General features: G+C 62.8%; 48 protein-coding genes and 1 tRNA gene (2 of these 49 cut by a window edge). 36 read left to right on the top strand and 13 right to left on the bottom strand.

The annotated features are described in order from the left end of the window. From zapE to lpdA, 11 genes are all read left to right on the top strand, one after another. Window positions 1–543: the 3' end of a cell division protein ZapE gene (gene zapE / locus ACSQ8R_RS17770; protein WP_436254596.1), read on the top strand. Its footprint begins 621 nt before the window's first position; the window shows 543 of its 1,164 coding nt (coding positions 622–1,164); the start codon falls outside the window, past its left edge; its stop codon occupies window positions 541–543. Between the two features lie 176 nt (window positions 544–719). Next, window positions 720–1,682, top strand: a complete 963-nt coding sequence (gene mdh, locus ACSQ8R_RS17765; RefSeq protein ID WP_007757753.1) for a malate dehydrogenase — start codon at window positions 720–722, stop codon at window positions 1,680–1,682. Between the two features lie 33 nt (window positions 1,683–1,715). Further along, on the top strand, window positions 1,716–2,909 hold the full coding sequence (gene sucC / locus ACSQ8R_RS17760; RefSeq protein ID WP_436254595.1) for an ADP-forming succinate--CoA ligase subunit beta: 1,194 nt from the start codon (window positions 1,716–1,718) through the stop codon (window positions 2,907–2,909). Window positions 2,910–2,928: 19 nt separating this feature from the next. Beyond that, a complete protein-coding gene (sucD, locus tag ACSQ8R_RS17755; protein WP_037081603.1) occupies window positions 2,929–3,834 on the top strand; it encodes a succinate--CoA ligase subunit alpha in 906 nt (301 codons plus the stop codon). 238 nt (window positions 3,835–4,072) lie between these two features. Further along, a complete protein-coding gene (locus tag ACSQ8R_RS17750; protein ID WP_436254594.1) occupies window positions 4,073–7,069 on the top strand; it encodes a 2-oxoglutarate dehydrogenase E1 component in 2,997 nt (998 codons plus the stop codon). 12 nt (window positions 7,070–7,081) lie between these two features. Beyond that, window positions 7,082–7,408 carry a YciI family protein gene (locus ACSQ8R_RS17745; protein WP_436254593.1) on the top strand — a complete coding sequence of 109 codons (327 nt, stop codon included), beginning with the start codon at window positions 7,082–7,084 and terminating at the stop codon, window positions 7,406–7,408. Window positions 7,409–7,437: 29 nt separating this feature from the next. Continuing rightward, entirely contained in the window at window positions 7,438–8,685 is a 1,248-nt protein-coding gene (odhB, locus tag ACSQ8R_RS17740; RefSeq protein WP_436254592.1) for a 2-oxoglutarate dehydrogenase complex dihydrolipoyllysine-residue succinyltransferase, read from the top strand. A gap of 15 nt (window positions 8,686–8,700) precedes the next feature. Next, window positions 8,701–9,117 carry an MAPEG family protein gene (locus tag ACSQ8R_RS17735; RefSeq protein WP_436254591.1) on the top strand — a complete coding sequence of 139 codons (417 nt, stop codon included), beginning with the start codon at window positions 8,701–8,703 and terminating at the stop codon, window positions 9,115–9,117. A 4-nt stretch (window positions 9,118–9,121) separates the two neighbouring features. After that, a complete protein-coding gene (locus tag ACSQ8R_RS17730; RefSeq protein ID WP_436254590.1) occupies window positions 9,122–9,622 on the top strand; it encodes a hypothetical protein in 501 nt (166 codons plus the stop codon). After that, complete coding sequence (locus tag ACSQ8R_RS17725; protein ID WP_436254589.1) at window positions 9,619–10,371, top strand: SDR family oxidoreductase; 753 nt, start codon at window positions 9,619–9,621, stop codon at window positions 10,369–10,371. Before ACSQ8R_RS17730 ends, ACSQ8R_RS17725 begins: the two co-directional genes overlap by 4 nt. 81 nt (window positions 10,372–10,452) lie before the next feature. After that, window positions 10,453–11,859 (top strand): dihydrolipoyl dehydrogenase, encoded by a 1,407-nt coding sequence (gene lpdA, locus ACSQ8R_RS17720; protein WP_436254588.1) that lies wholly within the window; start codon window positions 10,453–10,455, stop codon window positions 11,857–11,859. Window positions 11,860–11,964: 105 nt separating this feature from the next. Here the strand turns inward: lpdA and ACSQ8R_RS17715 are convergent, their stop codons facing one another. Continuing rightward, window positions 11,965–12,357: a GFA family protein gene (locus tag ACSQ8R_RS17715; protein ID WP_436254587.1), complete on the bottom strand. Its 393-nt coding sequence runs from the start codon at window positions 12,355–12,357 to the stop codon at window positions 11,965–11,967. Between the two features lie 232 nt (window positions 12,358–12,589). On the opposite strand from ACSQ8R_RS17715, the gene ACSQ8R_RS17710 reads away from it, so the two are divergent. Then, window positions 12,590–13,078: a cytochrome b gene (locus ACSQ8R_RS17710; protein ID WP_436254586.1), complete on the top strand. Its 489-nt coding sequence runs from the start codon at window positions 12,590–12,592 to the stop codon at window positions 13,076–13,078. 16 nt (window positions 13,079–13,094) lie between these two features. Here ACSQ8R_RS17710 and ACSQ8R_RS17705 read toward each other — a convergent pair whose 3' ends face one another. Both ACSQ8R_RS17705 and ACSQ8R_RS17700 read right to left on the bottom strand, forming a co-directional pair. Further along, window positions 13,095–14,174 (bottom strand): TraB/GumN family protein, encoded by a 1,080-nt coding sequence (locus ACSQ8R_RS17705; RefSeq protein WP_436255509.1) that lies wholly within the window; start codon window positions 14,172–14,174, stop codon window positions 13,095–13,097. Between the two features lie 95 nt (window positions 14,175–14,269). Next, window positions 14,270–15,205, bottom strand: a complete 936-nt coding sequence (locus ACSQ8R_RS17700) for a tyrosine recombinase XerC (RefSeq protein WP_436254585.1) — start codon at window positions 15,203–15,205, stop codon at window positions 14,270–14,272. 152 nt (window positions 15,206–15,357) lie between these two features. Between ACSQ8R_RS17700 and ACSQ8R_RS17695 the strand changes: the two genes are divergently transcribed. From ACSQ8R_RS17695 to ACSQ8R_RS17610, 18 genes are all read left to right on the top strand, one after another. After that, window positions 15,358–16,287, top strand: a complete 930-nt coding sequence (locus ACSQ8R_RS17695) for a GNAT family N-acetyltransferase (RefSeq protein WP_436254584.1) — start codon at window positions 15,358–15,360, stop codon at window positions 16,285–16,287. 5 nt (window positions 16,288–16,292) lie between these two features. Continuing rightward, window positions 16,293–16,745: a GNAT family N-acetyltransferase gene (locus tag ACSQ8R_RS17690; protein WP_436254583.1), complete on the top strand. Its 453-nt coding sequence runs from the start codon at window positions 16,293–16,295 to the stop codon at window positions 16,743–16,745. Between the two features lie 41 nt (window positions 16,746–16,786). Then, window positions 16,787–17,929: an AAA family ATPase gene (locus tag ACSQ8R_RS17685; protein WP_436254582.1), complete on the top strand. Its 1,143-nt coding sequence runs from the start codon at window positions 16,787–16,789 to the stop codon at window positions 17,927–17,929. Window positions 17,930–17,978: 49 nt separating this feature from the next. Further along, window positions 17,979–20,201: a primosomal protein N' gene (locus ACSQ8R_RS17680; RefSeq protein ID WP_436254581.1), complete on the top strand. Its 2,223-nt coding sequence runs from the start codon at window positions 17,979–17,981 to the stop codon at window positions 20,199–20,201. A 67-nt stretch (window positions 20,202–20,268) separates the two neighbouring features. After that, complete coding sequence (locus ACSQ8R_RS17675) at window positions 20,269–20,652, top strand: AGROH133_08824 family phage infection protein (RefSeq protein WP_436254580.1); 384 nt, start codon at window positions 20,269–20,271, stop codon at window positions 20,650–20,652. 261 nt (window positions 20,653–20,913) lie between these two features. Beyond that, a complete protein-coding gene (locus ACSQ8R_RS17670) occupies window positions 20,914–21,480 on the top strand; it encodes a F0F1 ATP synthase subunit delta (protein WP_113285717.1) in 567 nt (188 codons plus the stop codon). Next, window positions 21,480–23,009: a F0F1 ATP synthase subunit alpha gene (gene atpA, locus ACSQ8R_RS17665; RefSeq protein ID WP_436254579.1), complete on the top strand. Its 1,530-nt coding sequence runs from the start codon at window positions 21,480–21,482 to the stop codon at window positions 23,007–23,009. Before ACSQ8R_RS17670 ends, atpA begins: the two co-directional genes overlap by 1 nt. A 30-nt stretch (window positions 23,010–23,039) precedes the next feature. Beyond that, the gene (locus ACSQ8R_RS17660) at window positions 23,040–23,918 is read left to right on the top strand and encodes a F0F1 ATP synthase subunit gamma (protein ID WP_436254578.1); all 879 of its coding nucleotides are present in this window, start codon (window positions 23,040–23,042) and stop codon (window positions 23,916–23,918) included. A gap of 23 nt (window positions 23,919–23,941) precedes the next feature. After that, a complete protein-coding gene (gene atpD, locus ACSQ8R_RS17655; RefSeq protein ID WP_436254577.1) occupies window positions 23,942–25,372 on the top strand; it encodes a F0F1 ATP synthase subunit beta in 1,431 nt (476 codons plus the stop codon). A 75-nt stretch (window positions 25,373–25,447) separates the two neighbouring features. Further along, the gene (locus tag ACSQ8R_RS17650; protein WP_436254576.1) at window positions 25,448–25,855 is read left to right on the top strand and encodes a F0F1 ATP synthase subunit epsilon; all 408 of its coding nucleotides are present in this window, start codon (window positions 25,448–25,450) and stop codon (window positions 25,853–25,855) included. Between the two features lie 152 nt (window positions 25,856–26,007). Continuing rightward, window positions 26,008–26,901 (top strand): LysR family transcriptional regulator, encoded by an 894-nt coding sequence (locus ACSQ8R_RS17645; protein ID WP_113128564.1) that lies wholly within the window; start codon window positions 26,008–26,010, stop codon window positions 26,899–26,901. A gap of 183 nt (window positions 26,902–27,084) precedes the next feature. Then, window positions 27,085–27,564: a formate dehydrogenase subunit gamma gene (locus ACSQ8R_RS17640; RefSeq protein WP_436254575.1), complete on the top strand. Its 480-nt coding sequence runs from the start codon at window positions 27,085–27,087 to the stop codon at window positions 27,562–27,564. Continuing rightward, window positions 27,561–29,117 (top strand): formate dehydrogenase beta subunit, encoded by a 1,557-nt coding sequence (locus tag ACSQ8R_RS17635; RefSeq protein WP_436254574.1) that lies wholly within the window; start codon window positions 27,561–27,563, stop codon window positions 29,115–29,117. The genes ACSQ8R_RS17640 and ACSQ8R_RS17635 overlap by 4 nt, the downstream gene beginning before the upstream one ends. Before the next feature lie 54 nt (window positions 29,118–29,171). Further along, window positions 29,172–32,051: a formate dehydrogenase subunit alpha gene (fdhF, locus tag ACSQ8R_RS17630; protein ID WP_436254573.1), complete on the top strand. Its 2,880-nt coding sequence runs from the start codon at window positions 29,172–29,174 to the stop codon at window positions 32,049–32,051. 271 nt (window positions 32,052–32,322) lie between these two features. Continuing rightward, window positions 32,323–33,150 (top strand): formate dehydrogenase accessory sulfurtransferase FdhD, encoded by an 828-nt coding sequence (fdhD, locus tag ACSQ8R_RS17625; RefSeq protein WP_436254572.1) that lies wholly within the window; start codon window positions 32,323–32,325, stop codon window positions 33,148–33,150. After that, the gene (locus tag ACSQ8R_RS17620) at window positions 33,140–33,499 is read left to right on the top strand and encodes a formate dehydrogenase subunit delta (RefSeq protein WP_436254571.1); all 360 of its coding nucleotides are present in this window, start codon (window positions 33,140–33,142) and stop codon (window positions 33,497–33,499) included. The genes fdhD and ACSQ8R_RS17620 overlap by 11 nt, the downstream gene beginning before the upstream one ends. A gap of 74 nt (window positions 33,500–33,573) precedes the next feature. Beyond that, complete coding sequence (locus ACSQ8R_RS17615; RefSeq protein WP_436254570.1) at window positions 33,574–35,232, top strand: OFA family MFS transporter; 1,659 nt, start codon at window positions 33,574–33,576, stop codon at window positions 35,230–35,232. Window positions 35,233–35,473: 241 nt separating this feature from the next. After that, window positions 35,474–36,523 carry an aldo/keto reductase gene (locus ACSQ8R_RS17610; protein WP_436254569.1) on the top strand — a complete coding sequence of 350 codons (1,050 nt, stop codon included), beginning with the start codon at window positions 35,474–35,476 and terminating at the stop codon, window positions 36,521–36,523. 134 nt (window positions 36,524–36,657) lie between these two features. On the opposite strand, the gene ACSQ8R_RS17605 is transcribed toward ACSQ8R_RS17610, so the two are convergent. The 6 genes from ACSQ8R_RS17605 to ACSQ8R_RS17580 all read right to left on the bottom strand — a co-directional run bounded on the left by ACSQ8R_RS17605 (window position 36,658) and on the right by ACSQ8R_RS17580 (window position 47,077). Further along, window positions 36,658–37,137 carry a chemotaxis protein CheW gene (locus ACSQ8R_RS17605; RefSeq protein WP_038546443.1) on the bottom strand — a complete coding sequence of 160 codons (480 nt, stop codon included), beginning with the start codon at window positions 37,135–37,137 and terminating at the stop codon, window positions 36,658–36,660. Further along, a complete protein-coding gene (locus ACSQ8R_RS17600) occupies window positions 37,137–38,924 on the bottom strand; it encodes a methyl-accepting chemotaxis protein (protein WP_436254568.1) in 1,788 nt (595 codons plus the stop codon). The genes ACSQ8R_RS17605 and ACSQ8R_RS17600 overlap by 1 nt, the downstream gene beginning before the upstream one ends. A gap of 295 nt (window positions 38,925–39,219) precedes the next feature. Next, window positions 39,220–40,149, bottom strand: coding sequence for an arginase (gene rocF / locus ACSQ8R_RS17595; RefSeq protein WP_436254567.1), 930 nt, complete (start codon window positions 40,147–40,149; stop codon window positions 39,220–39,222). 44 nt (window positions 40,150–40,193) lie between these two features. Continuing rightward, window positions 40,194–44,693: a translocation/assembly module TamB domain-containing protein gene (locus ACSQ8R_RS17590; RefSeq protein WP_436254566.1), complete on the bottom strand. Its 4,500-nt coding sequence runs from the start codon at window positions 44,691–44,693 to the stop codon at window positions 40,194–40,196. Between the two features lie 27 nt (window positions 44,694–44,720). Next, window positions 44,721–46,646, bottom strand: coding sequence for an autotransporter assembly complex protein TamA (locus ACSQ8R_RS17585; protein WP_436254565.1), 1,926 nt, complete (start codon window positions 46,644–46,646; stop codon window positions 44,721–44,723). A gap of 167 nt (window positions 46,647–46,813) precedes the next feature. After that, window positions 46,814–47,077, bottom strand: coding sequence for a YMGG-like glycine zipper-containing protein (locus ACSQ8R_RS17580; protein ID WP_046633911.1), 264 nt, complete (start codon window positions 47,075–47,077; stop codon window positions 46,814–46,816). Between the two features lie 317 nt (window positions 47,078–47,394). Between ACSQ8R_RS17580 and ACSQ8R_RS17575 the strand changes: the two genes are divergently transcribed. The 4 genes from ACSQ8R_RS17575 (at window position 47,395) to hemA (ending at window position 52,594) form a co-directional block, all read left to right on the top strand. Beyond that, window positions 47,395–47,883 (top strand): (2Fe-2S)-binding protein, encoded by a 489-nt coding sequence (locus ACSQ8R_RS17575; RefSeq protein ID WP_436254564.1) that lies wholly within the window; start codon window positions 47,395–47,397, stop codon window positions 47,881–47,883. Between the two features lie 116 nt (window positions 47,884–47,999). Continuing rightward, window positions 48,000–50,345 (top strand): xanthine dehydrogenase family protein molybdopterin-binding subunit, encoded by a 2,346-nt coding sequence (locus tag ACSQ8R_RS17570; RefSeq protein WP_436254563.1) that lies wholly within the window; start codon window positions 48,000–48,002, stop codon window positions 50,343–50,345. Between the two features lie 11 nt (window positions 50,346–50,356). Next, window positions 50,357–51,154, top strand: coding sequence for an FAD binding domain-containing protein (locus tag ACSQ8R_RS17565; RefSeq protein WP_436254562.1), 798 nt, complete (start codon window positions 50,357–50,359; stop codon window positions 51,152–51,154). A gap of 225 nt (window positions 51,155–51,379) precedes the next feature. Continuing rightward, window positions 51,380–52,594: a 5-aminolevulinate synthase gene (hemA, locus tag ACSQ8R_RS17560; RefSeq protein WP_436254561.1), complete on the top strand. Its 1,215-nt coding sequence runs from the start codon at window positions 51,380–51,382 to the stop codon at window positions 52,592–52,594. Window positions 52,595–52,630: 36 nt separating this feature from the next. On the opposite strand, the gene ACSQ8R_RS17555 is transcribed toward hemA, so the two are convergent. Both ACSQ8R_RS17555 and dxr read right to left on the bottom strand, forming a co-directional pair. Continuing rightward, a complete protein-coding gene (locus tag ACSQ8R_RS17555; protein ID WP_436254560.1) occupies window positions 52,631–53,392 on the bottom strand; it encodes a phosphatase PAP2 family protein in 762 nt (253 codons plus the stop codon). A gap of 161 nt (window positions 53,393–53,553) precedes the next feature. Then, entirely contained in the window at window positions 53,554–54,741 is a 1,188-nt protein-coding gene (gene dxr, locus ACSQ8R_RS17550) for a 1-deoxy-D-xylulose-5-phosphate reductoisomerase (RefSeq protein WP_436254558.1), read from the bottom strand. 133 nt (window positions 54,742–54,874) lie between these two features. On the opposite strand from dxr, the gene ACSQ8R_RS17545 reads away from it, so the two are divergent. Together ACSQ8R_RS17545 and ACSQ8R_RS17540 are read left to right on the top strand one after the other, a co-directional pair. After that, window positions 54,875–56,104, top strand: a complete 1,230-nt coding sequence (locus ACSQ8R_RS17545) for an FAD-dependent oxidoreductase (RefSeq protein WP_436254557.1) — start codon at window positions 54,875–54,877, stop codon at window positions 56,102–56,104. Between the two features lie 42 nt (window positions 56,105–56,146). Continuing rightward, on the top strand, window positions 56,147–56,686 hold the full coding sequence (locus tag ACSQ8R_RS17540) for a DUF2937 family protein (RefSeq protein ID WP_436254556.1): 540 nt from the start codon (window positions 56,147–56,149) through the stop codon (window positions 56,684–56,686). 7 nt (window positions 56,687–56,693) lie between these two features. On the opposite strand, the gene ACSQ8R_RS17535 is transcribed toward ACSQ8R_RS17540, so the two are convergent. Both ACSQ8R_RS17535 and ACSQ8R_RS17530 read right to left on the bottom strand, forming a co-directional pair. Further along, a tRNA-Arg gene (locus tag ACSQ8R_RS17535) sits at window positions 56,694–56,770 on the bottom strand. Between the two features lie 54 nt (window positions 56,771–56,824). Beyond that, on the bottom strand, window positions 56,825–57,671 hold the 3' portion of the coding sequence (locus tag ACSQ8R_RS17530) for a M20 aminoacylase family protein (RefSeq protein ID WP_436254555.1). It continues 317 nt past the right edge of the window; the window shows 847 of its 1,164 coding nt (coding positions 318–1,164); its start codon lies beyond the right edge, outside the window; the stop codon is at window positions 56,825–56,827.

Genomic DNA, 57,671 nt, shown 5'->3' with positions numbered 1-57,671 from the left:
TACGTGGACGTCGTCACGCTCGATTCCCCCAACGATTACCGCATGCAGAAGCTCGCAAGCCTGCCGGTCTATGTGACGCCGCTCGATGCGCGGGCCGACGCGGCGATGGAATCCGCCTGGCACCAGGTAACCGACGGCGAGAAGGCGGCGCCCGCCGAGGTGCCGATGAAGGGCCGCAGCATCCACGTGCCTTCGGCCGCCGGGCGGGCGGCGCGCTTCGATTTCAAGGATATCTGCGGCAAGCCGCTCGGAGCGTCGGACTACCTGGCGCTTGCCAACCGCTTCGACGCGATCTTCGTCGAACATGTTCCGCAGCTCGGGCCGGAGAAGCGCAACGAAACGAAGCGACTGATCAACCTGGTCGATGCGCTATACGACCATAAGGTCCGGCTCTACGTTTCCGCGGCGGCGGCGCCGGAAGATATCCTGGTGGAGCGAAAAGGCACGGAAGGCTTCGAGTTCGACCGTACCGTCTCGCGTCTTTTTGAGATGCGCAGCCCCGACTATCTCGCACTGCATCACGAAAAACGCCGCCGACTTTAACGGTTTGGTGACAGAAATTCTTACGTTTACGTAAGAATTTTGACATCTAACCGATTGAAAAAGTTGAGCCGAAAATAATCGATTGCCATTCCGGGCGGATGGCGGTATGCGGTCTGGCACGTTGGTAGGCGAGCCGTAACCTGCCATGGATTCGGATCTCGAAAGGAAGCTTTTCGATGGCGCGCAAGAAGATCGCACTTATTGGTTCTGGCATGATCGGTGGAACGCTGGCGCATCTCGCCAGCCTGAAGGAGCTGGGCGACATCGTCCTGTTCGACATTGCCGACGGCATTCCGCAGGGCAAGGGCCTCGATATCGCCCAGTCCGGCCCCGTCGAGGGCTTTAACGCCAAGCTCTCCGGCGCCAGCGACTATGCTGCCATCGAAGGCGCTGACGTCTGCATCGTCACCGCCGGCGTCGCCCGCAAGCCGGGCATGAGCCGCGACGACCTGCTCGGCATCAACCTCAAGGTCATGGAACAGGTCGGCGCCGGCATCAAGAAATATGCCCCGAACGCCTTCGTGATCTGCATCACCAACCCGCTCGACGCGATGGTCTGGGCTCTCCAGAAGTTCTCGGGCCTGCCGAAGAACATGGTCGTCGGCATGGCCGGCGTGCTCGACTCGGCCCGCTTCCGCCTCTTCCTTTCCGAAGAATTCAACGTTTCCGTCCAGGACGTCACCGCCTTCGTTCTCGGCGGCCACGGCGACACGATGGTGCCGCTCGCCCGCTACTCGACCGTCGGCGGCGTTCCGCTCACCGACCTCGTCAAGATGGGCTGGGTCACCAAGGAGCGCCTCGAAGAAATCATCCAGCGCACCCGTGACGGCGGCGCCGAAATCGTCGGCCTGCTCAAGACCGGTTCCGCCTACTACGCTCCGGCCGCTTCGGCGATTGAAATGGCCGAATCCTTCCTCAAGGACAAGAAGCGCGTCCTGCCGGCCGCCGCCTATCTGTCCGGCCAGTACGGCGTCAAGGACATGTATGTCGGCGTTCCGACGATCATCGGCGCCGGCGGCGTCGAGCGCATCATCGAAGTCGAGTTCAACAAGGACGAAGAGGCCGCCTTCCAGAAGTCCGTCGGCGCCGTTGCCGGCCTCTGCGAAGCCTGCATTAACATCGCACCGGCTCTCAAGTAACCGCGCCGAAGTCATCGAAACAGGGATAAACCCATGAACATTCATGAATATCAGGCCAAGGCTCTGCTCAAGGGCTATGGCGCACCGGTTGCGGAAGGCGTCGCGATCCTGAAGGCCGAAGAGGCCGAAGCAGCTGCAAAGTCGCTTCCGGGCCCGCTCTACGTCGTCAAGAGCCAGATCCATGCGGGCGGCCGCGGCAAGGGCAAGTTCAAGGAACTCGGCCCCGACGCCAAGGGCGGCGTCCGCCTGGCCTTCTCGATCGAGGAAGCCAAGGCGCATGCCAAGGAAATGCTCGGCAACACGCTGGTGACCGCGCAGACCGGTGAAGCAGGCAAGCAGGTCAACCGTCTCTATATCGAAGACGGCGCCGACATCGCCCGCGAACTCTATTGCTCGCTGCTGGTCGATCGCTCGGTCGGTCGCGTTGCCTTCGTCGTCTCGACGGAAGGCGGCATGGACATCGAAGCCGTCGCCCACGACACCCCTGAGAAGATCCACACGATCGCCATCGATCCGGAAGCCGGCGTGACGGCTGCGGACGTCGCTGCGATCTCCAAGGCCCTGGAACTCGACGGCGCTGCCGCGGAAGACGCCAAGTCGCTCTTCCCGCTGCTCTACAAGGCCTTCAACGAGAAGGACATGGCTCTTCTCGAGATCAACCCGCTGATCGTCATGAAGAACGGCCACCTGCGCGTTCTCGACGCCAAGATGTCGTTCGACGGCAATGCGCTGTTCCGCCACGACGACGTCAAGGCGCTGCGCGACGAGACCGAAGAGGACGCCAAGGAAATCGAGGCCTCCAAGTGGGACCTCGCCTACGTGGCACTCGACGGCAATATCGGCTGCATGGTCAACGGTGCCGGTCTCGCCATGGCGACGATGGACATCATCAAGCTCTACGGCAAGGAGCCGGCGAACTTCTGCGACGTCGGCGGCGGCGCCGGCAAGGAGAAGGTGGCTGCGGCCTTCAAGATCATCACGGCCGACCCGAAGGTCGAGGGCATCCTCGTCAACATCTTCGGCGGCATCATGCGCTGCGACGTCATCGCCGAAGGCGTTGTCGCGGCGGTGCAGGAAGTCGGCCTGAAGGTTCCGCTCGTGGTGCGCCTCGAAGGCACCAATGTCGAACTCGGCAAGAAAATCCTCAACGAGTCCGGTCTCGCGATCACCGCGGCTGACGATCTTGACGACGCGGCGAAGAAGATCGTCGCGGCGATCGAAGCCTAACCTGGAAGGACCGGAATCAATGTCTATTCTCGTTAACAAAGACACCAAGGTCATCGTCCAGGGCCTGACCGGGAAGACCGGCACCTTCCACACGGAACAGGCGCTTGCCTATTACGGCACCAAGATGGTGGGCGGCGTTCATCCCAAGAAGGGCGGCGAATCGTGGTCGTCCGGCGTCGACGGCACGTCGCTGCCGATCTTCACCTCGGTTGCCGAAGCCAGGGAACGGACCGGCGCCGACGCGACCGTGATCTACGTTCCGCCGGCAGGTGCAGCGGATGCGATCATCGAGGCGATCGAAGCCGAAGTCCCGTTCATCACCTGCATCACCGAGGGCATCCCGGTCATGGACATGGTGCGCGTCAAGGCTCGCCTCGACCGCTCCAAGTCGCGCCTGCTCGGCCCCAACTGCCCGGGCATCCTGACGCCGGAAGAATGCAAGATCGGCATCATGCCGGGCTCGATCTTCCGCAAGGGTTCGGTCGGTATCGTGTCCCGTTCGGGCACGCTGACCTACGAGGCCGTATTCCAGACCTCGAACGAAGGCCTCGGCCAGACGACGGCTGTCGGCATCGGCGGCGACCCGGTCAAGGGCACCGAGTTCATCGACGTGCTCGAGATGTTCCTCGCAGACGACGCCACGACCTCGATCATCATGATCGGTGAAATCGGCGGTTCGGCTGAAGAAGACGCGGCGCAGTTCCTGAAGGACGAAGCCAAGAAGGGCCGGAGCAAGCCGATGGCCGGCTTCATCGCGGGCCGCACCGCTCCGAAGGGCCGCACGATGGGTCACGCCGGCGCTGTGGTTTCCGGCGGCAAGGGTGACGCGGAATCGAAGATCGCCGCGATGGAATCGGCAGGCATCAAGGTGTCGCCTTCGCCGGCCCGTCTCGGCAAGACCTTGGTTGAAGTCCTCAAGGGCTGACGCCACATAAGGAACATTCGCCGCCCTGGATAGATAGGTGGCGATTGACCCGACAAGCTCCGGGCAGGCGAAGCCGCATATGCTTTGCCTGTCCATGTTCAGCGTCTCTCAGATTTTGGGGACGGGTGGCCGCCAAGGGCGGTTCGGTACCAAGACGAAGACCAAGAAAATGCGGAGGCCGGAGATCTATTCCGGCTCCGATTACGTCAGGAGGCGGGCGCGGCGCCCGCAGATAACCATGGCACGGCAAGAAGCCAACGAGCAGTTCCTCATCACCTCTTTCCTCGACGGACAGAACGCGGCCTATATCGAGCAGCTGCATGCCCGGTACGAGGACGACCCGACATCCGTCGCGCCGGAATGGCAGGCCTTCTTCAAGGCGCTCGCCGACAATCCGGACGACGTGAAGGCGGCGGCCAAGGGAGCCTCCTGGCAGCGCAGGAACTGGCCGATCACGGCAAACGGCGAGCTGGTCTCGGCGCTCGACGGCAACTGGCCGCTCGTCGAAAAGGCGATCGAAACCAAGGTCAAGGCGAAGGCGGAAGCTGCCGCCGTTGCGACCGGCAAGCCGGTCAACGAAACCGACGTGCTGCAGGCGACGCGCGATAGCGTCCGTGCCATCATGATGATCCGCGCCTATCGCATGCGCGGCCACCTGCACGCCAAGCTGGACCCGCTCGGCATCGCCAGCGCGGTCGAGGACTATAACGAGCTTTCGCCGACCGCCTACGGCTTCACGGAAGCCGACTACGACCGCAGGATCTTCATCGACAACGTGCTCGGCCTCGAATACGCGACCGTCCGCCAGATGATCGAGATCCTCGAGCGCACCTATTGCTCGACTTTGGGCGTCGAGTTCATGCACATTTCCAATCCGGAAGAAAAGTCCTGGATCCAGGAGCGTATCGAAGGGCCCGGCAAGGGCGTCGAATTCACGCCGGAAGGCAAGAAGGCGATCCTTTCCAAGCTGGTCGAAGCGGAAGGCTACGAGCAGTTCCTCGACGTTCGTTTCAAGGGTACGAAGCGCTTCGGCCTCGATGGCGGCGAATCGCTGATCCCGGCGCTGGAACAGATCATCAAGCGTGGTGGCCAGGAAGGCCTTGAAGAAGTCGTTCTCGGCATGCCGCATCGCGGTCGCCTGAACGTGCTGACCAACGTCATGCTCAAGCCGCACCGGGCAGTGTTCCACGAATTCAAGGGCGGCTCGTTCAAGCCGGACGAAGTCGAAGGTTCGGGCGACGTCAAGTACCATCTCGGCGCTTCGTCGGACCGCGAATTTGACGGCAACAAGGTCCACATGTCGCTGACGGCCAACCCGTCGCATCTGGAAATCGTCAACCCGGTCGTGATGGGCAAGGCCCGCGCCAAGCAGGACATGCTTGCCAAGGCCTGGGACGGCGACATCATTCCGCTGAAGGAACGCTCCAAGGTTCTGCCGCTCCTGCTGCACGGCGACGCCGCGTTTGCGGGCCAGGGCGTCGTGGCCGAGATCCTCGGCCTTTCGGGCCTGCGCGGCCACCGCGTCGCCGGCACGATGCATGTCATCGTTAACAACCAGATCGGCTTTACCACCAACCCGGCCTTCTCGCGTTCGTCGCCCTATCCGTCCGACGTCGCCAAGATGATCGAGGCGCCGATCTTCCACGTCAACGGCGACGATCCGGAAGCGGTCGTCTACGCCGCCAAGGTCGCGACCGAATACCGGATGAAGTTCCACAAGCCGGTCGTCATCGACATGTTCTGCTACCGCCGCTTCGGCCATAACGAAGGCGACGAGCCGGCGTTCACGCAGCCGAAGATGTACAAGGTGATCCGCGCCCACAAGACCGTCGCGCAGATCTATGCCGACCGCCTGATCGCCGAAGGTCTGGTTACCGACGGCGAATTCGAGAAGATGAAGGCCGACTGGCGCGCCCATCTGGAAACCGAATTCGAGGCCGGCCAGAGCTACAAGCCGAACAAGGCAGACTGGCTCGACGGCCAGTGGTCGGGCCTGCGCTCGGCCGACAATGCCGACGAACAGCGCCGCGGCAAGACCGCGATGCCGATGAAGGAACTGCGCGAGATCGGCCGCAAGCTCGCGACCATTCCGGACGGTTTCAACGCCCACCGCACTATCAAGCGGTTCATGGATAACCGCGCCCAGATGGTCGAGACCGGCGAAGGCATCGACTGGGCCATGGCGGAAGCCCTGGCATTCGGTTCGCTTGCCGTTGAAGGCACCAAGATCCGCCTTTCCGGCCAGGATTGCGAACGTGGCACGTTCTCGCAGCGCCACTCGGTCCTCTACGATCAGGACACCGAAGAGCGCTACATCCCGCTCGCCAACCTGTCGCCGACCCAGGCCCGTTACGAAGTCATCAACTCGATGCTTTCGGAAGAGGCGGTCCTCGGCTTCGAATATGGCTATTCGCTCGCCCGCCCGAATGCGCTGACGCTGTGGGAAGCCCAGTTCGGCGACTTCGCCAACGGCGCGCAGGTCGTGTTCGACCAGTTCATCTCGTCGGGCGAACGCAAGTGGCTGCGCATGTCCGGCCTCGTCTGCCTGCTGCCGCACGGTTATGAAGGCCAGGGTCCGGAACACTCTTCCGCACGCCTCGAGCGCTGGCTGCAGATGTGCGCCGAAGACAACATGCAGGTCGCCAACGTCACGACGCCGGCGAACTACTTCCATATCCTGCGCCGCCAGACCAAGCGCGACTTCCGCAAGCCGTTGCTGCTGATGACGCCGAAGTCCCTGCTGCGCCACAAGCGGGCCACCTCGACGCTTGCCGAAATGGCCGGCGAGTCTTCCTTCCATCGTCTCCTCTGGGACGATGCGGAGGTCATCAAGGACGGCCCGATCAAGCTGCAGAAGGATGCCAAGATCCGTCGCGTCGTGCTCTGCACCGGCAAGGTCTATTACGACCTGCTGGAGGAGCGCGAAAAGCGCGGCATCGACGACATCTACCTGCTGCGCATCGAACAGCTCTATCCGTTCCCGGCCAAGGCCCTGATCAACGAGCTTTCCCGCTTCCGCAATGCGGAAATGGTCTGGTGCCAGGAAGAGCCGAAGAACATGGGTGCATGGTCGTTCATCGATCCGTATCTGGAATGGGTTCTGGCCCATATCGATGCCAAGTATCAGCGCGTCCGTTACACGGGCCGGCCGGCAGCGGCCTCGCCTGCAACGGGCCAGATGTCGAAGCATCTCGCACAGCTCGAAGCCTTCCTCGAAGACGCGCTCGGCGGCTGAGGAGACGGGCGGATGGCCTATTTTCACCTGAAGCTCGTTTCGCCTCGGCCGGGCTTTCCGCATGACGCAACGCCGGACGAGATGACGGCGATGCAGGCCCACGCCGTCTACTGGCGGGGCCTTGCGGAGAGTGGCGTCGCGATCGCCGTCGGTCCCGTCTTCTCGGAAGGCGGGGCTTTTGGCATCGCGGTGGTGGAAGCGGCGGACGCCGCTGCCGCCCAGGCGCTGGGCGACAACGATCCGGTGATCAAGACGGCTCTCGGCTTCCGCTTCGAAACGTCTCCCATGCCATCCATCATTCTGCGGACGTCTGCGGCGGGTGCCGCGGCCGCCGTCTAAACGAAAACAACCATTCAGGAACTCACACAATGGCCACTGAAATCCGCGTCCCAACTCTCGGAGAATCCGTCAGCGAGGCAACCGTCGGCACCTGGTTCAAGAAGGTCGGCGATACGGTCAAGGCCGACGAGCCGCTTCTCGAGCTCGAAACGGACAAAGTGACCGTGGAAGTTCCCGCGCCGGCTGCTGGCGTTCTCACGGAAATCGTCGCCGCCAACGGCGAGACGGTCGGCCTCGGCGCGCTGCTGGGCCAGATCGCGGAGGGCGCTGCCGGTACCGCCGCTGCTGCTCCGGCTGCAAAGCCTGCGGAAGCTGCCCCGGCCAAGGCCGCCGAACCGGCTGCTCCGGCTCCGGTCGCCGCTGCTTCTGCCGCCGCAACCTCGATGCCGCCGGCTCCGGCTGCCGCCAAGATCGCCGCCGACAACAACATCTCGACCGCCGATATCGATGGTTCGGGCAAGCGCGGCCAGGTGCTGAAGGGCGACGTGATCGCCGCCGTCGCCAAGGGCATTTCCGCTCCGGCTGCAGCCCCCGCCGCCCCGGCTGCACCCCGCCCGGTTTCCTCTGCCGACGACGCGTCGCGCGAAGAGCGCGTGAAGATGACGCGCCTGCGCCAGACGATCGCCCGCCGCCTCAAGGACGCGCAGAACACCGCCGCCATGCTGACCACCTATAACGAGGTGGACATGAAAGCGGTCATGGACCTGCGCAACCGCTACAAGGACGTGTTCGAGAAGAAGCACGGCGTCAAGCTCGGCTTCATGGGCTTCTTCACCAAGGCCGTCACCCACGCGCTGAAGGAACTGCCGGCCGTCAACGCCGAGATCGACGGTACCGACATCATCTACAAGAACTACTGCCATGTCGGCGTCGCCGTCGGCACCGACAAGGGCCTCGTCGTTCCGGTCGTGCGCAACGCCGACCAGATGTCGATCGCCGAGATCGAGAAGGATATCGGCCGCCTCGGCAAGCTCGCCCGCGACGGCCAGCTCTCGATGGCCGACATGCAGGGCGGTACGTTCACCATCTCCAACGGCGGCGTCTACGGTTCGCTGATGTCCTCGCCGATCCTCAACGCGCCGCAGTCCGGCATTCTCGGCATGCACAAGATCCAGGACCGTCCGGTGGTGATCGGCGGCCAGATCGTCATCCGTCCGATGATGTATCTCGCGCTTTCCTACGACCACCGCATGGTGGACGGCAAGGAAGCCGTGACCTTCCTCGTGCGCGTCAAGGAAAGCCTCGAAGATCCGGAACGCCTGGTTCTCGATCTCTAAGGCGGGAACAAACCTATGGAAACGCTCGGGGTCACCGCAACGCCATACATGACGCTGCTGGCCTTGAGCGTTGTCCTGCTGGTGTTCCACGTGCTGTTGCAGGGCACGCTCTCGACCCGTGAACTCGGTCGCGACTGGAACGCCGGGCCGCGGGACGAGGGAGCGGAGCCCAAGGGCAGGTTTGCCGGCCGTGCCGCCCGCGCCTCGAAAAATTTCCAGGAGACCTATCCGGCGTTCGTCGGACTGCTGCTCGGGGTTGCCTTTGCCGGAGACGACGCGTCCGGCTGGGGGCTGATCGGCGGCTGGATCTGGCTGGTCTCTCGGGTCGTCTACATCCCGCTCTATATGTGGGGCGTCCCGTATATCCGGTCACTCGTCTGGACGGTGAGCCTGATCGGGCTTCTCGCCATGACCATCGCGCTCTTTCGGTGACGTCATGATCAACTCCTCAAAGACATGGCTTGCGATATTCTGCCTGGTACCGGGCATGGCTACGGCGGCCGAACGCTGCGCGATCGAGAAGGCGGTGTTCGTCGAGGCGACTGCCGGGACGGTGCTTTCGTTCAAGCCGGTCGGTTCGGATGCGGCTGTCGTCAGCCATCTGTTCACGATCACCGGGGGCAAGCTGAAGCTCGACGGCAACGTGATGTATGACGAGGAATCCGGGCGGCCGGGTGGCATGGTGACGAACAACTGCCCGCAGGGCGATGCGACGGGCGCGGAACTTCGGGCCTGCACTGTCTGGACCGGCGTGCCCTATGCCCTTGATGTGGAGACCGGCCATATCGACATATTGGGCGCGGCCGACGACCAGGCGCCGGACGCGATCCTGATGCCGGGTTTCGGCCCGGCGATCCGCCATTCGACGCTGTGGGGCAAGAGCGGTCTCAGGCAAGTGCCTTGGGACCTCTACGAATTCAAGGAATGCAAGGCATGAGCGAAACCCCTGTTCTCCTGGTGACCGGCGGAAGCCGCGGCATCGGCGCGGCGGTCTCGCTGATGGCCGCGAGCCGCGGATGGCGGGTGGCGGTGAATTACGCCTCCAATCAGGAGGCAGCCGACAAGGTGGTGGCCGAAATCAAGGCTGCCGGCGGCGAGGCGATTGCCATCCAGGCCGATGTCGGCAATGCCGGCGAGATCGTCTCGATGTTCGAGGCGGTCGACCGGCATTTCGGGCGGCTGGACGGGCTGGTCAACAATGCCGGGATCGTCGACATGCCGCAGCGCATCGACGAGATGAGCGCCGAACGCATCGAGCGGATGATGCGGATCAATGTCACCGGTTCGATCCTGTGTGCCGGAGAGGCTGTGCGCCGCATGTCGACGAAACATGGCGGCAAGGGCGGCGCGATCGTCAATATCTCGTCGATGGCGGCGAAGCTCGGCTCTCCGGGGCAATATGTCGATTACGCAGCTTCGAAGGCGGCGATCGACACGCTGACCATCGGGTTGGCGCGCGAAGTCGCGACCGAGGGCGTGCGCGTCAATGCGATCCGCCCGGGCATTATCGACACCGATATCCATGCATCCGGCGGTCTGCCGGACCGGGCGCGCGACATGGCGCCCAGCGTTCCCATGCAACGGCCGGGCAGGGCGGAGGAGGTGGCGGATGCCGTCCTCTATTTTCTGTCGCCAGCGGCTTCCTATGTAACCGGCGCCATACTCGACGTGAGTGGCGGGCGCTAAAGCAATTCCAGCAAAAGTGCGCAGCGGTTTTGCGTTCGGAATTGCGATGAAACGAAGAGATGAAGAAAAGGAAAAAGAACTATGGCATATGATCTCGTCGTCATCGGAAGCGGCCCCGGCGGTTACGTCTGCGCGGTGAAGGCTGCCCAGCTCGGCCTCAAGGTCGCGGTCGTGGAGAAGCGCGCCACCTATGGCGGGACCTGCCTCAACATCGGCTGCATCCCTTCCAAGGCGCTGCTGCACGCTTCCGAGATGTTCGCCCACGCGGCTCACGGCATGGATGCGCTCGGCATCGAGGTTTCCGCGCCGAAGCTCAATCTCGAAAAGATGATGGCTCACAAGGACGCGACCGTTAAGTCGAATGTCGATGGCGTTTCCTTCCTGTTCAAGAAGAACAAGATCGACGGCTTCATCGGCACCGGCAAGGTCGTTTCGGCCGGCAAGGTCTCGGTGACCGGCGACGACGGCAAGACCCAGGAACTCGAAACCAAGAACATCGTCATCGCCACCGGCTCCGACGTTGCCGGCATTCCGGGCGTCAATGTCGAGATCGACGAGAAGGTGATCATCTCGTCGACCGGCGGCATCGCGCTCGAAAAGGTGCCGGCGCACCTGATCGTGGTCGGCGGCGGCGTCATCGGTATGGAACTCGGCTCGGTCTGGTCGCGCCTCGGCGCCAAGGTGACCGTCGTCGAATATCTCGACAAGCTGCTCGGCGGCATGGATGGCGAGGTTTCCAAGCAGTTCCAGCGGATGATGGCCAAGCAGGGCATGGACATCCGCACGGATGCCAAGGTCACCGGCGTCGAAAAGACCGCTTCGGGCGCCAAGGTCACCTACGAGCCGGTCAAGGGCGGCGACGCCCAGACGCTCGAAGCCGACGTCGTGCTGATCGCCACCGGCCGCAAGCCGTATACCGCAGGCCTCGGTCTGGAAGAAGCCGGCGTCAAGCTCGACAACCGCGGCCGCGTCGAGATCGACGGCCACTTCAAGACCAATGTCGAAGGCATCTATGCGATCGGCGACGTGGTGCGTGGCCCGATGCTCGCGCACAAGGCGGAAGACGAAGGTGTTGCGATGGCCGAGATCATCGCCGGCCAGCACGGCCATGTGAATTACGACGTCATACCGGGCGTCGTCTACACGCAGCCGGAAGTGGCTTCCGTCGGCAAGACCGAGGAAGAACTGAAGGCCGCAGGCATCGCCTACAAGGTCGGCAAGTTCCCGTTCACCGCCAACGGCCGCGCCCGCGCCATGCTGGCGACGGACGGTTTCGTGAAGATCCTCGCCGACAAGGACACCGACCGGGTTCTCGGCGGCCATATCGTCGGCTTCGGCGCCGGCGAGATGATCCACGAGATCGCCGTGCTGATGGAATTCGGCGGATCCTCGGAAGACCTCGGCCGTACCTGCCATGCCCACCCGACCATGTCGGAAGCGGTCAAGGAAGCGGCATTGGCGACCTTCTTCAAGCCGATCCATATGTGAGTAAGCTTGGCGGTTTCATGCCAGGGCAAGCAGAAAGGGCGGGGCATTGTCCCGCCCTCTTCCGTTAGACGTCGTAGCGTTGGAGCCTATGCACGTCCGAGCGGGCTATTCCTCGAAGCGACCCGTGGCGTCGCGATCACGCTCGTATCGCCTGGTGACCGGAAACGGCGGTAACCAGGACTCTCGGCGGATGATCCAGCTTTCGTAAGTTGGCGTCAGTTGGTCGCTGGCATCCAGGGATCCGAGGTTGACTTCGATCTCGTCCGCGGTGCGTGCGAAAACCGACGAGCCGCAGCGGGGACAGAAAAACCGCCCGGCGTAATCGCGTGTCTCGCCATCGATCCTCACCGCGTCCTGGGGAAATATCGCGGAAGCGTGGAAAAGCGCTCCATGATGCTTGCGGCAGTCGAGACAGTGACAAACGCCGACGCGGTACGGCAGTCCCGACGCCACAATTCGAACATTGCCGCACAGGCAGCCGCCGATAAATCGATCCATGTCGCGTCTCCTCCAAGATCAGGCGGCGGGAGTTTTTACACCGGCCATCGTCTTCGGCGCAATTGTTCGCAGCGGATGATTGATCATCGCCTCCGGGCGAACACATGGGCTGGAATTACGATTGGTCAATTCCAGGATTAAATCTTGGACAGGCTTGCTGCTTTCGCTTGAGCCTGCGGCAAACGACCATAGACTGGATCCCATTGTTCCAACCTTCAGTAAAGGTCGAGAAATGGCTCCCTCCTTCACTGTGCCGCAGCGTATCCTGCATTGGCTGATGGCGGCGCTCATCCTTTTCAACCTGATCTTCAGCGATGCCATGGAGACTGCCGGCCGGCTGATGTTCCGCGGCGAAGCGCTGACGCCCGAGCAGGTGAGCGCGGCGAACATCCATGCCTATGTCGGCATCGCTGTGTTGGTCCTAGCCCTGATCCGGCTCTGTCTGCGGTTCATGCAAGGCGTGCCGCCGGAGCCGATACAGGAGCCGCCATTCCTTCGGGTTGTGGCGAGGATCGGCCACTGGGCGTTCTATGCGCTCTTTCTGGCGATGCCGCTCGCTGGTATCGGCGCCTGGTATTTCGGCAATACGACGGCTGCATTTGTCCATTCAGGACCGATGAAACTGCTGATGTGGGCACTGATCGTCGCCCATATCGGCGGCGCGCTGGTGCACCAGTTCTACTGGAAGACCGATGTGCTGAAACGGATGACGAGCGGTTGACGAGGAATAGGCGGCGTCAATTGACGGCCGTCACCTTGAAGCCCTTTTTCCGGAAGAGTTCGACGAGGCCTTCCTCGCCCGGCAGGTGCAGGGCGCCCACCGCCATGAAGGCGCCGCCCTGGTCGAGGATCGGAGCTGCCCGGTCGGCCATCACATGGTTACGCTTGCTGACGACCAGGTTTTCGAAGTCGCCGTAACCGGCTTCGTCCTCGGTTCCGTCGGGTGCCACGGCTTTCAGCATCGGCATTGCGAGACCGATCTCACCGGAAAGATAGACCTCCGTCAGCGTCTCGAAGACATCATCGACGCGCTTGCCGAGCTTGATGGTCTCGATCAGCGACTTGAGGTGCAGTTCGATCGGGATGGCGTTCAGCGCCGCCGCCTGCTCTTCGAGCGTTTCCAGTCCCTTGACCGGCTTGCCCTCGGCCGTTGCCTGCTCGGCGATCTTCTTGTCGAGGAAGGCGACGTTCTGCGCCTTGCGGGCAAGCTCGCAGGCCGGCACCGAAACGAGCGCCATCAGCATCCAGGGCCGCATGCGCGAGACGGCCGAAAGCGGCACCCCGCGCGCCTTCAGGCCGGCTTCGAGCAGCGCGACATCGTCCTTCGGCAACAGCGAATCGATCGTGCTGCCATCCGTCAGCATCATCAGTTCCGGTTTGGCGAGCATCTTCGCCATCGCCTTCTTTTCGTCGATGACCTCGTCGGATTCGATGATGATGGTTTTTGCCTTGGAATGGGCTTCGGCGGCGCCGAGCGGCATTTTCAGAACCCGAGGATCGGACACGTGCATGGTGCCGAGCAGATAGGATGGTTGAAGCCCCGCCTTCTCGATCTTCCAGAATATGCCCCTGCCGTTTGGCACCTTGGCGGCCTCGGTGACGATCTGGTCGTAGAGCGGCGATTTTTCGGCCTTCATCTGCTCGAGGAGGTTCCGGCCGTCGCAGCCGGGTGTTTCCGCCCGCGCCGGGGACAATGAGCCGAGGACCAGAAGAAGGGAGGCAAGTGCCAGGACATGTGCGGCTGCGATCAGCCACAGCACGAAACCTTGGGCGCGCTTCATGAAAGCGCCGGTGGGAGAGGCAAGGGCGGGAGTCATCATGTCATCCGTCGGCAAGGGTTGTCGGCATGTTAGCGACGCCGGCTGCACAAGCGCTTAACGCAACTGGTTAAAAACTTGGTTCATGCGTGGGTTCACGCGCGGGGATGGGCGCGGTCGTAGACCTCCAGCAGCCGCGATGAATCGACGCCGGTATAGACCTGGGTGGTCGAAAGGCTGGCATGGCCGAGCAGTTCCTGGATGGTGCGCAGGTCACCGCCGCCGGCGAGCAGATGGGTGGCGAAGGAATGCCGCAGCGCATGCGGGGTGGCCGTCTCCGGCAGGCCGAATGCGCTCCTGAGCTTCTGCATCTCCCGCTGGATGATCGCCGGCTGCAGCGGGCCGCCGCGGGCGCCGCGGAACAGCGGCTTGCCGGCTTCCAGATGGTAGGGGCAGAGTTTCTTATAAGTCTCCACGGCGTCGAACACGACCTGGAGCAGCGGTACGAGACGGGTCTTGCCGCCCTTGCCGGTGATCCGCAGCGTCGTGGCGCCCGACGTCAGGTCGTCGGGCTTGAGCCCGAGCGCTTCGGAGATGCGCAGGCCGCAGCCGTAGAGCAGGGTCAGCACGGCGGCGTCGCGGGCGGCGATCCACGGTTCTTCCTGCAACTGGGCGCCTGTCGTGACGAGGTTGAGCGCCTGGCGGTCGGTCAGCGGTTTCGGCAGGGATTTCGGCTGTTTTGGGGCGCGGATGGCTCCTGCGGCGGCGGCATTCACCAGGCCCTTGCGTTCGAGATAACGAAGAAATGAACGAAGCCCCGCGAGATGCCGGCCGAGCGACCGAGCCCCGGAACCCTCGCGGCGACGGGCCGCCAGAAAGGCACGCAGGTCGGCCGGGCGCAGGGTGTGGATATCGGAAATTCTTGCCGGACCTGCCAGATGCCCGGTCAGAAACGTCAAAAACTGCCGCGTATCGCGCTCATAGGCATCGAGCGTGTTGCCCGACAGGCGGCGCTCACCCGTCAGGCTCTCCAGCCATTCGCGACGTTTTTCCAAGAGATCGGGTGCGGCGATAATCAGCAGCTCATTCACTGTCGGCCCCGTTGAATTTGGATTGGTTGCGCCCCAGATTGCTCTGGACGGCGTTACAAAATCCCTAAGACTGCCTTAGTCCTGGGTAACGATGTCATCGTTCGATCATACGGGGCTGCCATACCAAGCAGATCCTGCCTGCGGGAGTTTCTATGGCGCGCCGTGTATCTACGACCACGTTTGGACAGTTCGCGGAAACAATCGCCCTCATTTCACAAGGCAGACCCGGCCACATCGTCGACACATTGATTGCCGAACGCGGCCAGCGGATCGTCCAGAATCCGCTCTGGCCGGTGATGCGGCCGTTCCTCTACACGCTGCTGCGTTATGGGCGGGCGATCAGGTTCGCCAACGACATCTCGACGCTCAACGGTTTCCAGTGCTTCGAATACATGAGCAACCTCCTGAAGCTGGATGTCACGGTCGCCAATGCTGAGCGCATTCCCGAAAAGGGCGGCTTCATCCTGGTCAGCAATCACCCGACCGGTATCGCCGACGGGGTTGCCGTCTTCGACCTCCTGAAGTCGCGGCGCCCGGACATGATGGTGTTCGCTAACCGCGATGCGGTGCGCGTCAATCCCCGCTTTGCCGAGATGATCATCCCGGTCGAATGGCGGGAGGAGCACAAGACCAAGCTCAAGGCCCGCGAGACGCTGGTGCTGACCAACAAGACGATCGAGGACGGGAAGGTGATGGTGCTGTTTCCGTCGGGGCGCATCGCCTACTGGGCGGACGGCAAGTTGAACGAGCGCCCGTGGAAGACGTCCGCTGTCAGCCTCGCCCGCAAATACAACCTGCCGATCCTGCCGATCCACATGCGGGCCCGCAATTCCGGCCTGTTCTACTGGTTCGCGAAGTGGTCGACGGAACTGCGCGACATGACGGTGTTTTACGAACTCCTGAACAAGAAGGGCGATCATTTCGATTTCACGGTCGGCCAGATGATCCCGCCGTCGGCGCTGGAAGGCGACATGACGGAGGTGACCAAGGCGCTGGAACAGCACACCGTGTTCGAGCTTGCCGCCGATGGCGATGCGGTGTTCAAGCCGGCCGAGAAACCGCAGACAGCATCGGCGGCGTGAAGGACATGAGCCCCGAAGATCTGAATATTGTGATTGTCCCGTTTGGCAACCGGCTTGCCAGCGGCATCGGACCGCTGGCCGAAGCAGCAAGGCAGGAAGGCTATAATCACATCCTGCGGATTGCCGAGGAATGGTCGGCGGGAACCAACCGGTTCGAACGACCTGGCGAAAGCCTGCTCGGTGCCCATGATCAGGGGCGGATGATCGCCGTCGGCGGGATGACGGTCGAACCGTCGCGGGCCGACTGGCTGAGGATGCGCCGCTTTTATGTGTCGCAGTCGTACCGGGGCAAGGGTGTCGGCCGGTGTCTTGCCGAGCGGCTGATCGAACATGCCCGCTCCTTCACCACGGTCGTGACCGTCCATGCCGGCAGCGATGATGCCTGCCGTTTCTGGGAGGCCATGGGATTTCAGCCGCTGACCGGCGAGAGCTACACACATACCCTGCGCCTCACCTGAACGGCGTTCTTTTCATCCCGCTCTTCAGATAGGGAAAAGGCATGCTGCTTCGCTCGATGTTCGCCGCCAACTACCGTTCGCTGCGCTCGATCCGCATGGATCTGGCCGGCGTCAATCTGTTCATCGGCGAAAACGGGGTGGGAAAATCCAATCTCTATCGCGCCCTGCAGCTTGTGCAGGCAGCTGTTCGCGGCAATCTTGCCTACGAGATCGCGGCCGAGGGCGGCATGGCCTCGGCGCTGTGGTCCGGTCAGCGCCGGCAGGAGAAGAATTTCCGCATCAAGCTCGAGGTCGAAGTTCTTGATGAAGAGCGGGCGGTGACGTTCCGCTACCGGGTCGAGGCGGGGCTTCGTCCGCCTATCGACGCAGCGGGCTTTGCCTTCGAGCCGCAGGTGAAGGAGGAGGAGCTTGTCGTCGAAACCGGTTCGCGGCCGGTGACGATGATGAAGCGGGTCGGGCCGGGCATCATGGTACGGGGGACAAGCGGCCGGATGGAGGAATATCCCGAGCAGGCGATGACCTCCGAGACGGCGGTCGCTCTTCTCGGCGACGCCGGGCACTATCCGGAAGTCGGCGCCTTCCGGCGATTGATCGACGGGTGGCGGTTCTTCCATGGTTTTCGAACGGATCGGGATTCCGCCCTGCGGCAGCCCTGCCTTGCGGTTACCTCGCCGCTGCTCGATCAGGACGGTGGCAACATGGCGGCGGTGTTCGCGACGCTCGTGCATACCCGCGGCGACACGGTGGAGCTGGACCAGGCTGTTGCCGCGGCTCTTGGCGGGGCAAAACTGCATGTGCCTGAGCCGAATGAATATGCCGAATTCGGCCTCGTCTTCCCGGATTTCCCCAAACGGATTTTTCAGCCGCGCGAGCTTTCCGACGGGCAGATCCGCTTTCTGGGCTTGGCGGCGGCGCTGATGTCCTACCGCCAGCCGCCGCTGATCGCGCTCAACGAGCCGGAGGCGAGCCTGCATCCGGACATGCTGGCGCCGCTGGCGGACATGATCGCGCAGGCGGCCCGCCACAGCCAGATCTGGATCGTCACCCATTCGGAACTGCTCGCATCCGCCGTTCAGGAGCGCTGCGGCACGCGGCCGCGGCGAGTGATCCGCAGGCAAGGCGCCACCTGGATCGACGGCATGCGGCTGACAGGCGTCATAGACGGTGAAGACGATGACGAGTAGCCGTCTTTAGGGTTCACTTTTGTTCCGGGTTTGGGCATGGTCGCCGCCCATGGGCAAAGATTCGTCCGATCTCTTCGGTTCGCTGTTCGAAGCGCCGCCATTGGCGAAGGTGGTGCCGGTCCTGGTGCCGCTGCCGGTGCCGGGCGCCTATAGCTATGCCGTGCCGGAAGGCGTGCATGTGGAGCCCGGTTCGGTCGTGCAGGTGCCGGTCGGTCCGCGGCAATTGATCGGCGTCGTCTGGGATGGTGACAACGACGATAAGCTCGATCCCAAGAAGCTGAGGCCGATCACGCTGGTCTTCGATTGCCCGCCGCTTTCCAAGGAGATGCGCGACTTCGTCGACTGGGTGGCGAGCTATACGCTGTCGCCGCCGGGCCTCGTGGCACGCATGGCGATAAGGGCCCCGGCGGCGCTCGATCCGGAGCCGATGGTCGAAGGCCTGCGCTATCTCGGCGGCCAGCCGGAGCGGCTGACGCCGGCGCGCGCCCGGGTGCTCGATCTTGCCGGCGAAGAAGGAATCCCGTGGACGCGCAGCGGGCTGGCGCATGCCGCCGGCGTTTCGATGAGTGTCGTCGACGGACTGACCGCGCAGGGCATATTCGAGACGGTGTTCCTGGCCCCGCCGCCGGTCGTGGCGAGGCCTGATCCGGATTATACGAGCCCGCGTATCGAGGGGCCACAGAAACAGGCGTCCGTGGAGATATTGGACTCGATCCGGGAAGGCGGGTTCTCCACCTCGCTGATCGACGGCGTTACCGGTTCGGGCAAGACGGAAGTCTATTTCGAGGCGATCGCCGAAACCTTGAGGCGCGGCAAGCAGGTGCTGATCCTGCTGCCGGAAATCGCGCTGACTTCGAGCTTCCTCGAACGCTTCCAGCAGCGGTTCGGCGCGAAGCCAGGCGAATGGCATTCGGATCTCGCCCCCCGCATGCGCGAAAAGGTCTGGCGCGGCGTGGTGACAGGCGAGGTGAAGGTGGTGGCAGGTGCCCGGTCGGCGCTGTTCCTGCCGTTCGAGGATCTCGGGCTGATCATCGTCGATGAAGAGCACGACCCGGCCTACAAGCAGGAGGACCGGGTCTTCTACAATGCCCGCGACATGGCGGTGGTGCGCGCAAGGATCGGTGACTTTCCGATCGTTCTCGTCTCGGCGACGCCCTCGGTGGAAAGCCAGGTGAACGGGCTTGCCGGGCGCTATAATACCGTGCACCTGCCGACCCGCTTCGGCGATGCGGCGCTGCCGGACCTGCACCTGATCGACATGCGCCGCCATCCGCCGGAGCGTGGCGGCTTCCTGTCGCCGGTGCTTTTGCGGGCGATCGGCCGGACGATCGAGCGCAAGGAACAGGCGCTGCTCTTCCTCAATCGCCGCGGTTACGCGCCGCTGACGCTCTGCCGCGTCTGCGGTCACCGGTTCCAGTGCCCGCAATGTTCGAGCTGGCTGGTGGAACACCGGTTCAAGAGCCAGATCCAGTGCCATCAGTGCGGTTATTCGGAGCGGACCCCGGAAGCCTGCCCGGAATGCGGTACGCTCGACCATCTGGTCGCCTGCGGTCCCGGCGTCGAACGCATCGCCGAGGAAGTCGAAAAGCATTTTCCGGATGCGCGGACCATCGTCATGTCGTCGGACCTGCTCGGTGGGGTCAAGCGCATGCGGCTGGAGCTGGAGGCGATCACCAAGGGCGAGGCGGATATCGTCATCGGCACGCAGCTGGTCGCCAAGGGCCATAACTTTCCGCTGATGACTCTGGTCGGCATCGTCGATTCCGATCTCGGCCTGTCGAACGGCGATCCGCGCGCCGCCGAGCGTACCTTCCAGCTTCTCTCCCAGGTGACGGGCCGGGCCGGGCGAACCGGCCTCAAGAGCCATGGCCTGCTGCAGACCTTCCAGCCGCAGCATCCGGTGATGCAGGCGATCGTCTCGGGTGACGCCGGCGCCTTCTACGAGCGGGAGATCGCCGAGCGGGAAAAGGCGATCCTGCCGCCCTTTGGCCGGCTTGCCTCGCTGATCGTCTCCGCCGACACCCGGGCGGATGCGGAAACCCATGCGCGGGGGCTCAGGGCGGCCGCTCCGAAGGTCACCGGTATTTCCGTGCTCGGTCCGGCGGAGGCGCCGCTGGCGCTGGTGCGGGGGCGGCATCGCTTCCGGCTGCTGGTGCATGGACGGCGCAATTCGGACATGCAGGCGTTTCTGCGGGCCATGCTGGAAAACGGCCCGAAACAGCGCGGCTCGCTGCAGATCCAGCTCGATATCGACCCGCAGAGTTTTCTTTGATCGCGGTTCTTTGCGACTTGTTTACCGCTTGCGTTAGAATCTTGCGATTCGAAGGATGCGAGGCGACATGGAACTCTACTTTCCCACTGAACTCGGCGAGCAGGCGGCTTTCGTCTGTGCGGCGGCTACCGCGGCACTCGGCCTCCTCGTGTTTCTGTTTCCCGCCGTCGTCTTGCGCCTGACCGCATTCCAGATCGGCGAAGTGCGACCGGAAGGGTATGCCGCTGTCCGCTCCGCCGGCGCCCATCACCTCGGCTTCGGTCTTGCGGCGATCATGCTCGCCCAGGACTGGATCTACATGACGCTTGGCATTGCGCTCGGATTTGCCGCTCTGGGGCGATTGCTGTCCTGTGCCCTGGATCGAGGCTTCACCCCCAGAAATATAGCATTTTCCCTACTTCAGGTTGCACTTGCCGGCGGGCCGCTCGCCTATGTCTTCGGCTATATCTGACGCTTAATTCGGAGAATGCGGGCCGTAGCCCGCCAAAAATCCCTCCGCTTCCGGTATAAAATCGTTCTCAGCCCTTGCGTGTCCGGCTTTTTCCGTTATCAGGCGTGTTGCGAGTCCTTACAGCCTATGCTAGACGGACCGCGAAAGTCGGAAAGGGTAGTGCGCGAGCTCTGCAGGTTCTGAGAAAAAATCAAACGATTTCAAGCTCTTGATACACCTCTCCCGCAGGGTCTGGCGCTTGGATGGCAATACAGGGAAACTGTGCCCGTGGCTGACACGTCCCAGCTTATTTCCGGTGTAGCGGAGCGTTATGCTTCCTCGCTTTTCGAACTGTCTCTCGAGGCAGGTTCGGTCGATAAGGTCGGTGCCGATCTTGATCGGTTTCAGGCGCTGCTGGATGAGAGTGAAGACCTGCGACGCCTGGTCGCAAGCCCGGTATTTTCCGCCGAGGACCAGCAGAAGGCTGTGATCGCCGTTGCCGAGAAGGCTGGCATTTCCGGTCTCGTCGCCAATTTCCTGAAGGTGGTCGCCGGCAATCGTCGTCTGTTCGCGATGCCCGGCATGATCCGCGCCTTCCGCCAGATCGCCGCCGAACATCGCGGTGAAATCACTGCCGAGGTCACCTCGGCGCATGCGCTTTCCCAGGCGCAGGAAAACGAACTCAAGTCGGCGCTGAAGGGCGTAACCGGCAAGGACGTCGCAATCGTCGTGACGATCGATCCGTCGATCCTCGGCGGCCTGATCGTCAAGGTTGGTTCTCGTCAGATCGACACTTCCCTTCGCACCAAACTTTCCACCCTTAAGCTTGCACTGAAAGAGGTTGGCTGATGGATATCCGCGCCGCGGAAATTTCCGCAATTCTGAAAGACCAGATCAAGAACTTCGGCCAGGAGGCTGAGGTTTCCGAAGTCGGACAGGTTCTGTCCGTCGGCGACGGCATTGCCCGCGTCTACGGTCTGGACAACGTCCAGGCCGGCGAAATGGTCGAATTCCCGGGCGGCATCCGTGGTATGGCGCTCAACCTCGAAGCCGACAATGTCGGCGTCGTCATCTTCGGTTCCGACCGCGAGATCAAGGAAGGCGACACCGTCAAGCGGACCGGCGCCATCGTTGACGTTCCGGTCGGTCCGGAACTGCTCGGCCGCGTCGTCGACGCGCTCGGCAACCCGATCGACGGCAAGGGCCCGATCAACGCTTCGCGCCGTTCGCGCGTCGACGTCAAGGCTCCGGGCATCATTCCGCGCAAGTCGGTTCATGAGCCGATGTCGACCGGCCTCAAGGCCATCGACGCGCTCATCCCGGTCGGCCGCGGCCAGCGCGAGCTGGTCATCGGCGACCGCCAGACCGGCAAGACCGCCATCATTCTCGACACGATCCTCAACCAGAAGGCCATTCACGACAACGGCCCGGACTCTGAAAAGCTGTTCTGCGTCTACGTCGCTATCGGCCAGAAGCGTTCGACGGTTGCCCAGTTCGTCAAGGTTCTCGAAGAGCGTGGCGCCCTGCAGTACTCGATCATCGTTGCCGCGACCGCTTCCGATCCGGCTCCGATGCAGTATCTCGCACCGTTCGCCGGTTGCGCCATGGGCGAATATTTCCGCGACAACGGCCAGCACGCCCTGATCGGTTACGACGACCTTTCCAAGCAGGCCGTCGCCTATCGCCAGATGTCGCTGCTGCTGCGCCGCCCGCCGGGCCGCGAAGCTTATCCGGGCGACGTCTTCTACCTGCATTCCCGCCTTCTGGAGCGCGCCGCAAAGCTCTCCGACGAGCGCGGCAACGGTTCGCTGACGGCTCTGCCGGTCATCGAAACCCAGGGTAACGACGTTTCGGCCTTCATTCCGACCAACGTGATCTCGATCACCGACGGCCAGATCTTCCTTGAAACCGACCTGTTCTACCAGGGCATCCGTCCGGCCGTTAACGTCGGTCTGTCGGTTTCCCGCGTCGGCTCGGCCGCGCAGATCAAGGCGATGAAGCAGGTTGCCGGCTCGATCAAGGGCGAACTCGCCCAGTATCGCGAAATGGCCGCCTTCGCCCAGTTCGGTTCCGACCTGGACGCCTCGACGCAGCGCCTCCTGAACCGCGGTGCACGCCTGACCGAACTCCTGAAGCAGCCGCAGTTCTCGCCGCTGAAGACGGAAGAGCAGGTCGCGGTGATCTTCGCCGGCGTCAACGGCTATCTCGACAAGATCGCGGTTGCCCAGGTCGGCAAGTTCGAGCAGGGCTTCCTCTCGTACCTCCGCTCCGAAGGCAAGGCTCTCCTCGATACGATCCGTAGCGAGAAGCAGCTTTCCGACGACACCCGCGCGAAGCTCAAGGCCGCTCTCGACAGCTACGCCAAGTCTTTCGCCTGAGAACGGATCAATCTCGAGGACCGATAACGGATGCCTTCACTTAAGGATCTGAAAAACCGGATCGCCTCCGTCAAGGCGACGCAGAAGATCACCAAGGCGATGAAAATGGTCGCCGCGGCGAAGCTGCGCCGTGCCCAGGAGGCGGCCGAGGCCGCCCGTCCTTACGCGGAACGTATGACCAAGGTGCTGGCCGGCCTTTCGGCCGCCAATGCCGGCAATGCCGAAGCACCGCTCCTGCTTTCGGGCACGGGCAAGGACCAGGTTCATCTCCTGATCGTCGCGACCGGCGAACGCGGTCTGGCCGGGGGCTTCAACTCCTCGATCATCCGTCTCGCCCGCGATCACGCGCTGAAGCTGCTTGCCCAGGGCAAGACGGTGAAGATCCTCACCGTCGGCCGCAAGGGCAACGACATCCTGCGCCGCTCGTTCCGCGAAAACATCGTCGACTACGTGACGTTCCGCGAAGTCAAGCAGCTCGGTTTCGCCCAGGCGGACGAGGTGGCCCACAAGGTGCTCGCACTTTACAATGCCGGTGAATTCGACGTCGCGACGCTGTTCTTCGCGCGCTTCCAGTCGGTGATCTCGCAGGTGGCGACCGCCTCGCAGATCATCCCGGCCAAGTTCGAGACCACCGAGCCGGCGACCGCCGCCTCGGCGCTCTACGAATACGAGCCGAGCGAAGAGGAAATCCTCGAGGACCTGCTGCCGAAGAACGTCGCCGTGCAGATCTTCCGGGCTCTGCTCGAAAACAACGCTTCCTTCTATGGCGCGCAGATGTCCGCAATGGACAACGCGACGCGCAATGCCGGTGACATGATCAACAAGCTGACGCTTTCCTACAACCGTCAGCGCCAGGCACAGATCACCAAGGAACTCATCGAAATCATTTCGGGCGCGGAAGCGCTCTGAGGTAAAGAAAGAGGGTAAGAATCATGGCTACCGCAACGGGCACGTCCCTCGGCAAGGTGACCCAGGTTATCGGCGCTGTCGTCGACGTCGCTTTCGACGGCGAACTGCCGGCGATCTTGAACGCGCTTGAAACCGACAACAACGGCAACCGCCTCGTTCTCGAAGTCGCGCAGCACCTCGGCGAAAGCTCCGTCCGCACCATCGCGATGGACTCGACCGAAGGTCTGGTTCGTGGTCAGAAGGTCACCGATACCGGCGCTCCGATCACCGTTCCGGTCGGCCCGGAAACGCTCGGCCGCATCATGAACGTCATCGGCGAGCCGGTCGATGAAGCCGGTCCGCTCGTCACGTCCGGCAAGCGCGCCATCCACCAGGAAGCGCCGGCCTATGTCGATCAGTCGACCGAAGGCCAGATTCTGGTCACCGGCATCAAGGTCGTCGATCTTCTCGCGCCTTACGCAAAGGGCGGCAAGATCGGCCTCTTCGGCGGTGCCGGCGTCGGCAAGACGGTTCTGATCATGGAACTCATCAACAACGTTGCGAAGGCACACGGCGGTTATTCCGTGTTCGCAGGCGTCGGTGAGCGTACCCGCGAGGGCAACGACCTTTACCACGAAATGATCGAATCGGGCGTCAACAAGCATGGCGGCGGCGAAGGCTCCAAGGCAGCCCTCGTTTACGGCCAGATGAACGAACCGCCGGGCGCCCGCGCTCGCGTCGCTCTGACGGGTCTCACCATCGCTGAAGACTTCCGCGACAAGGGCCAGGACGTTCTGTTCTTCGTCGATAACATCTTCCGCTTTACCCAGGCTGGTTCGGAAGTGTCGGCTCTGCTCGGCCGTATTCCTTCGGCCGTGGGTTATCAGCCGACGCTCGCGACCGACATGGGCCAGATGCAGGAACGCATCACCACCACGACCAAGGGCTCGATCACCTCGGTTCAGGCCATCTACGTTCCCGCCGACGACTTGACCGACCCGGCGCCGGCAACCTCGTTCGCCCACCTGGACGCAACGACGGTTCTGTCGCGCTCGATCGCCGAAAAGGGTATCTACCCGGCCGTCGATCCGCTCGACTCGACCTCGCGCATGCTCGACCCGCTGGTCGTCGGCGAAGAACACTACGAAATTGCCCGCAAGGTGCAGACCACGCTGCAGCGCTACAAGTCGCTGCAGGACATCATCGCCATCCTCGGCATGGACGAACTGTCCGAAGAGGACAAGATGACGGTTGCCCGCGCCCGCAAGATCGAGCGCTTCCTGTCGCAGCCGTTCTTCGTCGCCGAAGTCTTCACCGGTTCGCCGGGCAAGCTGGTTGCGCTCGAAGACACGATCAAGGGCTTCAAGGGCCTCGTCAACGGCGACTACGACCATCTTCCGGAAGCTGCCTTCTACATGGTCGGCTCGATCGAAGAAGCCATGGAAAAGGCCAAGAAGCTGGCGGAAGCCGCCTGACCCTGAACGAAACGGCGCGCGGGACTATCTCCGGCGCGCCTTTCCCGCATAAACACGCTGAGGAAATAAACCTTCATGGCCGAGGCTTTCAACTTTGAACTGGTTTCGCCCGAGCGCCTGCTCGTCTCGGAAAAGGTCACCGAAGTGGTGATCCCGGCGACGCTTGGCGAAATGACGGTGCTTGCCAATCACGCGCCGACGATGACGACGATCAAGCCGGGCGTCGTCTCGGTGAAGCTCGCCTCCGGCCATGTCAACAAATACGTGGTTTTCGGCGGTTTCGCCGACATCCTGCCGACCGGCTGCACGCTGCTCGCGGAATCCGCGGTTCCGGCCAGCGAGCTGACCCACTCGACGCTGCAGAAGCGGATCGAGACGACGCAGGGCGAAATCGACCATGCGCAGAACGACGAGCACAAGACCAAGCTCGAGCAGTTCCTGGCGGAATTGACCCACCTCAACGGTATCGTCGTTCCGGCCTGATACTTCAAAATTCTCTGCGAAAGATCGAGGCGGTCCGAAAGGCCGCCTTTTTCTTTTGGCGGTGGTCGTCTCGGCGGTGGTTATCGTTGTGGCCGGATGCCCGCTTGTATGTGCCGCGCCATCTTGTTAGCGCTGGTGGGTGGAGGAACGCGATGATCGACAAGCTGGAATTCTTCATTGCGCTTGCGCGCGAAGGCCATTTCGGCCGCGCGGCGGAGGAGTGCGGCATTTCGCAACCCTCGCTATCGGCCGCGATCCGACAGCTCGAGGAGCAACTCGGCGTGCAGCTGGTGGTGCGCGGCTCGCGCTACCAGGGCCTGACGCCGGAAGGTCAGCGCGTGTTGGAATGGGCAAAACGGATTGTCGGCGATGCGCGCACGATGCGCGAGGAAATGCGCGCCGCCCGCAAGGGCCTTGTCGGCCATATCAGGCTGGCGTCGATCCCGACGGCGCTGGCGATGATCCCCAGGTTGACCGAGCCCTTCCAGGCCAAGCACCCGGAGGTAACCTTTTCCGTCGTCTCGCGCAATTCCCTGCAGGTGCTTTCCCAGCTCGACAATTTCGAGATCGACGCGGGCATTACCTATCTCGACAACGAGCCGCTGGGGCGGGTGACGAGCGTGCCGCTCTATGCGGAGCGCTACAATCTGGTGACCGCCGAAGGGGCGCCCTATGCCGACCGGGACAGCGTCACCTGGAAGGAGATGGCCGATCTTAGGCTCTGTCTATTGACGCCCGACATGCAGAACCGCCGGATCATCAACCAGCATCTCGCGGAGGCGGGGGTGACGGTGAAGCCGATGCTCGAATCGAACTCGATGGTGGTTCTTCTATCGCATGTGGGGACCGGGCGCTGGGCGAGCATCATGCCGCGCAACGTGGCGCGATCATTCGGGTTTGCAAAAGAAATCAGGACTATCCCGATCGTCGATCCGGAAGCCACGCATATCGTCGGGCTTGTCGCGACCCATCGCGAGCCGTTTACGCCGCTCGTTTCGGCCCTGCTTCACGAAGCGCGCAGCCTCACTCCTGCCGCCATGGCTTGATAGTTTTTTTCTATCGCGTAACCGATCTCCTTTATTGACGGTTGAGATATCGGTTGCGACATTCCATTCCCAGTAGGCGAAGTACGATTGTCGGACAACTTCGTCAGCTTTCTGATCCGCATAGGCGCGGGTGGCGCCGGCGCCACAACGCCTGAAAGCGGATCAGCCGGGAGGCTATGACATATGAATATGCGAATTTCCGCGGGTGAATTCACCGAGCGGTCGCTTCAGATCATCAGGGATCTGAAGCATCTGGAAGGCCCGATGCTGCCGATCCTGCATGCGATCCAGGCGGAGTTCGGTTACGTGCCGGACGAGGTGAAGCCGGTCATTGCCAGCGAACTCAACCTGTCGCGCGCCGAAGTGCATGGCGTCGTCACCTTCTATCACGAATTCCGCGACCACCCCGCCGGCCGGCATGTGCTGAAGCTCTGTCGCGCCGAAGCCTGCCAGTCGATGGGTAGCGACCGCATCGCGGATCGCGCCCGGCAGCTTCTCGGCATCGACTTCCACCAGACGACGCTCGACGGGGCGGTGACGCTGGAAGCCGTCTACTGTCTCGGGCTCTGCGCCTGCGCTCCCGCCGCGATGCTCGATGGCGACGTCTACGGCCGCGTCGACGAGCTCTGTCTTAGCGAAATCGTTGCGGAGGCACGCCGATGACGGTGACGATTTTCGTTCCGCGCGATGCCGCAGCACTGGCGCTTGGCGCCGAGAAGGTGGCGAAGGCGATGGCCCAGGAGATCGAGGCCCGCGGGCTCGATGCCAAGATCGTCCGTAACGGTTCGCGTGGCATGTTCTGGCTGGAGCCGCTGGTCGAGGTGCGTACCGAACACGAGCGCATCGCCTATGGTCCGGTGAAGGCCGGCGACGTCAAGGGGCTGTTCGACGCCGGTTTCCTGGAAGGTGGACAGCATGCTTTGCACCTCGGCCCGACCAAGGACATCCCCTTCCTGCGGCAGCAGACGCGGCTGACTTTTTCCCGCTGCGGCGTCACCGATCCGCTGTCGCTCGACGACTATCGCCACTATCAGGGCTTCAAGGGTCTCGAAAACGCGATTGCCATGACGCAGGCGCAGATCGTCGCCCAGGTCACCGATAGCGGCCTTCGCGGCCGTGGCGGCGCCGGCTTCCCGACCGGCATCAAATGGAAGACGGTGATGGATGCGGCGGGGCCGCAGAAGTACATCGTCTGCAATGCGGATGAGGGCGACAGCGCCACCTTCGCGGACCGGATGATCATGGAAGGTGATCCCTTCGTGCTGATCGAGGGCATGATCATTGCCGGCATCGCGACGGGCGCCACCAAGGGTTATGTCTATATCCGCTCGGAATATCCGCATGCCATCGCAACGATGACAGAGGCCGTCGAGATCGCCCGGGCCGCCGGCATTCTCGGCCCGTCGGTGATGGGCTCGATGCATGCCTTCGACATGGAGATCCGCTCCGGCGCCGGCGCCTATGTCTGCGGCGAGGAGACCTCGCTTCTCAATTCGCTGGAAGGCAAGCGCGGCATCGTGCGCGCCAAGCCACCATTGCCGGCGCTGCAGGGATTTCTGGGCCGTCCGACGGTGGTCAACAACGTCATCTCGCTTGCCTCCGTACCTGTGATCATGGATCGCGGGGCTGCCTTCTATCGCGATTTCGGCATGGGTCGTTCGCGTGGGACGATCCCGATCCAGATCGCCGGCAATGTCAAATATGGCGGCCTTTACGAAACTGCCTTCGGCCTGTCGCTCGGCGAGATCGTCGATCATATCGGCGGCGGCACCGCGACCGGCCGGCCGGTGAAGGCGGTGCAGGTGGGCGGACCGCTGGGCGCCTATTTCCCGAGGGCGCTGTTCGACACGCCGTTCGACTATGAAGCTTTTGCCGCCCGGGACGGGCTGATCGGCCATGCCGGGATCACCGTGTTCGACGATTCGGCCGACATGCTGAAACAGGCGCGGTTCGCGATGGAGTTCTGCGCCATCGAAAGCTGCGGCAAGTGCACGCCCTGCCGCATCGGTTCGACCCGTGGCGTGGAGACGGCCGACAAGATCAGGCAGGGCATCGAGCCTGAGAAGAACAAGGCACTGCTGGCGGATCTCTGCAACACGATGAAGTTCGGGTCGCTCTGCGCGCTCGGCGGGTTCACGCCCTATCCGGTGATGAGCGCGATGAACCATTTCCCGGAGGATTTTTCTCCGGCTCCGATGGTGGAGGCTGCCGAGTGATGGACGCTCCTATCTTTGCTCCCGCGTTCAATTTTTCCAGCAAGGAGACACACAATGTCCCTCGTTCATGAAATCGACTACGGCACGCCGGCCTCGCGCTCCGAAGCCCAGGTCACCCTCACCATCGACGGCCGCGCCATCACCGTGCCGGAGGGCACCTCGATCATGCGCGCCTCGATGGAAGCAGGCATAAAGGTGCCGAAACTCTGCGCCACCGACATGGTCGATGCCTTCGGCTCCTGCCGCCTCTGTCTCGTGGAGATCGAAGGGCGCAACGGAACGCCGTCGTCCTGCACCACGCCGGTGATGCCGGGCATGGTGGTGCACACCCAGACCGGTCGGCTGAAGGATATCCGCCGCGGCGTGATGGAGCTCTACATCTCCGACCACCCGCTCGACTGTCTCACCTGCGCCGCCAACGGGGACTGCGAATTGCAGGACATGGCCGGCGCGGTGGGCCTTCGCGACGTTCGCTACGGCTATGAGGGCGAAAACCACGTCCGCGCCCGCAACGATGGCGCGATCAATGCCAAGTGGATGCCGAAGGACGAATCGAATCCATACTTCACCTATGATCCCTCGAAATGCATCGTCTGCTCGCGCTGCGTGCGCGCCTGCGAAGAGGTGCAGGGCACGTTCGCGCTGACGATCGAGGGCCGTGGTTTCGAAAGCCGTGTTTCGCCCGGTGCTCACGAACATTTCCTCGATTCCGAATGCGTCTCCTGCGGCGCCTGCGTGCAGGCCTGCCCGACCGCGACGCTCACCGAAAAGTCGGTCATCGCGATCGGCCAGCCGGAACATTCGGAAGTCACGACCTGCGCCTATTGCGGCGTCGGCTGCTCGTTCAAGGCGGAAATGCGTGGCGAGGAACTGGTGCGCATGGTGCCGTGGAAGGATGGCCAGGCGAACCGCGGCCATTCCTGCGTCAAGGGGCGCTTCGCTTACGGTTATGCGACCCACAAGGACCGCATCCTCAACCCGATGATCCGCGAAAAGATCTCCGATCCGTGGCGGGAAGTGACCTGGGAAGAGGCCTTTTCTCACGTGGCTTCCGAATTCCGCCGTATCCAGTATCAATACGGCCGGGATTCGATCGGCGGCATCACCTCGTCGCGCTGCACCAACGAGGAGACCTTCCTCGTCCAGAAGCTGATCCGCGCCGGTTTCGGCAATAACAATGTCGATACCTGCGCCCGCGTCTGCCATTCGCCGACCGGCTACGGCCTCGGCCAGGCGTTCGGCACCTCGGCCGGCACGCAGAATTTCGACTCGGTCGAGCATACCGATGTCGTCATCGTCATCGGCGCCAACCCGACCGACGGGCATCCGGTGTTCGGCTCGCGCCTCAAGAAGCGGCTCCGTCAGGGCGCAAAACTGATCGTCATCGATCCGCGCCGCATCGATCTCGTCAAGACGCCGCATGTGGAGGCCGATTATCACCTGCCGCTGCAGCCTGGCACCAACGTGGCCGTGCTGACGGCGCTGGCGCATGTCATCGTCACCGAAGGCCTGTTCGACGAAAAGTTCATCCGCGAGCGTTGCGACTGGTCCGAGTTCGAGGACTGGGCCGGTTTCGTCGGCGAAGAGCAGCACAGCCCGGAGGCCACCGAAAAGTTCACCGGCGTGAAGCCTGAGCTGGTCCGTGGTGCGGCCCGGCTTTTTGCCAAGGGCGGCAATGGGTCGATCTATTACGGCCTCGGCGTCACCGAGCACAGCCAGGGTTCGACGACCGTCATGGCGATCGCCAACCTTGCCATGGTGACCGGCAATATCGGCCGCCCGGGCGTCGGGGTGAACCCGCTGCGCGGCCAGAACAACGTCCAGGGCTCCTGCGACATGGGCTCGTTCCCGCATGAACTGCCGGGTTATCGCCATATCTCCGACGACGCGACCCGGGACACTTTCGAAAAGCTGTGGGGCGTGACGCTCAACAACGAACCGGGCCTGCGCATCCCGAACATGCTGGATGCCGCCGTCGAAGGCACGTTCAAGGGCATCTACATCCAGGGCGAGGACATCCTGCAGTCCGACCCGGACACCAAGCACGTGTCGGCCGGTCTCGCCGCGATGGAATGCGTCGTGGTCCACGACCTCTTCCTAAACGAGACCGCCAATTACGCGCATGTCTTCCTGCCGGGTTCGACCTTCCTCGAAAAGGACGGCACGTTCACCAATGCGGAACGCCGCATCAACCGCGTCCGCAAGGTGATGAGCCCGAAGAACGGTTATGCCGACTGGGAAGTCACCCAGAAGCTGGCGCAGGCCATGGGGCTCGCATGGAATTATGCGCATCCGTCGCAGATCATGGATGAGATTGCCGTATCGACGCCGAGCTTCGCGCTGGTTTCCTATGACTATCTCGACAAGATGGGCTCGGTTCAATGGCCGTGCAACGAGGCGCATCCGGTCGGTTCGCCGATCATGCATGTCGATGGGTTCGTGCGCGGCAAGGGCAAGTTCATCCGCACCGAATATGTGGCGACCGACGAACGCACCGGGCCGCGCTTCCCGCTGCTGCTCACCACCGGCCGTATTCTCAGCCAGTACAATGTCGGCGCCCAGACCCGGCGCACCGAGAACGTCACCTGGCATGCGGAAGACAGGCTGGAAATCCATCCGCACGACGCGGAACAGCGCGGCATCAAGGAAGGCGACTGGATCAAGCTCGCCAGCCGTTCGGGCGATACGACGCTGCGCGCGCTGATCACCGACCGCGTGGCGCCGGGCGTGGTCTACACGACCTTCCATCACCCGAACACGCAGGCGAACGTCATCACCACCGACTTCTCCGACTGGGCGACCAATTGCCCGGAATACAAGGTGACGGCGGTGCAGGTGTCGCCCTCCAACGGCCCGACCGAGTGGCAGAGCGATTACGACGAACTGTCGCGGCGGTCCCGGCGGATTGCGGGGAAGCTGGAGGCGGCGGAATAGTGTCTGTCGGCGCGCGCCATACCCCCCCTCTGCCCTGCCGGGCATCTCCCCCTCAAGGGGCAGGGCAATCGCATATGGGTGCGAGGCGGTGCGGCATTCTTAACCCTCCCCCTTGTGGGGAGGGTGGCCGGCAGGCGGGCGGGGTTTTTATACTGGGCGAAGAAGACCCCTCCCCAACCCCTCCCCACAAGGGGGAGGGGCTCCACGCGCCGCCGTACGTTCCATATGCAATCGCCCTCCCTCAAGGGGGGCATCCTTGCTCCAACGTCCAATGACTGAATTCAAAACCACCGCCATAGCCCCCGAAATCACCCGCCGCAACGGCGTGACCCGTGCCGGCTCGCGGGTGGTGCCGGAGGAGGTGCCGATCGCCTTTTCCTATGGCGGCTCCACCCATGCGGTGATGATGGGTACGCCGGCGGATCTGGAAGATTTTGCGGTCGGGTTCAGCCTGACGGAAGGCATCATCGCTTCCGTGGCGGAGATCGAGAGCATTTCCGTTGTCGAGGAGGGGGTCGGCCTCGATGTCCAGGTAACGCTTGCCGGGGACAAGGAAGATGCGCTGCGCGCCCGCCGGCGGCATATGGCCGGGCCAGTGGGATGCGGTCTCTGCGGCATCGAATCGATCGAACAAGCCATGCGCCCGGTGCCGGATGTTTCCGTGGTAACAATGGCGCTCAGCCCGAAAGAGGTGAGCGAAGCGGCTGCGGCGCTCAACAGTGCGCAGCCGCTGCATCGGGAGACCCATGCGGTGCACGGCGCCGGTTTTTATCTGCCGGGCAAGGGGCTCATCGCCGTGCGGGAGGATGTCGGCCGCCACAATGCGCTCGACAAGCTTGCCGGAGCGGTGACCCGCGAGGGCGTCAGGGGATCGGAGGGCGTCGTGGTCGTCACCAGCCGCATCTCCGTCGAGATGGTGCAGAAGACGGCGATCCTCGGCAGCCCCGTGCTGATCGCCATTTCAGCCCCCACGGCGCTTGCCATCCGTACGGCGGAAGCGGCTGGCATGACCCTCATCGCGCTGACGCGCGGCGAGGATTTCGAAATCTTTACGCATACCGATCGCATAACCCCTGGAGTTGTCGCCGATGTCGCATGACCAAAGCCCCGAGCAACTGGTGCTCGACAAACTGGTCCGGATGGCCAACCAGATCGCCACCTTCTTCCTGTCGCAGCCGGAAAAGGTGCGGGCCGAAGGCGTCGCGACGCATATCAACAAGTTCTGGGAGCCGCGCATGCGCCGGCAGTTTTTCGAGCATCTCGACAATGGCGGGGCAGGGTTGCTGCCGCTCGTCATCGAAGCCTCGGTGCTGATCCGCCGGCCGGAGGCCAAGGTGGGATCGGGCGTCGGCGTCGGGCAGGATGCGGCGGAAGGGGCGCCGGGCGGCAAAGGTCCCGCTGAAGGAGAATCGCTTTCCGAACCAAGCATTCCGGAGAGCGCCGCATGAATTCATCCGTCCGGCAGGTAAGGGGCCGGAAGGTGGGATAGAGCCTAGCCATCATCCGAGGGAGGATATTTTAAATGGCAATCGCAGGAACGACGAACGAGGACCTGACAGGCAATGTCGGGTTCCTCGATAGGGAACGTATTATCGCAAAACCGGGTTTCAATCGCTGGCTCGTGCCGCCGGCAGCCTTGGCCATTCACCTTTGCATCGGCATGGCCTACGGCTTCAGCGTCTTCTGGCTGCCGCTGTCCCGCGCCCTGGGTAGCACACAGGATCCGTCCTGCGCCAGTCTCAATCTCGTCTCGGCCCTGTTCACTACAAGCTGCAACTGGCGTGTGGCGGACCTCGGCTGGATCTATACGCTGTTCTTCGTGCTGCTCGGCTGCTCGGCCGCGATCTGGGGCGGCTGGCTGGAACGGGTCGGTCCGCGCAAGGCCGGTTTCGTTTCGGCCTGCTGCTGGTGTGGCGGCATTATCGTCGCGGCGATCGGCGTCATGACCCACCAACTGTGGCTGATGTGGGTCGGCGCCGGCGTCATCGGCGGCGTCGGCCTCGGTCTCGGCTACATTTCGCCGGTCTCGACGCTGATCAAATGGTTCCCCGACCGCCGCGGCATGGCGACCGGCATGGCCATCATGGGCTTTGGCGGCGGCGCGATGATCGGTGCTCCGCTCGCCAACCTGCTGATGAACTATTTCAAGACCGATACCTCGGTCGGCGTCTGGCAGACCTTCATCTGCATGGCGGTGATCTACTTCTGCTTCATGATGGGCGGTGCCTTCGGTTATCGCATCCCGCCGGTCGGCTGGCGCCCGGAGGGCTGGACGCCTCCGGTTTCCAAGACGACGATGATCACCACCAGGCACGTTCATCTGCGGGACGCGCATAAGACCAAGCAGTTCTGGCTGATCTGGGCGGTGCTTTGCCTGAACGTTTCGGCCGGCATCGGGGTTATCGGCATGGCGTCGCCGATGCTGCAGGAAATCTTCGCCGGATCGCTGATCGGCCTGCCGAACCTGACCTTCTCGCAGCTCGATGCGAGCCAGAAGGCGCAGATCGCGACGATCGCCGCCGGTTTTGCCGGGCTCCTGTCGCTCTTCAATATCGGCGGCCGCTTCTTCTGGGCGTCGCTCTCCGACAAGATCGGCCGCAAGAACACATATTATACGTTCTTCGTGCTCGGCATCGTGCTCTATGCGCTCGCTCCGACACTTGCCGACATGGGCAACAAGGCGCTCTTCGTGCTCGCCTTCGGCATCATCCTGTCCATGTATGGCGGCGGCTTCGCCACCATCCCCGCCTATCTCGCGGATATCTTCGGCACCCAGTTCGTCGGCGCCATCCACGGCCGTCTTCTGACTGCCTGGGCGACGGCCGGCATTCTCGGTCCCGTCGTCGTCAACTACATCCGCGAAGCGCAGCTGACTGCGGGCGTGCCCGCCGGGCCGGCGCTCTATACCGGCACGATGTACATCCTCGCCGGCATGCTGGTTCTGGGTCTGATCGCCAATGCGCTGGTCCGGCCGCTTTCCGACAAATGGTTCATGTCGGACCACGAAGTCGCTTCGCTGCAGGCAAAGACGGCAGCCGCGAATGCCGGCCCAACCGGTTCCTTCGGTATCGGCACCGGTGGTCTGGATGCCAAGGCGGCGCTTGCCTGGGCCGTGGTCGGCGTCCCGCTCCTCTGGGGCGTCTGGGTGACGCTGAAGAGCAGCCTGGTTCTGTTCGGCTGACATTCATCGAAAAGGAACGACAAGGGAGGGCGGCCTGTGCCGCCCTCCCTTTTTGTCTCGCACGGAAATGTGAAGATAAAAACGGAGGCGGCTCCGATTGACGCCAAGGGAATCCGGACTAGATTGCGTTGCGGAGCCCGAAGCCGTTTTCTCTTACGGGACGCACGCGCCCGCGTGCCAGATCCGGCTCCAAACGACTGCTTATATCGCTTCATATCTTCAGTGCACACGGGAGTTCTCCATGCGCTACAATCAATTGGGCAATACCGGTCTTTTCGTCTCCGAACTCTGCCTCGGCACGATGACCTTCGGCGAGAACCAGACGGGGGCCGTCTGGAGTGCCGTAGCCGGTCTCGATCAGGACGCCGCCGACAAGATCGTCGGGCGCTCGCTGGCCGCCGGCATCAACTTTATCGACACTGCGAATGTCTATTCCGAAGGCCGGTCGGAGATTATCCTCGGCCAGGCGATCAGGAACCTCGGCGTGCCGCGCAAGGATGTCGTCGTCGCCACGAAATTCTATGGGCAGATGGGCGGCAAGCCCAACGATCGCGGTGCCTCGCGCGGCCATATCATGGATTCGGTCGAGCAGAGCCTCGAGCGGCTGCAGATGGACCATATCGATCTCTATCAGATCCACGGCACCGATACGGTGACGCCGATCGACGAGACGCTCAGGGCGCTCGACGATCTCGTATCGCGCGGCCTCGTCCGTTACATCGGCCTCTCCAACTGGGCGGCCTGGCGAATGGCGAAGGCGCTCGGCATTTCCGAACGCAAGGGTTATGCCCGTTTCGAGACGGTGCAGGCCTATTATTCGATCGCCGGCCGCGACCTTGAGCGCGATATCGTGCCGCTGATGCAGGAAGAGAAGCTTGGCCTGATGGTCTGGTCGCCGCTCGCCGGCGGGCTGCTCTCCGGCAAATACGGTCCGGGCGCTCCGGGCAACGGGGAAGGCCGTCGTGCCAACTTCGATTTCCCGCCGGTCGACAAGGATCGCGCCTGGGCCTGCGTCGCTGCGATGCGTGAGGTTGGCGCCAGGCACGGTGCGAGCGTCGCGGAAGTGGCGCTGGCCTATATTCTGGCGAAACCGTTTGTGACGAGCGTCATCATCGGCGCCAAGCGGCTGGAACAGCTCGATGAAAATTTGAAGGCCGTCAAGCTGAAGCTCGACGCGGAGGATATGGCGAAGCTCGACGAGGTAAGCGCGCTGGCGCCGGAATATCCCGGCTGGATGCTGGCCCGCCAGGGAGCCGGGCGCCGTCCGGCCCCGTTCGAGCCGAAGGAGTAGTCACGAAAGAGCCCGCGGCGGTTTGAACGCTGCGGGCTTTGAAGTCAGGTGGCGGCTTGGAGATCTTGCTGGGGCCAACCGCCTTGGCCTTGAGGTCGGATGCGCAGGCGCTTCTTGACCCCGTTATCGCACAATCAGGCAGCCAGGTCGTCGGCTTCGGTGCCCTTGAACATCTTCGCGAGGTTCAGGAAGCAGATCATGCCGTTTTCGTTGGCGATGATGCCTTCGGAGAAAGACTTGTCGAACGACGCGGAGATTTCCGGAACCGGCTGAACCTGGCTCGAGGGGATCGTCAGGATGTCCGAGACCCGATCGACGAGCATGCCGATGACCATGTTGTGGACTTCGGCCACGACGATGGCGCTGCGCTCGTTGGCAACCGTGCTCTTCATGCCGAGCTTGTAGGCAAGATCGATGATCGGGATCACGGAACCGCGAAGGTTCATGACGCCGATGACATCGGCCGGGGCGTGCGGGATGGGCGTCGAAGGGGCCCATCCGCGGATTTCGCGGATCGTCGTCGTCTTGACGCAGAATTCCTGGTCATGGAGACGGAAGGCGATGATTTCCAGCGTTTCGCCGCTGTAGCTTGTGGAGTTGATCGTCGTAGCCATCAGAATTCTTCCCAACTATCCGTTGCCTGAGCGGCAGCGGCGGCACCCGTTGTGGTCCGCGCGACCGTTGCCATGAGTTTGCGTGCCGGCGATGCAACGGGTCGTGCATCAGGTCGCGCTATTGCAATCTTATGCGAAGAATGTTGCGCAAATCTAAATCGCGCCAGGAGATCTCGCAGGGTTTCGGCTTCGCGCGCTAGGCTGTGGCTGGCGGCGGTGGTTTCCTCGACCATGGCAGCGTTCTGCTGCGTGTTCTGGTCCATGGAGTTCACGGCCTTGCTGATCTCCTTGATGCCCGTGGACTGTTCCCGGGCGGCCTCGACGATCGCTGAAACATTGCCGTTGATCTCTTCCACCTGGGACATGATCTCATCGAGCGCCTTGCCGGTTTCGTCGACGAGGGTGACGCCCCGCTTCACCTGTTCCGAGGAGGTCGAGATCAGCGTCTTGATCTCCTTGGCGGCGCTGGCGGAACGCTGGGCGAGTTCGCGGACTTCCTGGGCGACGACCGCGAAGCCCTTGCCCGCCTCGCCGGCGCGTGCCGCCTCGACACCCGCATTCAGCGCCAGCAGGTTTGTCTGGAAGGCGATCTCGTCGATCACGCCGATGATGTTGGAGATTTCCCGAGAGGAACTCTCGATCTGGCCCATCGCGCTTACCGCGTTGCGGACCACGGCGCCGGAATGTTCGGCGCTTTTTTTCGCGCGCGAAACCAGACCGCCGGCTTCCTCCGCGCGCTTGGCGCTGTCGGTCACCGTGCGGCTGATTTCTTCCAGCGCCGCGGCAGTCTCCTCGACCGCCGCTGCCTGCTGTTCGGTGCGCTTGGCAAGGCTGTCGGAAGCCTGGCGAATCTCGCTGGAGCCGCCCGCAATGCCCACGGCATTCTCGCCCACGGTGCCCATGGCATCCGCCAGCTTTGCGATGGCGTCGTTGAAATCGGTGCGGATCTGTTCGAGCGTCGAAATAAAGGGCTTTTCGATCCGGACGGTCAGGTCGCCGTTGGAAAGGGACGTCAAACCACCGGCGATGTCATCGACGGCACGAACGCGCTCGGTGATATCGGTCGCAAACTTGACGACCTTGAAGACGCGGCCGTCGGCGTCGAAGATCGGGTTGTAGGAGGCCTGGATCCAGGTCGTCTTGCCGCCCTTGCCGATGCGTTTGAATTCGGCAGCGATCGCTTCGCCGCCGGCAAGCTTCTTCCAGAATTCGGGATATTCGGCGCTGTTACGGAAGGATGCTTCGCAGAACATGCTGTGATGTTTGCCGACGATCTCGGACAGCTGATAGCCGAGACAGGCGAGGAAATTCTCGTTGGCGGTCAGGATGTCACCCGTCGGAGTGAACTCGATGACAGCCTGGGTGCGCGAGATGGCGTTGATCTTGCCCTCGTCCTCGGCCGATTTGAGTTTTGCGGCGGTTATATCGGTCGCGAACTTGACGACCTTGTAAGGCTTGCCGCCGGAGGTCACGGGATTGTAAGAGGCCTGGATCCAGATCTCGCGGCCACCCTTGCCGATGCGCTTATAGGCAGCGGCATCGTAACGGCCGTTGCCGAGGTTCGCCCAGAAATCCCTGTAGGCCTGGGACTTCACGTAGGCGGGGTCGCAGAACATGCTGTGATGCTTGCCAACGATTTCGGAGAGCGTGTAGCCAAGCGTCTTGCAGAAGTTCTCGTTGGCCGTGAGAACCTTTCCGGACAAATCGAATTCGATAATGGCCTGCGAGTTGTTGAGCGCTGCAAGTACTGCTTTCGCATCAGCGCCTGGAAGTGAAAGTATTGACATCTGGCTGCCTGCCCCCCGTCTATAAGGTCCCTAACTGGCTCAATTTGCCAGCTGCCTCATGAGATAACTACCTCGACGCCGGGACACTGAGTCCCGCTAAAACTAGCATTGAGGGATTAACGGGAGGTCAATAACTCGATTTCGGGGCGTTTGTGGAAACTACGTACCTATTTGCATTTTGTCAAAGCCAGATGGGGTGAATAAACCCTGGGTTTATATTGTATCGGCGGAGTATATATTCTGATTCTTACTGAGAAGATTCTAATCAACAATTCATACGGGTGTATGCCGCGTGTCATGCCGAGCGGGTGGGACGATCGAGGACGCGTCGGCCGAAAAGGCTTGCCGTCAATTCCACCATGATTCGGGCACTCTTGCCGCGGTCGTCCAGAAACGGATTGAGTTCGACGAGATCGAGCGATGCGACGAGCCCCGTATCGTGGAGCATCTCCATAATCAAATGCGCCTCGCGGAAGGTCGCGCCGCCCGGCACAGTGGTGCCGACACCCGGCGCAATGTCCGGATCCAGGAAATCGACGTCCAGGCTGACATGGAGAAGACCATTGGCGGCGTTCACGGCCTCGATGACCTGGCGCATGATCGCGGCAATGCCGTGTTCGTCGATGGCGCGCATGTCGAAGACGTTGACGCCATGATCGGCGATGAGTTTCCGTTCGATTTCATCAACGGAGCGTATGCCGATCTGGAAGACGTTTTTTGGATCGACCGTGGGCCGGGCGCTGTCGAGAATCGGCGCGAATTCCGCCTGGCCGGTGAAGAAGGCGACCGGCATGCCATGGATGTTGCCGGAAGGCGAAGTCTCGGGCGTGTTGAAATCCGTATGGGCATCGAGCCAGAGAACGAAGAGCGGCCGGCCGATCTCGGAAGCGTAACGCGCCATGCCCGGCACGCTGCCCATGGAAAGGGCATGGTCGCCGCCCAGGATTACCGGAATGGTGCCGGCCTTGGCCGTTTCATAAGTCCGGGTCTCGAGCGCGCGTGTGAACGCGGCCACGACCGGCAGGTTTTTTGCGTCGCTTCTGTCCTGCAGGTCATCTGCGGGTTGCGGGCGCAGGTCACCATTGTCGATCACCCGGAAACCGAGCCCTTCCAGCGCCTTGACGATGCCGGCAAGCCTGAAGGCCGCGGGACCCATGGCGCAGCCGCCGCGACCGGAGCCCTCTTCCAGAGGGACGCCGATCAATGTGATGTCTTTGGAGGTCATGCTTTTTCTCCCGAGCAAGCAGGAATGAAACGAAATATGCGAGATCAGTATTCGCGCTCATAAAAGATGCCGGCCTTGCCGCCTTCGGTGCCGGCGCCCGCCTTGAGCTTTACACCGCGGCCGACATCCAGATTGATCGTCGCTTCGGCGCCGCCCTCGCCGCCCTGCTCGACCTGGATATAGGTGCGGTTGTTGATGTAGCGGCCGACAGACACGGTGGTCTGGCCGGTCGCATCCGTGTTGATGTCGAGATCGTCGACGCCGAGATTGTTGCGCAGCGTTTCGAGCAGCGACGTCGAGCCCCCGCCGGCGAGCTGCGCGACGGCGTCGGCCAGCTGGGCGATCTGCAGCGGCGACAGCCGCGACATCGACTGGCCGAAGATCAGCCGCGCCAGAACCTCGTCCTGGGGCAGGGCGGGCGCGGAGGAGAAGGCGATCGTCGGGTCGTTGGCGACACCGGTGACCTTCACCGTGATCGTCGTCGCGGCGGATGACGTGTTGGCCTCCATGTTGAGAACCGGTATCAGGCCGCCGCCGAAGGTGATGTCGCCATCGGTGAAATCCAGCCGCTTGGCGAGGATGACGATACGGCCACGGCGCATCTTGAAGCCGCCGGCGACGACGGGCGCGATCGCCGTACCCGTCACGGTCAGGTCACCGCCGAGCTCTGCGTCGATGCCGCGGCCGCGCACGAAGATGCCGTTGGGCGCGCTGATCTGAAGGTTGAGCGCGACCGGGTTCGAACTGCCGCTGACGCTCTTCGGTCGCAGCGTCTCCACCTGCCGCCGCACATCGGGCGGCGCGTTGCGATGGCGTATGTCGAGGGCGGAAAGCGAGGTCGGCAGGCGGGCGGGCACGGTGATTGCCGCCTTGGTCAGCGTGACCTTGCCGCCGAGGACGGGGCCGGAGGTCAGGGGGCCGGTGATCGTCAGGGCGCCGTCGGCGGTCGCGGCGAAAAGCGCACCATCGGCATAGGATGCCTGGGCGAGGGTGATCCTGAGATCGGCAGGAAAGCCGGAGCCCGGCGCAATGCCGACCGAGCCCTGGACGGAGACCGTGCCGCCGCCTGAAAGCTTGGCCGTCAGCCTCGAAATATTGGCGCTCTTGCCGTCGAAGGCGACATTGGCGGCGATATCGGTCAGGGCGAGGTTACGGCGAACGTCCACCAGCCTTGCGCCCGACGAGGATGCCGTGCCGGTGATCGCCGGGGCTGCTGCCGTGCCGCCGATCGCCAGATCGACATTGCCGGTGCCTTCCAGCACGAAACCCTGAGCGGCCATCTGCCCCGCAAGGATCGAGAAGGGCAGCTGGCCGCTGAATTTCAGGTTGAGCGGTTTTTCGCCTGCGAGCGAGACCGAGCCGCCGCCCGACAACGAAACGCCACCGCCGCCCGAAAGGCGGGTATCGACGGTGACGGTGCCGTTCTGAAACGTGCCGCCCGCGGTAATGTTGAAGGGAGCGACCCCGGCGGACGTGGTCTGCGCAACGCCGGCATCGGCCCAGCGCAGATCATAACGGACAGCGGGGGCCTGCGGCGTTCCCGTCGCGGTCACCGTGCCGGAAATCGTGCCGCGAGCGCCGAGGCTCGGTGCAAAGGCGTTGACCAGGCTGGCGGGCACGGCATTGGCGCGGGCATTGATGTCGAGTGCGGGAATGCCGTCCTTCAGGATAACCTTGCCGGCAGCCGAGAGATCGAGACCGCCGGATCCCGTCAGGCGGGTCTTGTCTAACGTGACTGTCCCGTTGGCGAAGCTGCCGCTTGCCTGGACTCGAAACGGACTGATGCCAGCGTCGCGCGACTGGCGAAGCTGTGCATCACTCCATTCTAAATCGTAGCGTATGGCAGGGGCAGACGCGGCGCCGGTGGCGTTGATGGTTCCGGAAATCGTGCCGGCGGCATTGATCGCGGGGACAAACGCGTTGATGAGATTGGCGGGCAGCGCCTTGATATTGGCGGTGAGGTCCAGCGCCGTACCGGCGGTGCCGTTGACGGTAACGCTGCCGGCCCCGGTTGCGATGGTCAGATCGGCAAGGCGCGCGCCGCCGTTGGCGACCGCGATACGGGTCGGCGCGGCAAGCCGGACCGCGATGCTGCGGGGCGCCGCGGTGAAACTCTCGATGCCGACCGAGATATCGGCGCCTGCCTGGATATCGCCGACCGCGGTGAGCGGTGCGTTGTCATATTGGGCGGCGAGATTGAAGTTGGTCCGGTTGCCGCCCTGGCTGACGCCGAGGTTGACGTCGTTGATGCCGACCGAGCCGGCACCGATCCGAGTGGCGCGGACCGTACCGTCGGCGGCGATCGCCTTGATGTCGGCAATGGCGAGATCGATGTTCGGTTGGGCGATCTCGATCGTGCCGCGGCGAAGTGCCTTGCCGGAGGCCCGGATCACGGCGCCGGCCTTGCCCCCCGTATTGCTGAACGTCACCGTTCCCTTCAGGTCGCCCTGGGCCTGCTGGGCCGCAAGGGCTGCAAGCAGGGAGACATCCGGGAAATCGAAAGCGAGCTGGCCTTCCGGCAGGAAAGCGGGAGAGAAATTCAAGGCGCCGGTCAGCTTGTTCGGGCCGATCTCGGCAGTGATCGCCGGCGCGCTGGTGCGGCCCTGGACGGAGGCAATGTCGGCATTGACGCGGATCGGCTGGCCGTCGAGCGAACCGGTGCCAGTCAGCTTGCCCTTGGGGGCATTCGGGTTGGCGGTGCCTTCGAGGATGAAACTCATGTCCTGGAGCTTGCGGCCGACCAGCCGCGCGTCGGCGGAATTGACCACGGCCCGGACGGCCATTGCAGTCAACGGCCCCTTGGCGGAGATGTCGAAGCCGGCCGCCCCCTCGGCCTCCGGCAGCCAGCGCTTCAGATCCGGCACGCGGCCGGCCAGGCGCCCGGTGACAGTCCGATTGTCGAGCAGCATATTGCCGTGCGCTTCGATGGCGTTCGAGCGCATCACGAAATTCTCGAGGCTGATGCGGCCGCCGCTCACCATATTGACGTAGCCCTCGGCCGAAAGCTTGCCGTCGAATTTCGAAACCAGTCCCGGCGGCAGAACGGCGGGATTGGCGAACACCCGGAAATTGCCGGTGACGGCCTGTTTCGACATGTCGTAAGCGCCGGAAAGCGTGCCGTTCACATTGCCGCTGTCGAAGGTCGCCGCATCCAGGCCGATCGCCGGTGGCGCGAGCCTGAGCGGCGCATCCAATGTCACTGGCCCGCGGATGACGCGGTCGAGAGCGTCGTTGGTGAAATCCGTGCGGGCGACGGTGAAGCGGCTGCGGATGCTGCCCGAGCGGCTGATGAGGTTGAGATCTTCGCTTTCCGCCTGCAGGCGGATCTGGCCGAAGCGCCCCTGCGGCAGTTCGGCGGCGCTGAGGGCAGCCGTCGCGTTGAAGCGTGCCGAGACGGCCGCTCCGGTCAGCGTGAAATTGATGCTTTCGAAGGAGAAGCGGCTCTCCTGTCCATTGATCGGCCAGACGAAATCGACCGGCCCCTTCACGCCGTTGAGGCTGGCGGTGAGGCTGTTGTCACCCGTCGGGTCCCAGGCCCCCTTGGCCGCGATCTTCACGGCGCCGGACGTGAGGTCGCCGCGTTCGATATCCACCCGGCCGGATGGCGCATAGATCGCCGCGATGTTGATATCGGTCGTGCCGCCGAACAACGGACGAAAGGCGGGCGGCAGAAGCGTCGACAGCTGGCCGCCGCCGGTCACCTCCACCCTGTGCCTGCCGTTTTCGACCAGCAGATGTTTGCCATCGACCGCGATGACGGGGGTGCCGCCGACGCTGCCCTGCAACTTTCCGGCCCAGTCGGAAAGAGGTCCTTCGCCATCGAGCGCCAGCTCGACCGCTGGAGTGCCGGGCAGCCGCAGAAGGCGGGCGAGCAGCCCGCCCTGCGGCTCGGACACCGCAGCCTTGAGTGTCAGGCGATTTTCGGACGGCGCGTAAACCACGTCGGCAGATGCCTTCGCATCCGGCTCGTCCTTGCGGGTTGCCTGCAGATCGAGCGAAATGTCAGGCCCGGTCGCGTCGATCGATCCCTTTACCGAAAGAGAGAAATCCCGTCCGGAAAACGCCTGGGAGAGATTGATATCCGGCAGGTCGATCTGCGCAACGCGGATGCCGACGGGCAAGGGCGATCCTGAAGAGCCCGTCGATGTCGTCTGTGTCGTCGCAGGCGCTTTCGGAGGCCGCGGCGCACGGATGAAGTTGACGGTGTCGGCTGAAATATGCTCGGCACGGAAAACCCCCGTCACCAGGGACGTCGGCGACCAGTCGATCTTGATTCCGCCGATCTGGGCATAGGGGCCCGCGTCGTCGGACAATGTAAGGGCATCGATACGCAGGTCGCCGGTCAGCAGGCCTTCCGGGGGCGTGAAGGAGATGCCGCGGTCAGGCGTCGAGACGATGGCGGAAATGCGGTCTGCGGCGACGCGCCCGCCGACCGGGGTGAGGGCGACAAAAAGGACGACGCCCAAGGCCATGACGAACAGGATCGCGACCACACCAAGCGCGGCCTTCAAGATCCACTTCAACAGGCGTACCATCAGCATCATGCCTTAAACGCTACCCTTCACTGCCTTTCAGAATGCCTGTCCTATGCCCGCATAGATACCGTACTGGCTACCGCCGTCATAGCGCTGCAAGGGAATCGCAACGTCCAATCTCAGCGGTCCAAAAGGCGTGGCATATCGCACGCCGATCCCTGCACCGGCACGTATATCAGAAAAATCGGGCACGATTCCGGTCGATACCGTACCAACGTCGACAAAAGGTACAATGCCTATGTTTTCTGACACTTTTACTCTCACCTCGAAAGACCCCAGTGTATAAGAGCGCCCGCCCGTGGCTTCATCGGCGCTGTCATAGGGCGAAATTTCCCGATAGGCGTAGCCGCGCACCGATCCGCCGCCGCCGGCGAAGAATCTGCGTGTCGCCGGAATTCTTTCAAGGTCGCTTCCGCCGACCAGTGTTCCGGCCGCAAGACGGGCCGCCAGCACGACCTTGTCTTCCTGTCCGAGGCCGAGATAGCCCGAGATCGAACCCTCGAAGGACGAGAAGATCGTGCCCTCCATGAGCTCGTAGCTCGGCTTGGCGGAAAGGCTCGCGTAAAATCCTTTGGTCGGGTCGAGCTTGTTGTCCCGCGTATCGCGCTCGAAGCCGACCGGCAGGCTGAGGGTGAGATACTGGTTGTTGCCGAAGGCATCGTCGGCGTCGATATAGGCGATCTCCCCGCCACCCTTGAGCTTGTCGGTCTCGTTCAGCTCGTAGGTGATGCCGGCCGAATAGATGATGGTCTGCGCCTCGTAGACGTCAGGCGTCTCGCTCTTGGCTTCCAGGCGGGATTCGAAGGTTGCCTCCGGCACGAAAGCGCCCGGCTTTGTAAAGATGATGCCGGCGGAATAATCGAAGGTCGTGACATCGGTCGTGGCGCCGATGCCGGACACCTTGCCCTCGATGCGCAGCGATTCGGCCTCCCCGAAGAGGTTGCGATGGCCCCAATAGCCTTCGAGGCCGGCGCCGTCGATCGAGGAATATTCGGCGCCGAAGCCGAAGTAACGATGCTTGCCCTCCGACACCTCGATCGTCAGCGGCAGCGAACCGTCCGGCGCCAGCTTTTCCGCCTCGTGGATCGTCACGCTGGAAAAGACGCCCAGTTCGCGCAGGCGGTCGTTGGCCTTCTTCAACTGCACGGGCGAATATTGTCCGTGTTTGTCGAGCCGCGAATAACGGCTGATGAAGGCGGCATCGACGGTGCGTGACCCCTTCACCGCGACGGTTCCGAACGGGGCAACCGGGCCGCCGATTGCGCCGAGCACCACGTTGATCGTGTTGGTGCGGTGATCGGCCGTCACCTGACGCTCCGTCAGCCTTGCGAGCGGCCGGCCCTCGTCCTTCAGATCGACGAGAAGCTGTTGGCTGGCCTTCAGGATCAGCCGGGAACCCGCCGCGCCGCCGGCAACGAGGTCATATTTTTCCGGATCGCGACCGACTGCGTCTCCCTCGAAACGGACCGAGCCGAGTTTGAAGGCGGGACCGGGATCGATGCGAACGGTGACCGGCACGGGTGCCGCGTGGTCGAATGTGGGGTTGGGCGGCAGCCGGTCGATATCGGTTCCGGCGACGGAGATATGCACGGTGCCGCCGTAACGGGCCTCTTCGTAGAGCACGGCAATCAGCCGGTCGCGGTCTTCGCGCGCCTTGATGATGACGCCGAGATCGCCGGAGACCGGCTGCTTCTCGTCGGTGATCAGGGAGGCGGCGGCTTCAAGACGCTTCTTGAGGGCCTTGTCCGCATCGCCGGCTTCAAGCGTCGCGTCGTAACGGACGGGATCGATGACCTCGACCTTGTCCTCGTCCCCACCGAACAGCGTGATGCCGAAGAGTTTGAAAGCGTAGGCTTTGCCGGAAAGCGGCGGGAAAACGAGAAGTGCAGCGGCGAGCATCGCGGCTGTGCCTGCCCCCCTCAACCTCCGTTTTTCTGTCCGCCCAGTGTTTTCGTTCCGCATACGCAAACTGCTGTGGATCCCCCGGCTGGAAGCCCTCATAGCATCCGACGAAGCGGACTATCTAACTGCAAAAGCGCAAGCCGGGTACCCCTTGGTGATGATTTCATGAAAGAAAAAGCCCCGGATTATGCTCCGGGGCCACATCTCTCCTGCAATCCACGCGTTTATCAGTAACGGCGCGGGCAGCTGTCGATATAGCGACGGCCATAACGGTCGCGGTAATAGCACTGTCCCGGCTGTTCGGCGACGGAGCCGATCAAGGCGCCGGAAACACCGCCGATCGCAGCGCCAACGGCGGCTCCACGGACGTTGCCGGTGGCCAGGCCGCCGATCACGGCGCCGGATGCTGCGCCGATGCCGGCGCCCTGTTCAGTTGCCGTGCAGCTCGCGAGCGAAGCGCCGACGATCAAAAGCACCAAGGCCTTCTTCATGAGATCCTCCTGTTTGTTCTTCGTTTTGCCCGGCTGTCTTGCAGGCGCCAGACGTCTCCGTCGGCCAGTTCTGCAGCAGCCATCCAGGGAAACAATAGGTCGCTATGTTCAAGAGTCCATATGAGCCCAATATTTTAAGCCGGGATTTTTTGTTTTGCTTCGCCGACAGTTACCCGGCATCCGGTGGAATCCAGAAGCGGTCGCTCGCCCGGCGGCCGACCAAAATATTGCCGTTTCCGTAGAAAGTAGCGGTTGATCCCTCAGGTAAAAAGGCAAATGATGACGAGCGTGTCCGGGAGGGACACGAGGAGGACCCCATGACGAAAGTGACGCTGACCGTAAACGGCCGCGCTGTGAGCGGCGAGTGCGAGGATCGCACCCTGCTCGTGCATTTCATCCGCGAAAAACTTGGCCTGACGGGAACGCATGTGGGCTGCGATACGACCCAGTGCGGCGCCTGCGTCATCCATATGGACGGGCATTCGGTGAAGAGCTGTTCGATCCTGGCGGTGCAGGCATCCGGCTCGACCATCACGACGATCGAAGGCCTGGCAGGCCAGGGCGAATTGCATCCGGTTCAGGCGGCCTTCAAGGAACATCACGGCCTGCAATGCGGCTTCTGCACGCCGGGCATGGTGATGACGGCCGTCGACCTGATCAACCGCGAGGGCGGAAAGCTGACCGAAGAGACGGTCCGCGCCGGGCTAGAGGGCAATATCTGTCGTTGCACCGGCTACCACAACATCGTCAAGGCGATCCTCGCCGCCGATGCTCAAATGGCCGGCGGCCGCCAGGCCGCGGAGTGAGTGAGTAGTCGTTGGTGAGCATGGTTCACACGGCGTTTCCGCTCTTGAACTATTTACTCCCGACGAATTCCTGCTCACGGTCCAACCACTAATCACCATCTCGGGAGGAGATGAAAATGGGTGTTGAAGGAATCGGTGCACGCGTTACCCGCAAGGAAGACAAGCGTTTTCTGTCCGGCAAGGGCCGCTACACGGACGACATGACCGTCCCGGGCATGAAATATGCCTATTTCGTCCGTAGCCCCTATGGACATGCGAGGATCAAGAACATCGATGTGACCGCGGCGAAAGCCATGCCTGGCGTCATCGACGTGCTCGACGGCAAGCAGCTGCAGGCGGACGGCATCGGCAATCTCATCTGCGGCTGGATGATCCATTCGAAGGACGGAACGCCGATGAAGATGGGCGCCTGGCGTCCGCTCGCGGTCGATACCGTGCGTTATGTCGGCGATGCGATCGCGATCGTGGTTGCGGATTCCTCCGGCGAGGCCCGCGATGCTGCGGAAGCCGTGGTCATCGACTACGAGCAGCTTCCCGCCGTGACCGAAGCCGTTGCAGCGCTTGCCTCCGGCGCGCCGCAGATCCATCCGGAAGCGCCCGGAAACCTGATCTTCGACTGGCAGATCGGCGAGCCGGATGCGGTCGACAAGGCGATCGCCTCGGCCGCTCACGTCACCGAGATCGAGATCCTCAACAACCGCCTGTCGCCGAACCCGATGGAGCCGCGCGCCACGCTCGGCATCTACGACACGGCGGAGGATCACTACACTTGCTACACGACCAGCCAGAACCCGCATGTGGCGCGTCTGGTGATGAGCGCCTTCTATAACGTCGCCCCGGAAAACAAGCTGCGCGTCATCGCGCCTGATGTCGGCGGCGGTTTCGGCTCGAAGATCTATATCTACCCGGAAGAGATCATCTGTCTCTGGGCGTCCAAGAAGACCGGCGTGCCGGTGAAATGGACGTCCGACCGCACCGAGGCCTTCCTGACCGACGCCCATGGCCGCGACCACGTCTCGAAGGTGAAGATGGCCTTTGACGCCAACAACCGGATCACGGCGCTGAAGGTCGATACGATCGCCAATCTCGGCGCCTATATGTCGCTGTTCTCCTCGGCGGTACCGACCTATCTCTATGCGACGCTGCTGTCCGGCCAGTATGACATCCCGGCGATTCACGCCAATGTCCGCACCGTCTATACCAATACGGTGCCGGTCGATGCCTATCGCGGCGCGGGCCGTCCGGAAGCGACCTATCTCCTGGAGCGGACGATGGAGACGGCGGCGCGCGAACTCGGCATCTCGCCGGCGGAGCTGCGCAAGGTCAATTTCATCCGTTCCTTCCCCCACCAGACGCCCGTCATCATGAACTATGACGCGGGCGATTATGAAGCCTCGCTGAATGCTGCGATGCAGGCCGCCGACTGGGCGGGTTTTGCCGCCCGGCGGTCGCAATCTGAAGCCCGGGGCAAGAAGCGCGGCATCGGCATGAGCTGCTATATCGAGGCCTGCGGCATAGCGCCGTCGGCCGCGGTCGGTTCGCTCGGTGCCGGCGTCGGTCTTTGGGAATCCGCCGAAGTGCGGGTCAATGCCGTCGGCACGATCGAGGTGCTGACCGGCTCGCACAGCCACGGCCAGGGCCATGAAACGACCTTCGCGCAGCTCGTCGCCGGCCGCCTCGGCGTGCCGATCGAGAGCATCAGCATCGTCCACGGCGATACCGACAAGGTGCAGATGGGCATGGGCACCTACGGCTCGCGCTCCGGCGCGGTCGGCATGTCGGCGGTCGTCAAGGCGCTCGACAAGGTCGAGGCCAAGGCGAAGAAGATCGCCGCGCATCTGATGGAGGCCTCCGAAGAGGATATCGTCATCGAGAACGGCGAACTGAAGGTCGCAGGCACCGACAAGGCGGTGCCGTGGTTCCAGGTGGCGCTCGCCTCCTATACCGCCCATAACCTGCCGTCCGGCATGGAACCGGGCCTGAAGGAAACCGCCTTCTACGACCCTTCCAACTTCACCTTCCCGGCCGGCTGCTACATCGCCGAGGTGGAGATCGATCCGGATACCGGTGAGACGGACATCGTCCAGTTCGTCGCCGCCGACGATTTCGGCAATATCATCAACCCGATGATCGTCGAGGGCCAGGTGCATGGCGGCATTGCCCAGGGTGTGGGCCAGGCGCTGCTCGAGAACGTCCAATATGACGCGAACGGCCAGCTTCTGACGGCAAGCTACATGGACTATGCCATGCCGCGCGCCGACGACCTGCCGTCGTTCACGCTGTCGCACCAGAATACGCCTTGCCCCAGCAACCCGCTCGGCATCAAGGGCTGCGGCGAGGCGGGCGCGATCGGCTCGCCGCCGGCGCTGATCAATGCGATCACCGATGCGATCGGCCACAACAGGCTCACCATGCCCGCGACCCCGATGAAGGTCTGGCAGGCATTGCACGCGGCTCACTGAGGAGAACGGATATGTATGCAACCAGCTACCATCGCGCATCCTCGGTGGAGGATGCCGTCAAGCTCAAGTCCGCCAATGAAGAGGGCAAATACCTGTCCGGCGGCATGACGCTGATTTCGACCATGAAACAGCGGCTTGCCGCGCCCAGCGACCTGATCGATCTTCGCCACATCCCGGCGATCCGGGGCATCCGGGTCGAAGGCCGCAAGGTCACGATCGGCGCGGCCACGCCGCATGCGGACGTGGCCGCTTCGCGCGAGCTTGCCGCCATCTGTCCGGCGATCTGCAAGCTTGCCGGCCATATCGGCGATCCGCATGTGCGTCACATGGGCACGATCGGCGGTTCGATCGCCAACAACGATCCGGCGGCGGATTATCCCGCCGGACTGCTCGGGCTCGGCGCGACCATCGTCACCGACCGTCGCTCGATTTCGGCCGACGACTTCTTCACCGGTCTTTTCGAGACCGCGCTGGAGGAGGGCGAGATGGTGACGTCGGTCACCTTCGAGGCGCCGGAAAAGGCGGGTTACGCCAAGTTCAACAATCCGGCCTCGCGCTTTGCGATGACGGGCGTGTTCGTGGCCAGCACCGCCGGCGGCGTGCGCGTCGCGGTGACGGGCGCCGGCTCGTCCGGGGTCTTCCGTCATCCGGGCTTCGAACAGGCGCTGGCCTCCAACTGGTCGCCGGATGCGCTGAGCAATGTTGCGGTCGATGCCTCCAACCTGATGTCGGACCTGCATGCGAATGCCGAATACCGCGCCAATCTCGTAAAGGTCATGGCAAAAAGGGCGGTGGCGTCTGCCGGTTGAGGCGAATCGAGAGCAGCGGTAAAAGCCTGGAAGAGCGGGGAGCACCGCTCTTCTTTTTGCTGCTTGACGTGGATCAATTCTCACATTTTCGAAATCGCTTACCTTTTTATTGGAATAATTCAAAAAAAGCGGGCCTTTTGCCGCAGGTTGGTTCTATTCGCGCGGTGCGGGGTTGACGAAAAGCGCGGCTGAAACCAAAACCGAGGCAGGTTCTGGAGTGTGAGCATGGACTTCGAGGCATTTTTCAAGAGCGAACTGGACGGACTTCATGGGGAAGGCCGCTACCGTGTGTTCGCCGATCTGGAGAGGCACCGCGGCAATTTTCCCCGCGCCACGCGCCATACTCCCGATGGCCCGAAGGAAGTGACCGTCTGGTGTTCGAACGACTATCTCGGCATGGGCCAGCACCCCGCCGTGATCGAGGCGATGAAGGAAGCCATCGATCACTGTGGCGCGGGTGCGGGAGGCACCCGGAATATTTCTGGCACCACGCACTACCACGTCATGCTCGAGCGTGAACTTGCCGACCTGCATGGCAAGGAAGCCGGCCTGATCTTCAATTCCGGCTATATGTCGAACTGGGCGACGCTCGGCACGCTCGGCCAGAAGATCCCCGGCCTGATCATCTTCTCCGATGCGCTGAACCACGCGTCGATGATCGAAGGCATCCGTTACGCCAAGTGCGAACGGGTGATCTGGAAGCATAACGATCTCAACGACCTCGAAGCGAAGCTGGCGGCCGCCGATCCGAACGCGCCGAAGCTGATCGCCTTCGAAAGCGTCTATTCGATGGATGGCGACATCTCGCCGATCAAGGAAATCTGCGATCTCGCCGACAAATACGGCGCGATGACCTATCTCGACGAAGTGCATGCGGTCGGCATGTACGGCCCGCGCGGCGGCGGCATTGCCGAGCGCGAAGGCCTGATGGACCGCCTGACGGTCATCGAAGGCACGCTCGGCAAGGCTTTTGGCGTGATGGGCGGTTATATCGCCGCATCCACCGCGCTCTGCGATTTCATCCGCTCCTTCGCCTCGGGCTTCATCTTCACCACCGCGCTGCCGCCGGCGCTGGCAGCCGGGGCGATCGCCTCGATCCGGCATCTGAAGGCAAGCCCGTTCGAGCGCGTCCGCCATCAGGACCGCGTCAGGAAGCTGCGCACCATGCTCGACCACCAGGGCATTCCGCACATGCACAACCCGAGCCATATTGTTCCGGTCATGGTCGGCGATGCGGCCAAGTGCAAGTGGATCTCGGATATCCTGCTCGACACCTGCAATGTCTATGTGCAGCCGATCAACTATCCGACCGTGCCGCGCAAGACCGAACGCCTGCGCATCACCCCGACGCCGCTGCACAGCGATGCGGACATCGAGCACCTGGTCGGCTCGCTGCACCAGCTGTGGTCCCGCTGCGCGCTGGCGCGGCATGTGGCTTGATCGTGTTGGTATCCTTTATTCGATAAGGTTCCGCTCTCAGTTATGGCGCGCGGAGACAGTAATATCATCATATCCATGAGCTATCTTGAGATAGTCTTGCTTTATGGCTCGTCCGAGCTCGCTACTTGACGAGCGCAGGTCATCGAACATGGTTGCCGCCTGAAATAGAAACAAAATCAGCGCGACGTTAGTGACCCAGAAATGGTTGGCCAAGGAGTATCGCAGCATTTTCACGAGGTGTTTGCGGAGAAGCTTGTCCACCAGTAGTGTCCCCACCACGCCGAGAAATGCTCCGCCGACAACATCGGTCATATAGTGAAATCCTGCATACATTCGCGGAAAACCCACGATCGCGATAGACCAGATGAAAAACAGCACTCCGAGGCGCCGAGAATGCAGGAAGATAGCTGTTGCCATGGCCATGGCTAACGCCACGGTATCGCTGGGAAACGAACTCCAGTCCTTTAAGATTTCATCTCCTATGCCGAAGGGGGGAACGAAATCGGGAATATTGGCGTGAAGTGGCCTCGGGCGCGCCGGGAGAAAATCCTGCAACAGCCGGCTGGATGCCATCGTCAGAATAGCCCCGATTATCAGATTGCATATAAATGCATTTTTCCGATCATCTCTGGTGCAAAAGAAAATATACATTGCGAAGATGACGTATGGGAACATCTTGAATGTTGGTCTGGTCAGAATCTTTACCAGAACAGCATCCGCGATCTCGCTGTGATGGGATAGCTTTTGAAGCGCATCAACAACAGGAAGATCTATCCAATGGCTTAGGAACTGGTACACGATACAAAACCTCCATCCGCATGGAAATATGCCACGTGCGAACGGTGTTTGAAGGATGTACTTTATCGGTAGGGCTGAGCTTTAATAAGTAATGTCTTACCCCGGCCAATTTAAGCAATTTGAGCGCCGGCACAGGACTTTGACGGATGAGAGACGGACGGTTAAGCCGCCATCTCCTTCTGCGCGACGATCTCTCCGGCTCGCCGCCTTGCCTCGGCATCTGCGGCAAATACCTCGTCCATTGTCGTCGCAGCAGCAACCCCGACCATGTCGTCCATGACCCGCTCTGCGACATCGGCCATTTCAAGAAAACCGATGCGGCCGGCGCAGAAGGCGTGGAAGGAAATCTCCTCCGCAGCGTTCATCACCGCGCCCTGCACGCCGCCGCGCTCCAGAGCCGTGCGCGCCAGCCGGAGCGCCGGGAATCGCACCTCGTCCGGGGCCTCGAAATCGAGCCGGGCCAGCTTGGCGAAGTCCAGTCGTTCGACGTCGAGCTTCGGACGGTTCGGGTAGGTCAGCGCATACCCGATCGCGGTGCGCATGTCGGGACAGCCGAGCTGGGCGAGCACCGATCCGTCCGTATAACCGACCATGGAATGGATCACCGACTGCGGATGGACGATCACCTCGATCTGGTCCGGCCGCAGATTAAAGAGGTGTTTCGCCTCGATCATCTCCAGCGCCTTGTTGAACATCGAGGCGCTGCCGATCGAGATTTTCAGGCCCATCGACCAGTTGGGGTGAGCCCGTGCGATATCCGCGGTGACGCCTGCCATCTCGTCGCGGGTCCAGGTGCGGAAGGGACCACCCGAGGCGGTGAGCACGATGCGTTCAACCGCGTGGTGCTGATCGTCTTCGAGCGACTGGAAGATGGCGCTGTGTTCGCTGTCGACGGGGATCAGCCGCCCACCGCCCTCAGTAACCGCCTTGACGAACAGTTCGCCCGCCGAGACGAGGCATTCCTTGTTGGCGAGCGCAATATCGGCGCCGCGTTCCGCTGCGGCAAGCGTCGGCGCCAGGCCGGCGGTGCCGACGATCGCGGCCATCACCCAGTCGGACGGGCGCGCGCCCGCCTCGATCAATGCCTCGCGGCCGGCAGCGGCCTCTATGCCGCTGCCGCTGAGCGCATCCTTCAATGCGGCGTATTGGCGGTCGTCCGCCGTTACGGCGAGCTTTGCCCCGCAGGCCTTCGCCTGGTTTGCCAGAAGCGTGATATTGCTGTTGCCGGTGATGGCGACGACCTCGAAGGCCTCGCGGCCGCCGAGCTGGTTCACCACATCCAACGTATTGACGCCGATCGAGCCGGTGGAACCGAGGATGCTGATGCGACGCTTGCCGGTTTCGGCCATGCTATCTTCCATTTCCTAAAGCTGCCGCTGGTCTACAAGCGAAAGCCACGGCTCACAAGAGCGGGCTTGAATTCGGCCCGGCTGCGACCAAGTGCTGCTTGCACAACGGACGATCTTTGCGCGAAGTGGGACGATGAGCGAACACCGTGAAATCCAGACGACCTGCGTGATCGCCGGCGCCGGCCCGGCGGGGTTGATGCTCGGCCTGCTGCTGGCGCGGGCCGGGGTCGATGTCGTGGTCGCGGAGAAGCACAGCGACTTCCTGCGCGATTTCCGCGGCGACACGATCCACCCTTCGACGCTGGAGGTGATGCACGAACTCGGCCTGATCGACGAATTTCTGAAGCTGCCTCACACGCGGGCGCCAAAACTATCTGCCGAGATGGGCGGGAAGACGATCACGATCGCGGATTTTTCGCGACTGCCGGTCAGGAACCGCTTCATCGCCTTCATGCCGCAATGGGATTTCTTGAGTTTTCTCGCCGAGAAGGCGCAGCGCTATCCGAACTTCCGGCTGATCATGCAGGCGAAAGTCACGGAACTGTTGGAAGATAATGGCGCGATCTCCGGCGTCGTCGTCGAGACGCCCGAAGGCAGGCTCAGCATCCACTCCAAACTCGCCGTCGGTGCGGACGGCCGCAACTCGGTCGTTCGGGAAACGGCCGGCCTCGAGGTGGAGAGCTTCGGCATTCCGAGCGAGGTCGTCTGGATGAAGCTGTCGAAACAGAAGGGTGATCCGGACGAGGTGATGGGCCATGCCGGCCCGCGCCAGGGCTTCGTGCTGATCGACCGGGGTGACTATTGGCAGTGCGGCTACGTGGTCCGCCGCACCACCTTCGCGGATATCCGTGAAAAGGGCATCGAGGCCTTCCGGCGGATGGTGATCGACGTCTCGCCGCTGCCAGCCGAGCGCATGCAGGAGGTCCGCAATTTCGACGATACCAATCTGCTGACGGTGCGCATCGACCGGCTGAAACAATGGTGGCGGACGGGGCTGATCTGCATCGGCGACGCGGCGCACGCGATGTCGCCGATCGGCGGCGTCGGCGTCAACCTGGCGATCCAGGATGCGGTGGCGGCCGCCAATATCCTGGCCGGGCCGCTCAGCGAAAAACGCCTCACCGATGCCGATCTCGCCGCCATCGAAAAGCGTCGCGGTTTCCCGACCAGGGCGACGCAGAAGCTGCAGCTGATGATGAGGAGCAGCCGGCGCACCGATGAGGGAGACGGCCGGAAGCGCAAAGGTCCGCCGGCCTTCATCCGCGGCATTGCCCGCTTTCCGCTGCTCTCCCATCTCGCCGGCCGCCTGATCGGGCTCGGATTCCGCATGGAGCATGTGCGGGTAAAACAAGGCAACCTTTGACGGCCCCGCGTCGTTGATCGGCGAAACAATAGAGGTTTTGCCATGCTCATGCTCGGAAGAATGCTGACGATGGCGATGGCGCTCTCGGGCGGGATCTTCTTTTCGCAGGCGCCGGAATTCGCGCAGCAATACCGCCAGCGGATCGGCGGCGCGCTCGACGAACTCAAAATCATGATCTCGGAATTCGACGCCCAGGCCAATCACAACGGCCTCGACCGCCAGGAGGCGCTCAACATCTATTCCGCCTCGCCGCAGACCTTCCTGCGCAATCAGGGCGAAGCGATGCGGCGGACCTTTTCGCGTTACGAAATGCTCGCCGAGCAGCAGAAGGACCTGACGCTGGCGCCGGCCTTCACCAAGCCTTTCGTGGTGATGCGCAATCCCGATTCGACGACATTTGCGAACGCCTGGCGTGATTTCGTGCCGGGCGTGCCTGTGGATTTCGCAGGGCTCACCTGGGCAGCAGGCGGACTGTTCTGCGGCTGGCTGATCGCGGCACTGCTGGGGGCCGCCCGTCGCGGCGTCGTCCGCTCGGTCAGGCGACCGAAAAGGATGGAGCAGACATCGACGATTGCGCGGTAAAGGGGAGTGGTGATCCCAGATGGATTCGAACCATCGGCCTCAGGATTAGGAATCCTGCGCTCTATCCTGCTGAGCTATGGGACCACATGAGGCATTCCATACAAAAGGCGAGGCGTTTAGCCAAGCCTTTTGTCTCGATCATTCCGTCAACCGCTGCTCGGCAAGCCGAACCCAATAGGAAATGCCGTAGGAAATCGCCTCGTCGTCGAAATCATAGTGCGGGTTGTGCAGCGCGGCCGTATCGCCGTTGCCGATGAAGATGAAGGCGCCGGGGCGGCGTTTGAGCATGAAGGCGAAATCCTCGCCGGCCATGGTCGGATCGACATTGGTGTCGACGTTGGAAGCGCCGGCCACTTCCGTCGCGACGCTGATCGCATGATCGGTTTCGAGGTCGTGGTTGAAGGTGACGGGGCACTGGCGGTAATAATCGATCTCGGACTCGGCGCCATGGGCGCTGACGACGCCCTCGACGATCTGGCGGATGCGGTTTTCGGCAAGGTCGCGGCTTTCTTCGCTGAGTGTGCGGACCGTGCCCCAGAGCGTCGCCTGGTCGGGAATGATGTTATATGCGGTGCCGGCGTCAAAGCGGGTGACCGAGATGACGATCGAGTGGACCGGATCGGCGTTGCGGGCGGCGATCGCCTGCAGGCTGCCGACCAGTTGCGAGCCGATGAAGATCGGGTCGATGGTCTTGTGCGGCTGCGCCGCGTGGCCGCCGCGACCCTTGATGGTGATGGTGAAACGGTCGGGCGCCGCCATGATGCCGCCCTTGCGGATCGCGAACTGGCCGAGCGGAATGCCCGGCATGTTATGCATGCCGTAGACCTCCTCGATGCCGAAACGCTCCATCATGCCGTCCTCGACCATCGCCAGCGCACCGGCGCCGCCTTCTTCGGCAGGCTGGAAGATCAGGGCGACGGTGCCGTTGAAATTGCGGGTTTCGGCGAGGTATTTCGCCGCACCGAGCAGCATGGCCGTGTGCCCG

The sequence above is a fragment of the Neorhizobium sp. LjRoot104 genome, from assembly GCF_964253725.1.
GTDB lineage: Bacteria > Pseudomonadota > Alphaproteobacteria > Rhizobiales > Rhizobiaceae > Neorhizobium.
Note: the sequence above shows the minus strand (reverse complement) of the source record. Positions and strands in the feature narration are given on the sequence as shown.

What these genes read in the sequence shown, in the direction of transcription:
- mdh (WP_007757753.1), top strand. Translation starts at nt 720, where the DNA reads ATGGCGCGCAAGAAGATCGCACTTATTGGTTCTGGCATGATCGGTGGA.
- sucC (WP_436254595.1), top strand. Translation starts at nt 1,716, where the DNA reads ATGAACATTCATGAATATCAGGCCAAGGCTCTGCTCAAGGGCTATGGC.
- sucD (WP_037081603.1), top strand. Translation starts at nt 2,929, where the DNA reads ATGTCTATTCTCGTTAACAAAGACACCAAGGTCATCGTCCAGGGCCTG.
- ACSQ8R_RS17750 (WP_436254594.1), top strand. Translation starts at nt 4,073, where the DNA reads ATGGCACGGCAAGAAGCCAACGAGCAGTTCCTCATCACCTCTTTCCTC.
- ACSQ8R_RS17745 (WP_436254593.1), top strand. Translation starts at nt 7,082, where the DNA reads ATGGCCTATTTTCACCTGAAGCTCGTTTCGCCTCGGCCGGGCTTTCCG.
- odhB (WP_436254592.1), top strand. Translation starts at nt 7,438, where the DNA reads ATGGCCACTGAAATCCGCGTCCCAACTCTCGGAGAATCCGTCAGCGAG.
- ACSQ8R_RS17735 (WP_436254591.1), top strand. Translation starts at nt 8,701, where the DNA reads ATGGAAACGCTCGGGGTCACCGCAACGCCATACATGACGCTGCTGGCC.
- ACSQ8R_RS17730 (WP_436254590.1), top strand. Translation starts at nt 9,122, where the DNA reads ATGATCAACTCCTCAAAGACATGGCTTGCGATATTCTGCCTGGTACCG.
- ACSQ8R_RS17725 (WP_436254589.1), top strand. Translation starts at nt 9,619, where the DNA reads ATGAGCGAAACCCCTGTTCTCCTGGTGACCGGCGGAAGCCGCGGCATC.
- lpdA (WP_436254588.1), top strand. Translation starts at nt 10,453, where the DNA reads ATGGCATATGATCTCGTCGTCATCGGAAGCGGCCCCGGCGGTTACGTC.
- ACSQ8R_RS17715 (WP_436254587.1), bottom strand. Translation starts at nt 12,357, where the DNA reads ATGGATCGATTTATCGGCGGCTGCCTGTGCGGCAATGTTCGAATTGTG.
- ACSQ8R_RS17710 (WP_436254586.1), top strand. Translation starts at nt 12,590, where the DNA reads ATGGCTCCCTCCTTCACTGTGCCGCAGCGTATCCTGCATTGGCTGATG.
- ACSQ8R_RS17705 (WP_436255509.1), bottom strand. Translation starts at nt 14,174, where the DNA reads ATGACTCCCGCCCTTGCCTCTCCCACCGGCGCTTTCATGAAGCGCGCC.
- ACSQ8R_RS17695 (WP_436254584.1), top strand. Translation starts at nt 15,358, where the DNA reads ATGGCGCGCCGTGTATCTACGACCACGTTTGGACAGTTCGCGGAAACA.
- ACSQ8R_RS17690 (WP_436254583.1), top strand. Translation starts at nt 16,293, where the DNA reads ATGAGCCCCGAAGATCTGAATATTGTGATTGTCCCGTTTGGCAACCGG.
- ACSQ8R_RS17685 (WP_436254582.1), top strand. Translation starts at nt 16,787, where the DNA reads ATGCTGCTTCGCTCGATGTTCGCCGCCAACTACCGTTCGCTGCGCTCG.
- ACSQ8R_RS17680 (WP_436254581.1), top strand. Translation starts at nt 17,979, where the DNA reads ATGGGCAAAGATTCGTCCGATCTCTTCGGTTCGCTGTTCGAAGCGCCG.
- ACSQ8R_RS17675 (WP_436254580.1), top strand. Translation starts at nt 20,269, where the DNA reads ATGGAACTCTACTTTCCCACTGAACTCGGCGAGCAGGCGGCTTTCGTC.
- atpA (WP_436254579.1), top strand. Translation starts at nt 21,480, where the DNA reads ATGGATATCCGCGCCGCGGAAATTTCCGCAATTCTGAAAGACCAGATC.
- ACSQ8R_RS17660 (WP_436254578.1), top strand. Translation starts at nt 23,040, where the DNA reads ATGCCTTCACTTAAGGATCTGAAAAACCGGATCGCCTCCGTCAAGGCG.
- atpD (WP_436254577.1), top strand. Translation starts at nt 23,942, where the DNA reads ATGGCTACCGCAACGGGCACGTCCCTCGGCAAGGTGACCCAGGTTATC.
- ACSQ8R_RS17650 (WP_436254576.1), top strand. Translation starts at nt 25,448, where the DNA reads ATGGCCGAGGCTTTCAACTTTGAACTGGTTTCGCCCGAGCGCCTGCTC.
- ACSQ8R_RS17645 (WP_113128564.1), top strand. Translation starts at nt 26,008, where the DNA reads ATGATCGACAAGCTGGAATTCTTCATTGCGCTTGCGCGCGAAGGCCAT.
- ACSQ8R_RS17640 (WP_436254575.1), top strand. Translation starts at nt 27,085, where the DNA reads ATGAATATGCGAATTTCCGCGGGTGAATTCACCGAGCGGTCGCTTCAG.
- ACSQ8R_RS17635 (WP_436254574.1), top strand. Translation starts at nt 27,561, where the DNA reads ATGACGGTGACGATTTTCGTTCCGCGCGATGCCGCAGCACTGGCGCTT.
- fdhF (WP_436254573.1), top strand. Translation starts at nt 29,172, where the DNA reads ATGTCCCTCGTTCATGAAATCGACTACGGCACGCCGGCCTCGCGCTCC.
- fdhD (WP_436254572.1), top strand. Translation starts at nt 32,323, where the DNA reads ATGACTGAATTCAAAACCACCGCCATAGCCCCCGAAATCACCCGCCGC.
- ACSQ8R_RS17620 (WP_436254571.1), top strand. Translation starts at nt 33,140, where the DNA reads ATGTCGCATGACCAAAGCCCCGAGCAACTGGTGCTCGACAAACTGGTC.
- ACSQ8R_RS17615 (WP_436254570.1), top strand. Translation starts at nt 33,574, where the DNA reads ATGGCAATCGCAGGAACGACGAACGAGGACCTGACAGGCAATGTCGGG.
- ACSQ8R_RS17610 (WP_436254569.1), top strand. Translation starts at nt 35,474, where the DNA reads ATGCGCTACAATCAATTGGGCAATACCGGTCTTTTCGTCTCCGAACTC.
- ACSQ8R_RS17605 (WP_038546443.1), bottom strand. Translation starts at nt 37,137, where the DNA reads ATGGCTACGACGATCAACTCCACAAGCTACAGCGGCGAAACGCTGGAA.
- ACSQ8R_RS17600 (WP_436254568.1), bottom strand. Translation starts at nt 38,924, where the DNA reads ATGTCAATACTTTCACTTCCAGGCGCTGATGCGAAAGCAGTACTTGCA.
- rocF (WP_436254567.1), bottom strand. Translation starts at nt 40,149, where the DNA reads ATGACCTCCAAAGACATCACATTGATCGGCGTCCCTCTGGAAGAGGGC.
- ACSQ8R_RS17590 (WP_436254566.1), bottom strand. Translation starts at nt 44,693, where the DNA reads ATGATGCTGATGGTACGCCTGTTGAAGTGGATCTTGAAGGCCGCGCTT.
- ACSQ8R_RS17585 (WP_436254565.1), bottom strand. Translation starts at nt 46,646, where the DNA reads ATGCGGAACGAAAACACTGGGCGGACAGAAAAACGGAGGTTGAGGGGG.
- ACSQ8R_RS17580 (WP_046633911.1), bottom strand. Translation starts at nt 47,077, where the DNA reads ATGAAGAAGGCCTTGGTGCTTTTGATCGTCGGCGCTTCGCTCGCGAGC.
- ACSQ8R_RS17575 (WP_436254564.1), top strand. Translation starts at nt 47,395, where the DNA reads ATGACGAAAGTGACGCTGACCGTAAACGGCCGCGCTGTGAGCGGCGAG.
- ACSQ8R_RS17570 (WP_436254563.1), top strand. Translation starts at nt 48,000, where the DNA reads ATGGGTGTTGAAGGAATCGGTGCACGCGTTACCCGCAAGGAAGACAAG.
- ACSQ8R_RS17565 (WP_436254562.1), top strand. Translation starts at nt 50,357, where the DNA reads ATGTATGCAACCAGCTACCATCGCGCATCCTCGGTGGAGGATGCCGTC.
- hemA (WP_436254561.1), top strand. Translation starts at nt 51,380, where the DNA reads ATGGACTTCGAGGCATTTTTCAAGAGCGAACTGGACGGACTTCATGGG.
- dxr (WP_436254558.1), bottom strand. Translation starts at nt 54,741, where the DNA reads ATGGCCGAAACCGGCAAGCGTCGCATCAGCATCCTCGGTTCCACCGGC.
- ACSQ8R_RS17545 (WP_436254557.1), top strand. Translation starts at nt 54,875, where the DNA reads ATGAGCGAACACCGTGAAATCCAGACGACCTGCGTGATCGCCGGCGCC.
- ACSQ8R_RS17540 (WP_436254556.1), top strand. Translation starts at nt 56,147, where the DNA reads ATGCTCATGCTCGGAAGAATGCTGACGATGGCGATGGCGCTCTCGGGC.